The sequence below is a fragment of the Lentilactobacillus sunkii DSM 19904 genome, assembly GCF_001435575.1.
Taxonomy (GTDB): Bacteria; Bacillota; Bacilli; order Lactobacillales; family Lactobacillaceae; genus Lentilactobacillus; species Lentilactobacillus sunkii.
In genome coordinates this window covers 1-57,671 of the sequence record NZ_AZEA01000003.1, presented here as the reverse complement: position 1 = coordinate 57,671, position 57,671 = coordinate 1, and the positions used below count along the sequence as shown (strand labels likewise).

The window sequence follows — 57,671 nt, the reverse complement described above, 5'->3', positions numbered from 1 at the left end:
ATCGTAAGGGATACGTTGTTATTCTTCGTGATGGTCTTGATACTGACGAAGATACAATGTTGATGGATGCACTTGATGCAGGTGCTGATGACATGAAGACCAGTGATGAAGCATACGAAATTTTCACTGATCCTAAATCATTGGACACAGTTCGTGATGCACTTCAAAAGAAGGGCTATGATACTGATACTGCCGAAGTTCGTTTGTTCCCTGAGAACACAACTGAAGTTCCGGAAGATAAAATTTCTCAATACACCGGCTTAATTGACGAACTTGAAGAAAATGATGATGTTCAAGACGTCTATGAAGCAGCTACATTACCAGAAGAATAGAGATAGTTGTAATGGCATAAGTGAATCTGATTTTTAAGCAAAATTAGATTTGATCGGTGCTGCCTTCTATATTTTTCTACAATCAGATAATTACAGATGACTAGTCCTCGGATTAGTCATCTTTTTTTATACAAAAAAATATAATCCAGGCTCCCTTACGTATGTATTTGATGTGAGGTGAAATAAATGGAAATTAGTCAGCGCGTCAGCCAGCTTTTGGATGATGCAATTCAGGTTCAAGCAAGTGATATTTATTTTCTGCCGGATGGTGATCGGTACATGATAAAAATTCGTCACCAAAATACTGTAACTATTTGGGACCAAATGGACTATCCACCAGCCAGGCGGATGATGAACTACTGTAAATATATTGCCGATATGGCATTAAGTGAACAATGACGTCCACAAATCGGCTCGATGGATTGGAATGTAGCGGATAAGCAATATTTTTTACGGCTCTCGTCTGTCGGTGACTTTAACGGGATGGAATCACTTGTCATTCGAATTATTTATTCGTTGGGGGATGCAAAAACCGCCTTTTTTAATGAGAACCAAGTTCGTTTTGTTTCAGAGATCAGCCGAAAACGGGGACTAATTATCTTCTCTGGGCCGACCGGATCAGGTAAGACAACCACGATTTATAACCTGGTAAAACAAATGGTGCAGGATCAATTCGTGATGACAATCGAAGACCCGATTGAGATAAAAGAGCCGCGCTTTTTGCAGTTACAGGTTAATCACGACGCTGGGATGGATTATACGGATTTAATTAAGGTGGGATTGCGGCATCGGCCAGATGTGTTCATTATTGGCGAAATTCGGGATGCAATGACTGCCGAGGCAGCAATAAAAGCTGCGTTAAGTGGGCACTTGGTATATACAACGATTCATGCTCAGGATCCTGTTGGGGTGATTAGCAGATTAAAACAGCTGGGAATTACCGATACCTTTATTGCCCAGGCAGTGACAGGGATCGCCTATCAACGACTGGTGCCAACTATCGACGGCGGTCAAAGAGCAATGCTGGCAGCTCACGAGTATTTCGAACTGGCAGATTTAAAATCATATGATTGGAGTGAATGGCAGGATGGACTTTCAACGGCCGTCAAAGACAAGCTGGTTACGCCCGAAGTCGCAGAAAAGTTCAACCTCGGTTAGGAAATGGACAGTCCAAACCCAGGCAGTCTTTTTTGACTCATTGGCAAACTTGTTATCAATTGGCTTTTCATTAACTGAAGCACTGAAATTTATGTCGGAGACTGACCAGCAGGTGTCACAAGGAGTTGGGACAATTATTGCATCACTAAAATCGGGTCACGAATTTTCAGAAAGTGTTCGGCCATTGATTGAGGTTCAGGCATATCATCAGATCTTGATTGCCGAAAAACACGGGCAGTTAAGTGAAATTCTAAGTGAATTAGCCAAATTTGACAGATTAAGGCTGAAACAGTTGAAAAAAATTAAAGCAATGCTGGTTTATCCGTTTTTCCTCTGTTTGATTTTGGGGATGTTGATTTTGATGATCAGATTATATGTATTTCCACAAATTCAGGAATTGATGCCAAGTGTGGATCCACATCACCAGGTATCAGGATGGTCAAAGATGCTTAGGATGATTCCAATCCCAATACTGGCATGCTTGATTGGCAGTGTTGTGTATTGGAGCCGTCAAGATGCAATTAGGCAGGCGCAGTTAATTGTTAAGCTGCCTTTTATTGGCAAGCTGATTCGAAAATATATTGCTTATTATCTGGCCAGTAACTTGGCAACGTTATTGAGAAATGGTTTAAGCGTCAAAGAAATTCATGCAACATTGATGGAATTTAAATCCGGTTCACTCATTCATTTGCTGGGCGAAAAAATCCATACTACCTTACTTGAAGGGTGCTCGCTCAAAAGATTGGTTGACCGCCATAACTTTATTCCAACAGAAATTGTGAAATTTATGAGTTCAGGAAACACAATTCCTGAAATGGCCAATTCAATGACAGCATATTCACGTTTAATGTTTGACGAAATGATTGTCGCCACCGACAAAATGATTGGTTTTATTCAACCGGCAATGTTTATTGTTATTGGTCTCACGATCATTTCAACGTATTTTCAACTTTTGATACCGATTTATAACTCTGTGAAGGGAATGTACTGAAATGAAAAAACAAGTAAAACAAATGAGAGATGGATTTACCTTANTATTGCACATATTTAGTAATTCTCATTGAAATGACGATTGTTTTATTCATCATTTCATTATTGATTTTGATTATTATTCCGAACCTTTCCAATCAACGAAAACACGCTCAATCGGTCCATTCTTCCGCAATGAGTGAGGTTGTTCAGGCACAAATTGATGCCTATTTTAGTCAACATCCAACCTCCAAGACCGTCAACTTTCCCGAGTTGACGAAGGGTGGTTATTTGACCACGAAACAAGTGAAGCAGGCCAAAGATGAAGGCTTGAAAATATCACATAATGAAGTTCAGAAATAAGCGAGCTTTTACAGTCATTGAATTGATCGTTTATTTGGGCGTGATCATTGGAATCCTGATGATTAATTTGATGTTGATCAAGGTTGTTCAGGCAGGAAATTCCAGTGAGACCATCTTCTGGCATTCTTTTCAGAGTGCCTGGACACGGATGACACTGAATGCGAAGGCTGATGACATTTCATATCGGGTAACGATTCGAAAACAGGTCGTGATTTTCTTTCCAATGAAACTTAAGAGGGCTCATTTTGATACCGTTCATGAAGAAAGAATCCCGGTTCCGGATTCCATCCATGTCAACCAGGTTAGAATACTAATCGCTCATGATGATGGCTTTTCTGCGCCGACGACGATTGTTTGGCTGGGTAAAGACAACAATGTTAAGTATTATCAAAAAGTTCAAATGGGATGGAGTGGGTATCGTGTGGAGAAAGACTAGTCGCCCCGGGTTTACGATCATTGATTCATTAATTGGATTGACGATCATCTGTACGTTTAGTTTATTTTATATTCAGACAATCCATCAGATGAATAAAAAAATTGATTCAAGTGAGCAAGTAATGATTTCTGAGAGGGATAAATATGAAGCTGAAATCATCAACGAGTAATCGGCCAATCAAGCCGGGATATTTATTGATTGAGGGACTGGTCAGTGTACTTATCAGTGTATTTGCCATATGGGCGATTACAGTCATGATCACTTACACCCGAAATAGTCGAAATCAAAATATCATCAATTTTCATTCATACCTGAGTTTGGTTGAGTCTGATCGATTTCGGTTTGAAATCGTCAAACAAAATCCTGTTCAATGTGCGTTATACAGTCCAGTAACCAAAAAGCACTACAGAATCGAACAATATCAGGATATGATCCGGTTGACAGGCCAATACCAAGGCCATGTACCGGCGCTGACAGATATCCGTCAGGCAAGGTGGAGCCGGGATAGGGGGTGCTTGCGAACAGATGTTATATTTGAAAACGGTCAAAAGTGTTCTGCATATTCAAAAATACCCTTCAAAGATTGATTGTTCCAGGCAAGGATCTCTAACGGTGGTTGCTGTAATTTTTGTCGGTATTTTACTTTCCTGTTTAATGTTTCAACTTGCTGCATATAAGCAGGAAATGGGTTCCATTAACCGGATTACCGAACACGAAAGGTTTATGCGTCATAAGGTAGTTCAAGAAAGACACGAAAAACATCACAACCCAAAACGGGCAGAGGGTCACAAGTAGTGGCCTTTTTTGGTTGTGAAATAACAATCTAACTTGAATTATTGACAACTTATCTGGTAGTATTTAATAGTGTTCAACTATTGAATAGAGGAGTTGAGAGTTCTGGCTGAAGGAAAAATTGAACAGTTTTTTGGCATCTTGAATCGCTCATCCGAGCTGATTCAAAAAGCCAAGGATCAATCATATCTCGACTCGTTAATTGAAACACTTGGTCTTATTCAGAGTGATGATATTGAAGACGAGGAACTGACCCCAGCTGATATCAAGAAACTGACTAATATTTATGCAGACTTCCAAGCCAATCAGTATTCTGCCGAAACAATTCGCAAAGGAATTCAAATGGCGATACTAAAGGCCATTAGGATCGATAAGATTCAAGCAAATTATCAAATTACTCCGGACACAATTGCGAACGTGATTGGATATATCATCTCAGGAATTTTCCATGGCAAAAAAGAGTTAAGCATTCTTGATCCTGCTATGGGAACTGCAAATCTCTTAACGGCGATTTATCACCAACTTGAGACAAGCATTGGGGTAACCCCAACTATTTCCGGGATTGAAAATGATGATGCGATGTTTGAACTTGCTGCAGATTCTGTTGAATTACAAAAAATTCATGCAGAACTTTTCCACGAGGATGCCATTCAGAATGTGTTGGCGCCTCTGGTCGATGCTGTTGTGAGTGATTTACCGATTGGGTATTATCCGATCGACGCAAACGCCAAAGGATTTGCAACTCATTCGGAAACCGGGCATTCGTACGTGCATCATTTACTGATTGAATTCGGAATGAATCACGTCAAAAAAGGTGGTTTTGGATTCTTCCTGGTTCCAAGTCAGTTATTCCAAACAACTGAAGCCAAGCAGCTCCTCAAATGGATGCAGGGTAAGATTTATCTGCAGGGTTTACTGAATCTGCCTAAAGAGCTGTTTCAAAGCAGTGCCGCACAAAAGGCCATTCTGATTTTACAAAATTCTGGGAATGGTGCTAAGCAAGTGGATCCGGTGATGTTGGGAGAATTTCCATCATTCAAGGATCAACAGGCATTTACCAAGTTCCTAACTGAAATAGATGATTGGGAACAAAACGATTTATTATAAATTTGTTTATCTAGTATTTTAATAAATATAGAGGAGCATTACTTATTATGGGAAAATCAATTGCAATTAACGCCGGTAGTTCAACTTTGAAATATAAATTATTTCAAATGCCTGAAGAAAAACTTCTTTCAAGTGGGGCTATTGACCGAATTGGTCTGGGTTCATCAGAAATTTCAATCAAGTATGGTGACGGCAAGAAGTTTAAAGACACTCAAGACATCAGTAATCATGAACAGGCCATTCAACTGGTTCTGGACAAACTTTTGAGCCTTGATATTATCAAAGATTATAGTGAAATTACCGGTGTTGGTCATCGAATCGTTGCCGGTGGTGAACTCTTTCCTGATTCCGTCGTTATCGACGATGAAGTTATCAAGAAGATTGAGTCATTAACTGATTTTGCACCGCTTCATGAACCTGCTGCATTACTTGGAATCAAAGCTTTCAAGAAGATTCTCCCTAATATTATTAGTGTGGCTGTTTTTGATACATCATTCCACACAACGCTTCCAGAAGTTAACTACATGTACAGTCTGCCTTATGAATACTACGAAAAGTATAAGGTTCGTAAGTTCGGTGCTCACGGAACCAGTTATCGATACGTTTCTGCAAGAGCCGCAGCCCTTTTAGGCAAGCCATTGAAAGACTTGAAGCTGATCGTTCTGCATTTAGGTGCCGGCGCTTCAATCGATGCTATTAAGGATGGCAAATCATTTGATACTTCAATGGGCTTCTCACCAGTTGCCGGGATTACCATGGCAACCCGTTCAGGTGACGTCGATCCTTCCGCATTACAATATGTGATGGAAAAGGCTGGTATCAAGAACATGGATGACATGGTTGATATTCTCAACCATAAATCCGGCTTGGTTGGATTATCAGGTGTTTCCGCTGATATGCGCGAAATTGAAGGTGTTATGAAGACTAACCATCGAGCAATGTTGGCTCGTGAGATCTTTAAGAACCGGATTATCCGTTATATCGGAAGCTATATCGCCGAAATGGGTGGAGTGGACGCACTTGTCTTTACTGCCGGAATTGGTGAAAACGATATTATGATTCGCCAAGAAGTTACTGATAAGCTAGGTTACTTTGGTATCAAAGTTGACCCAGAAAAGAATAATATTCGTGGTGAGGAACGCGACTTAACAGCTGCCGGTGCAACAGTTAAGACCTTGTTGATCCCAACGGACGAGGAATTAATGATTGTTCGAGATATCGAAAGATTACGCAAAGAACAAAAGTAGTTTTACATCGATAATCTATTACACGATTAATGGCCGTGATAGCAAATCACGGCTATTGTTTTAGAATCACAACGATGAAATCATTCAGAAACGGAGGCACATTGTGGAAAAGCAAGAAGACGACAACCAACTATCCCGGGGCCTCAAGAATCGACATGTTCAGTTAATTGCCCTTGGTGGAACGATTGGAACGGGACTGTTCCTTGGTGCCGGCCAATCAATTCATCTTGCGGGGCCATCAATTATTTTGGCATATGGGATTGCCGGCTTGGCGTGTTTTCTATTGATGCGTGCGCTGGGAGAATTGTTGGTATCTGATGTAGAGAGTAATTCTTTCGTTTATTTCATTAAAAAGTATCTCGGCGAAAAGATGGGGTTTGTGATTGGCTGGACCTACTGGATGTGTTGGATTGCAATTGCCATGGCAGAAGTCACTGCTTCCGGGTTGTATGTTCAGTTCTGGTTTCCCAACATTCCGATTTGGCTGACAGGTTTGGTCCTTTTAACGATTTTGTTCATTATCAACATTGTCGCCGTTTCAGCATTTGGCGAAACTGAATTCTGGTTGGCAATTATCAAAATTGTGGCAATTGTTGCACTCATTGTCATTGGCATTGTTCTGGTTGCCATTCATTTCAAAACCCCATATGGTCATGCTTCCTTGATGAATGTGGTCGATGGCGGGTTCTTTGCTACCGGAGGAAAAGGGTTTGTTCTTTCATTTCAAATGGTTCTGTTTAGTTTTGCTGGGATTGAAATGATTGGAATGACTGCATCTGAAACCCAAGATCCCTTGGTGACTATTCCCAAGAGTATCAATGAAGTGCCGACCCGTGTTTTGCTGTTTTATATTGGATCGTTGCTCGCTTTAATGAGTATTTTTCCATGGCAACATGTTTCACCAACATCTAGTCCATTCGTCCAAGTATTTGCAGGAGTTGGGATTAGATCAGCGGCTGTGATTATTAACTTTGTGGTGTTAACCGCTGCCATCTCCGCATGTAACAGTTCTTTATTTACGACGGGGAGAATGTTGTTTTCACTAACTTATAATGGCAAATCAAAATTAAGTCAGAAAGTCGGTTCGCTATCAAGACGACAAATTCCGTTTAATGCAATTCTGTTTTCTACCGCGGTGATTGCGGTGATTGTTCTGTTGAGTATTATGATGCCAGGGGATGTCTTTTCTTTCATTTCCAGTGTTGCGACAACTTGTTTCTTGTTTGTATGGAGCATGATTGTCTTGGCACATCTTAAGTATCGAAAAATGATTCGAAAAACTGGTAAAGAAAACCAGCTGCGGTTTAAAATGCCACTATACCCGTTAGCTGATTACTTTGTTCTTACTTTTATGGCGTTCGTGGCAGTTGTTCTGACACTTAAGACTGACACTTTGATTGCATTAGTTGGGTCAATTATTTGGCTAATTGCATTATTTGTTTTCAAAAGTTTGACTGATAAAGTGAAGGAAATTGAAGAATAAACCAAAAGCTGGGGCAATCGATGTCTTGGCTTTTTGATTATATCCAGTTCATCACGGAATACTTTCTAATTACTAAATTCCCGATGGGTGGTATCATTAATTGTATAACTTATGTACGAAAGAAGACCTGTTCATGCAATTTTTTACTGCTGATACTCACTTTTTTCATGAACGATTGTTGGGGATCAGTGAATTTGCACCCCGGCCATTTTTAACAGTTGAAGATATGAATCAAACCATTATCGACAATTGGAACCGCAGGGTGGGTGAAAATGATGTGGTTTATCATCTCGGAGATATTGCTATTTTGCACACGCGCCCCGAAAAAGATGCTTTAGAGCAAATATTTAACGTCTTGAATCAGCTGAATGGTCGCTTGGTTTTAATTAAGGGCAATCATGACTCGAGAGCTTTGTTCAAGTATTTGGATAAGCACAACTATCCCGTCGGTAACCATCAGAAATTTGAATTTCACGATGTCGGCGTACTGATAAAAATGAATCACTGCCAGTATTACATGACCCACTATCCAATGATGATGGGAATTGTTAAGCAGATTATTAATTTACACGGGCATATTCATCACTATGCCGTTCCAATTAAAGAAGACATCAATGTTGGGGTTGATACTCCTGAGACTGATTATTTGAAGAAAAAGCCGCCTTTTGGAACCCCGCTTTCTCAAGCTGAAATTGAAGAAATGGTAGCTGGTAAAGCAATTGATTTTGCAAAGAGACATTAATTTAAAACAGATTGGATGATTTGATGACTGAGAAATTAACAATACTACACACAAATGACCTGCATTCTCATTTTGAAAATTGGCCACGAATTAGAAAGTTCATTACGGATCGACGGAAACAATTGGAAAGCGAGCTTAATTCCTCAGTCATCACAGTTGATTTGGGGGATGCTGTCGACCGTGTTCATCCGCTGACTGAAGTTACCAATGGCAAGGCGAACGTTGAATTGCTCAACCAAATCCATTATGACGCTGCCACAATTGGCAACAATGAAGGCCTGACGAATAGTCACGAACAGTTGGATGAGTTGTATAATGATGCCAATTTTGATGTGATTTTGGGAAATATTTTGGACAGTCAAACCAAGTCACTGCCAAAGTGGGCTCATCCAAGTAAAATTATCACGACACCACAGAAGACGAGAGTCCTCCTCATTGGTCTTACAGCGCCATATCTGTTGACTTATCCAATTTTGGGTTGGGAGCCATTGAAGCCAGAAGATGTTTTGCCAAAAATATTGGCAGATAATGCAGGCAAGTACGACGTTTGCGTTTTACTTTCACATTTGGGGCTGCCGACGGATCGGCTGCTTGCCAGAAAATTCCCTGAATTAAATGTTATTATTGGCGCTCACACCCATCATTTGTTGGTTCATGGTGAAAAAGTCAATCAGTCGCTGTTAGCAGCTGCCGAAAAGTGGGGCCATTACATTGGTGAAATAACGTTGGAGCTCGACAAATCCCACCGGATTGTTTCAAGTGAAGCTAAAGTGATCAAGACTTCAACCCTGCCTGTTGAGCAGGGTGATGAAGCTGAAATTACAGAATATCAAGAACATGGTGAAAAGTTGCTGGCCAGAAACAAGCTTGCCCGCATCAAAACGCCGATGACCACCAATTTAATCGGCCATTCACGGTTGGTAAACGAGGGCTTGCATGCGATAATGGAAAAGGCTGGAACACAAGCTGGCATCCTCAGTTCAGGGTTGTTTTTAACCGATTTACCAGCAGGTATCGTTGACCGAAATCAGTTGCACCAAATGCTGCCGCATGCCATGCACGTCATGCGTGTGACATTGGACGGTTATAACCTTTGGCGGTTGGTTAAAGAGATGGAAAAAAACAAAAACTTTTTGACCAAGTTTCCTCAAAAAGGGATGGGCTTTCGCGGCAAATATTTTGGCCAGTTGCATTTTGAAGGGTTGAGATTTGATGAAGATGCCGGTCAGCTGTTTTTCCATGAAGAATTGGTGTCACCGGCTAAAACTTACCAAATCGCAATGCCCGACCACTACCTGTTTATTCCGTTCTTCCCAACTTTAAGTATTATTGGCCATAATGAAATTCTGTATGATGAAAATTTACGTGATGTGTTTGGTGATTATTTAGCCAAGCATTACCCACTTACCCAGTGAAAGGAGGGCTATTGTGGATAGAAAAACATTAGATGATTTAGTGGCCGAACAGGATTCCAAGCGACGGCCACTGGCAAGAATCACAAAAAATTCCGAAACGGAATTTTTGATTAATGATCATAAATATGAATTGGATACTGATCACACAGATGGATTTGACTTTGATGAATTCGTTCGTCGATACAATCCTGCTCTCAGCCAATATGATTATATTGTTGGTGATTGGGGCTATGGGAAACTTCGGTTACGGGGATTCTTTAATGATGACCGAACCGAAACATCAGGGCCATTCATTTCTTCACTTAACGATTACATCTTGGAAGACGTCAATTTTGGGGCGGCTTACTTCGTCATTCACAACCTTGAAGCCCGACCTGTTATTAGAAAATCACGAAATAACAGAAGCAATCATCGCTCGAATCGTGGGCGAAACTCACATAACCGTTCAAATCATCGCAATCGACGGAGTCATGCATTCGAAGAGAAAAAGGTCACGGCCCATAAGCCTTCAATTGAAAAGCGAAAGCATATGGTCGTCAAAACTGAAGGAAAATCTGAAAAGCACCACTTCATTATTCGTGAGAGTAAAAATTAATTTAGAAGGATTGACTTGATGACAAAGTATAAAGGATATTTTATCGATCTTGATGGAACGGTTTATGCCGGCAAAAAACGAATTCCAGCAGCCAAACGATTTATTGAACGTCTGCAGCAAGCCGAAATTCCGTTCTTATTTGTGACTAACAATTCCACTCAATTACCTCGAGATGTGGTGAAAAATCTCGCCGACAACCATGATATTCATGTGAAGCCTGAAAATGTTTATACTTCTGGGATGGCAACGGTGGATTTCATGAATGCACATAAACAAACCAATTCACCTACAGTCTACATTGTTGGTGAGATAGGCCTTAAGCAGGTCATCTTGGCAAACGGTTATCGGTTGGACGCTGATCATCCTGATTACGTTGTTGTGGGACTGGATTCCGACCTGACCTACGAGAAGCTCTCAGAGGCCGTATTAGCCATTCGAAGCGGCTCGACGTTCATTGGTACCAACCCTGATACAAACATTCCCAAGGAACGTGGAATGATGCCTGGAGCAGGCTCTGTTGTTAAGTTCGTTGAGTACGCAACTCAGATTGAACCAATTATGATTGGCAAACCCAAGGCGAGAATTATCGATAGTGCTATTAAAAAAATTGGTCTCGATCAATCCGACGTCGTGATGGTCGGTGATAATTACAACACTGATATCAAAGCCGGCATCAACGCTGGCGTTGATACACTGTTGGTTTATACCGGTCTTTCCACGAAAGATCAAGTTGCAAACGAAACAATCCAGCCAACTTATCAGATTGATTCTCTTGATGATTGGCGGTTGTAATTTTGAAATTATTAGGTAAGCAAACAATTTATGGAATTGTGATTGTTCTGGCATGTTTGGCTTTAGCGATTTTTCTGACAGTCAATAGTGTTTGGCTTTTTGACATCAATATTCATGCCTTAAAATTAACGAAAGCAACCGGACTGACACCCACTCAAATGCATCAAGATTATGTGCGCATCGTGGCCTATCTTCAGCTGCCCTGGATTTCTTCGTTGAAGTTGCACTTTTTCTTTAGTTCAGCAAAGGGGCTTCAGCATTTCCATGATGTTAAAGGATTGATCATGTTTAACAATATCGTTGGTCTGATTCTCGTGCCGGTTGGCGGATATCTGATCCATAAACTTAACAAAAAATCACTAACTTGGCTGCTGATCACACCAATTAAGGTGATCACAACGGTTTCGTTAGTGATAATTGCATTGATGTTTGTTAACTTCGAGCAGGTCTTTATTGCATTTCACGAAGTATTGTTTAGAAATCAAGATTGGATATTTGATCCAAACACTGATCCGGTCATTAATATGCTGCCGGATACATTCTTTATGGAGTGTTTCCTGTTGTTCTTTGTGTTTTTCTTTGGTGCTTTGGGAATCATTTATTGGAAGGGTCGCCAGTCACTTCACAAGCTATAAGCGACGAGCTACTCAGGATCTTTCATGAGTATCCAAAGGACCAGATAGGCGATAATGCCCGGGAAAAATGGGGTAAATGCCAACAGAAGGAAGATTACCCTGGCTAGCGTTGGGTTCCACTGATAGTGTTCAGACAACCCGCCGATAATCCCGGCAAACACTTTATTGGTCGCAGAACGATGAATATTGATTTTCAAAAAGATCATCTCCATGTTTTAATTTACGTTTAAGCTTACTATAACTAATTCGCATTTGCATTGCAATTATGCTATATTATTATGTTGTACAAAGGAAATAACTAGGAGAATTTTAATGCTAACTATTAATGTAAATGGAAATTTAGGCAACCAGCAAGTCGTCTTATCTGATAATTCAGTTGGAACTTTGACTGGTGCCAGAGTATTTGGTTCCGCAATGAGCGGTAATCAGGTTGTTCAATGGACATTTATCTCTACCGAACATCAGCATGAAGGCTTTGTCTATGCTGGTGAGCTCATGGAAGGGTTAGTCATTCAATCCATGAACGGTAACGACGTTTACCAAATTCACTTTACGAATAAATAATCATTAACAATCAGCTGTATACATAATGAGACTGGATATTGGACCTTGAATATTCAGTCTCATTCTTTCTTAAAGGAGATTATTATGCAAGTCGGAATTGATAAAATTGGCTTTTTCACTTCAAACTATTTTTTGGATATGGTTGATTTGGCGAACGCTCGTGGTGAGGACCCCGACAAATATTTAATTGGAATCGGTCAAAAAAAGCAGGCCGTTATTCCACCTACTCAAGATGTTGTGACCATGGCAGCAAATGCTGCAGATAAAATATTGACCGATGACGATAAAGCGTCCATTGATATGGTTATCTTTGGGACTGAGACCGGCGTTGACAATTCTAAGTCGGCTGCAATCTATGTTCAATCGTTATTAGGAATTTCCAGCAGTGCCCGTTCGTTTGAAATTAAGCAGGCATGCTACGGTGGGACTGCAGGTGTCCAGATGGCTGCAGATCATATTGCTACACACCCGGAAAGCAAGGTGTTGGTGTTGGCCGCAGATATTGCCCGTTATGGCATCGGCACTCCAGGAGAGGTTACCCAGGGCGGCGGGGCAGTTGCCATGCTGTTAAGTGCCAATCCGCAGATTTTGATTTTGGATGATCAAAGCGCTTTTCATTCTGAAAATATCATGGATTTCTGGCGTCCGTTCTATCAACGGGAAGCCATTGTTGACGGTCACTACTCGACCAATATTTATATTGATTTCTTTAACAAAACTTTCAAGGACTATTGTGAAAAATATCAGCGCCAATTATCTGACTTTTCAGCATTAATCTACCACCTGCCATTTACCAAAATGGGATTAAAGGCCCTAAGAACTGTGATTGATGACGGGCAGCATTCAGCCAAGCTGCTCAAAGAATTTGATTATTCCAAGCAATACAATGCCTTGGTTGGAAACTTGTATACAGGATCGCTTTATCTCAGCTTATTGTCATTGTTGGCAAACTCAGTCGATTTACAAGTTGGTGATCGCATTGGTTTATTCAGTTATGGTTCAGGAGCTCAAGGTGAGTTTTATAGTGGGACGGTTTCAGATGGCATGAAGTCATCGCTGCTTGCTGCCCACATGGATGACTTGCTTGATGATCGAATTCGGCTTTCTGTACCTGAATATGAAGAAATGTATGCCAATGGTTTGCCGATGATGGGTGGCGATGTTACATTTAATTTTGCTGATGACAGCAGTAGATTTGTGTTGTTTGGCCGAAAAGCAGACCAATTGGTATATAAAGATCAAAAGGGATAAAAAAAGTTTGACCAAAATATTTTTTGGTCAAACTGTAAGTAAATAACTATGAAATATCGCTTCGATACAAGCTGACAACTTTGCCTAAAATGCTGACTTTAGTCAGGATGATCGGCGCCATCGTATCATTTTCCGGCTGAAGTCGATAGTGATCGCTTTCTTTGAAGAACCGTTTACAGGTCGCTTCGTTTTCGTCCGTCATCGCAATGACGATATCACCATTATCGGCACTAGATTGCTTGCGGACAACAACGTAATCACCATCCAGGATACCGGCGTTAATCATACTTTCACCACGAATCTGGAGCATAAAGAGCGGTTGATCGCTGTGTGATAATGCTGGTGGGAGTGGGAAGTAATCAGTTGCTTCCTGGACCGCCAGAATTGGTTCTCCAGCTGTAACAGTTCCCAGTACAGGGATCTGTTTTTGCTGGGGCTGCATACCCAAGACATCCAGACCACTGTCGGTTACTTCCAAGGCCCGAGGTTTAGAGGGATCTTTTACAATGTATCCCTTGCGTTCGAGTCTGGAAATGTGGCCGTGAACGGTAGATGTCGATGATAAATGGACAGCTTCGCCAATTTCTCTGACTGTTGGTGGATAGCCCTGTTCATTGACCCGCTCCCAGATAAAATGTAATATTTGATATTGTTTACTTTGGGGATCATTCGTCGTTTTTGACATTTTAGACACCTCATAAGTCCTTTGTTAATGACTTTATCGTATCATAACCCGGTTAACTTTTCAAACACATGTTCGCATCTTTTTGACCGAATGCGTTATAATAAAAAATATTGGAGGGATTTCAATGAATGAACAAGAGAAAAAAGAATTACAATCCAAAATTGGTGACGAAGTATTTAAAGAACTGATTCCCAGAATTAACGAACTTGCCCACAAAGCCAAAGAAGAGGGCTTAACTGAGGTTGAAAAGCTGGAACAGGCAAAGCTTCGGAAAAAATACGTCTCTCATTTCCGTGAAAACTTCAAAAAGCAAATTGAACTGATGAAGGTTTACGATAAAAGCGGTCATGAAGTAACTCCCGATAAAGTTAAAGAAGTTCAACGTCACAAGGGTTTGCGGGATGATTAACTCAAGGCTTCTTTCTGCTTATTAATGGGATTTGTTGATTAGCCCTTTAATTCTAATCAATAATTGTGTAGAATTACTTAGTGATATTATAAAGGAGGCCTTGTCTTGGCAACTTGGATTTGGATTTTAATCGTTGTTTTGGCCTTGATCTTAGGCTTGGTTGGTGGTTTTTACGGTGCTCGTAAGTATATGGAAAAGTACCTTAAGGAAAATCCACCATTCAGCGAAGATCAATTACGCCAACTCATGATACAAATGGGTCAAAAACCTTCACAAAAGAAATTGAATCAAATGATGCATTCTATGCAAAACCAAACTGGTAAAAACTAGAGTGATTTCATCATAAAAAGCCTTAACATAGCTGTTAGGGCTTTTTATTTTGGAATTATTTTTCTTTTTTTGAAACATCAATATATTTAAAATTGGGATCAACCGCATAATCCAAAGCATCGAACGCACTTTGCATTTCTGTTTCGATTTTTTTTTGGACATCATCGGTTAGTCTTTGCTTTCGATCAATCGTGATAGGTTCACCAAAGGCAATGGTGACGCGTTTTCTGGTAAAAAGCTGTTTGAACGTTAATGGTCCCTGGTACACTGCCGGTACCAATGGGACACCAGAGAGTTGGGCAATTAAAGCAGCACCACTTTTAAGCTGGCTGGAATGCCGGGTTCCAGATGGGAAAAGAATTAACGATAAATCCTGCTTTCTCAAGATTCTTACAGGTTGCTTGATCGCCGATGGGCCTGGATTGTCCCGATCCACCGAAAACGCATTGGCATGCACCAGGATCCAACGCAAAACGGGGTTTTTAAATAATTCTTTTTTGGCCATGAAACTGAACTTTTTCGGGCTCGCTGCCAAGGCAAAATAAATCGGGTCAAACCATGTTCGATGGGGACCAACTAAGATATAATTACCTTTTGGTAGTCTTTCTTTGTGCTCATAATGGGCATTTCCGTTAATAACGAAAACGATGATTCGAACAAGGACTCTCATGAATGAATAAAACAATTCATTTCCTTCTTTCATATCTGATAGAATTATATTAACTTAAAATAGAAGGATTTGGCAAACTTAATTGTAAAGGAACAGAGTAATATGCAAGTGAAGTTACATGGTGATGAAAGAATCGATCAATTATACAGCAAAGGGATTCAAATCATTCAAAGTAAAGAAGTATTTTCATTTTCTTTAGATGCAGTTTTGTTGGCGGATTTTGTTCATCCTGCCGGTCGTAAAACTAAACAGATCGTGGATATGTGTGCAGGAAATGGGGCGGTTGGCCTTTTCCTGAGTGAAAAGACTGCTGCCCATATCACGATGATTGAAATCCAATCAAGACTCGCAGATATGGCACGGCGAAGCATTGAATTAAACGATTTAAGTTCACAAATTAAAGTTATTAACGACGATTTGAAGAATACAGATCAATATGTTAAAAAAGACTCTGTTGATATTGTCGCCTGTAATCCGCCCTATTTTGTGAATTATCAGACCAGTGAGAAGAATCCCAATAAATATTTAGCAATCGCCAGGCATGAAATTACCACCAATTTGAATGAAATTGTTGATTCTGCCGCCGGACTGCTGAAAATGAATGCCAAACTTTACATGGTTTACAGACCGGACCGACTGACGGACTTGTTTGTGGCTCTGAGAAGCCATCGTCTGGAGCCAAAACGAATCAAGTTTGTCAGACCGAGGTTGGGTGAAAACGCCAATATGGTGTTGGTGGAAGCAATCAAAGACGGTAAGCCCAATGGATTGAAAGCTGAACGTGACATCATTACTTATGATGGTGACGATTATACAGATGAAGTAAAGAAGATGCTTTATGGAACAGACAGATAAATATTATATGTACGTATTGTTGTGTGAAGATCAGACACTCTATACCGGTTTTTCGACTGATGTTGAAAGAAGATTTCAAGAACATGTGAAAGGTGAGGGGGCAAAATACACCCGTTCTCATATTCCTGAAAAAATTTTATTTAAAAAGCAATTTGATACAAAACACGATGCACTTAGCGCGGAGTATGCATTTAAGCAGCTCACAAGGGCTCAAAAAATTGCACATCTTGCCAGAGAGGGAATTAATTTGGAGTGAATTGCTGAACAAACTACGAAAAGTAGTGAAAATTATTATCAAAGAGTGTTATAATTTAGGTATTCTGTAAGGAGGTAATATTCGTGAAAATTATTGCATATGGCATTCGTGACGATGAGAAACCTTATTTAGACAAGTGGAGTGAAGAAAACCCCGATGTTGAAGTTGCTTCAACTGGTGAATTACTTGATGATTCAACCGTTGAACAGGCTAAGGGCGCTGATGGTGTTGTTACTTATCAACAAAAGCCTTACACTGCATCTGTTTTAGACAAGTTGGGAAGCTTTGGTATTAAGTTCCTTTCACTTCGTAATGTTGGTGTTGATAACATTGACGCCGCAGCTGCAAAGCGTAATGGAATTCAAGTTACCAACGTTCCTGCATATTCTCCAGAAGCAATTGCCGAATTTACTGTAACTCAGTTAATGAGATTACTTCGTCGGACCAACACATTCGACCGTAAACAAGCAAATGGTGACCTTCGTTGGGCTCCAGATATCGCTGACGAACTGAACCAAATGACTGTTGGAGTCTTTGCAACTGGCCGTATTGGCCGTGCTGCAATGCGCATTTACAAAGGATTTGGTGCTAAAGTTATCGCTTATGATATTTATCATAATCCAGAACTTGAAAAAGAGGGCGTCTATGTTGATACACCTGAAGAACTCTATGCTCAATCAGATGTTATTTCATTGCATGCACCTGCAACCAAAGAAAACGAACATATGATTAATGACAAGACAATCGCCCAAATGAAAGACGGTGTCTTCATCCTTAACCCAGCTCGTGGTGCTCTTATTGACACTGATGCTTTGATTCGTGGCCTCGATTCCGGAAAAGTTGGCGGAGCTGCTCTTGATACTTATGAAAATGAAGTTGGTATTTTCAACACTGACTTTGGCAGTTTTGACAAGATCCCTGACGAAAGACTTAAGAACTTGATGAAACGTGAAAACGTTTTGGTAAGTCCACATATTGCCTTCTACACTAAACGTGCCGCACGTAACATGGTTTACTTTGCAATGGACGCAAACAAATCATTAATTAAAACTGGTAAATCAGACAAATTAGTTGAACTTTAAAGCTAACAAATCTGGATACTAAAAAAGACTTCAATCAGATTTTTCTGGTTGAAGTCTTTTTTGAATGAATATAAAACTAATTGATTTGGGCTGCCAAGTCCATCAGCAGGTCTTTTAATTCTTCTGGTGTGGTAACTGTTTGATCTGGAATGATTTGTGGATTGGCGATAGGGCTTTGGTGGCTGTTGTACCAGACGGTTTCCCAACCGGCCTTTTTTGCCGGAACGATGTCTTCGTAATAAGAGCTGCCCACATACATCATTTCGTTTCCACGCAGATTGAATTTTCGATTCATTAGTGTAAAAATTAACGGATCAGGCTTTTTTGCCTGCGCGTCTTCAGATGTAATGATTTGTTCACGACCAAACCAGTGGTGGAGCTTGAGCTTCATTATTTTTGCCAGTTGGACATCGTTACTGCCGTTTGTGATGATACCTAATTTAAATTTGGTGGTCAATGTGTTGAAAACGGTAGTGAGTCCATCAAAGAGGTGGATTGAGTTGCTGGCAGCTTGAAATGCATCTGTAAAAGCTCCGGCAGATTCCTGGGTCAGTCCCGGAAGCTCGAATTTTTTGAAGGTGTGGTGCAGGGAATGAAAATCAATTTCGGCTTTTGATAATTCCAGGTCGGAGTCGGAATTGGATTCTACAATCGCTAATTGTGCCTGCTGGGTGAAGTTTGAGTAGATTTGGTTCATCAGTTTATCGTCAATATTTAAGTTGAATATTTCGTCGAAAGCTTGAGTGAATGACGGCTGTGTATCGTACAGGGTGTCGTCAACGTCAAAGACAATGGCTTTAATCATGTATATATTCCTCCTCGCCACGAAATATCATTCTAACATGGTTCATCCAAATTTAACAATTTTGATAAAAATTTAATGTGAAAAAAGTATTTGTGCTTGCGCTTCCGGTGCTTTTCTTATATACTTTTAAAGGTGTTTTAAATACACACCTAACGTGATGCGATGAGAGTTGCCAGGGATGGTTCTCAAAGCAGATGATCGTTGGGGAGGACAAAAAACAATATGGAGGCTCTATCATGGCTGTTATTTCTATGAAACAATTACTGGAAGCCGGAGTACATTTCGGTCACCAAACTCGTCGCTGGAATCCAAAGATGAAGCAATATATCTTTACTGAACGTAATGGTATTTACATCATTGACTTACAAAAGACTGTTAAGTTGATCGATGTTGCTTACAACTTCATGAAGGATGAAGCTGCTAAAGGCGCTGTTGTCTTATTCGTTGGTACTAAGAAGCAGGCTCAGGATTCAATCGCTGAAGAAGCAACCCGTGCCGGTCAATACTACGTCAACAACCGTTGGCTTGGTGGTACATTGACTAACTGGGAAACAATTCAATCACGTGTTAAGCGTCTTAAGGATCTTAAGAAGATGGCAACTGATGGTACGTATGACATTCTTCCTAAGAAGGAAGTTTCACTTTTAATTAAGCAGGAACAAAAGCTCGAACGATTCTTGGGTGGTATCGAAGACATGCCTAAGATCCCTGATGTTATGTTTATCGTTGACCCTCGTAAAGAGCAAATTGCTGTTCACGAAGCTATGAAGTTAAACATTCCAATCGTTGCCATGGTTGATACCAACACTGACCCAGATCAAATTGATGTTGTTATTCCATCAAACGATGATGCTATTCGTGCCGTTCGTTTAATTACTTCAAAGATGGCTGACGCAATCATTGAAGGCCGTCAAGGTGAAGATGACGTTAACGAAAAGACTTTTGAAGGCAAAGATGGCGACAAGAAGGACAAAAAAGAAGATTCAATTGAAGACATTGCAGACGCCGTTGAAGGCAGCAACGATTCTAAAAAATAAATATTAGCACTTAGGCTGACTCTATCGCTTTGGACCAATTTGGCCTTGGTGTGGAGTCAGTTTTTATTCACAATTAAAGGGAGGCCACTAAGATGGCAAAAATTTCAGCATCTCAAGTTATGGATTTACGTAAGAAGACTGGCGTTGGTATGATGGACGCTAAGAAAGCATTGGTTGCTACTGAAGGCGACTTTGACAAGGCTATCGAAGTATTACGCGAAAAAGGTGTTGCCAAAGCAGAAAAGAAGAGCGGCCGAGTTGCTGCTAACGGTTTAACAACCATTGCCACTAATGGCAACGCTGCAGCAATCGTTGAAATCAACTCAGAAACCGACTTCGTTGCTTCAAGCGATCCATTCAAGGAACTTGTTAAGCGGGTTAGCGACGCCATTGTTGCTAACAAACCGGCTGATGTCGATGCTGCCATGGCATTGAAAACGGACAAGGGAACTGTTAAAGATGATTTGATTGAAACAACACAGGTTACCGGTGAAAAAGTTACTTTACGTCGTTTTGAAATTCTTGAAAAAAATGATGATGAATCATTTGGTTCATACCTGCATAATGGTGGACTGATTGGTGCCTTGGTTCAATTGAAGGGTGCTGACGAAGAAACCGCCAAGGATGTTGCAATGCACGTTGCCGCAACTAATCCTGAATTTCTTAATAAGGCAGAAGTACCTGCCGATCGTTTAGCCCATGAAAAAGAAGTTTTGACCCAAGAAGCATTGAATGAAGGTAAACCAGAAAAGATCGTTGAAAAAATGGTTGAAGGTCGTTTACACAAATTCCTTGCAGAAATTTGCCTTGAAGATCAAGACTTTGTTAAAGACCCAGATGTCACAGTTTCCAAGTATGTTGCTTCTAAGGGTGGTTCAATCGTCAAGTTCGTTCGCTACGAAGTTGGAGAAGGAATTGAAAAGAAACAACAAAGCTTCGAAGATGAAGTTCGTGATCAATTAAAGTAGTCTGATGAAGGGCCAGAGCAAGACAAAACGTTTTGTTCTGGTCTTTTTTTGCGGAGAACTCAGGGCTGTCGAGACTTTGATTGAATCACGGTGATCGAAAAAACATTTGATAAGAATTCTTGAATATACTTGTTTTCTTGTTGATTGCAACGTTAATATGCTAAAATTGGTAGTAATGATTAACTATGGGAGGCACTTGGATGTCTGAAGTGAAATACAATCGAATTATTTTAAAATTGAGTGGAGAAGCATTAGCCGGAGATCGAGGCTTTGGCATTAATCCACCAGTAATTAAGAACGTCGCCCAAGAAATCAAAGATATTTTTAATCTGGGCGTCCAGATCGGGATCGTTGTCGGCGGCGGCAACATGTGGCGTGGTGAAGCTGGTGCCGAAATGGGCATGGAACGGGCTCAAGCCGACTACATCGGTATGTTGGGAACAACCATGAATGGGCTTGCACTCCAAGATAACCTTGAACATTTGCAGGTTCCAACAAGAGTCCAAACATCAATCGAAATGCGTCAAATTGCAGAACCATATATTCGCCGAAAGGCCGTTCGTCATCTTGAGAAGGGCAGAGTTGTTATATTTGCTGCCGGGACTGGTAATCCTTACTTCTCAACGGATACAACTGCTGCCTTAAGAGCCGCAGAAATCGGTGCGGACGCGATCTTGATGGCTAAGAACGGTGTCGATGGCATTTATTCATCAGATCCACGGACACACAAAGATGCAGTCAAATTTGATACACTTTCATATATGGATATTTTAGAAAAAGGACTCAAAGTCATGGATTCAACAGCCAGTTCATTATCCATGGATAACCACATTCCACTGGTTGTCTTTAACTTGAACAAGCCCGGAAATATTCGCAAGGTCGTTACTGGTGAAAATATCGGAACAACTGTGAAGGAGAAATAATTTATGGCAGACGCACAATCAGTATTAAGTGAAGCAAAAGAAAAGATGAAAAATACGCGTGAGGTGCTTGAGCATGACATGGGAAGCATTCGTGCCGGTCATGCCAACGCCAGCTTGCTCAGTGGTGTAATGGTGGATTATTATGGCGCTCCAACACCTTTGAATCAGATTGCTTCAATTACAATTCCAGAAGCACGAGTAATTTTGATCACACCCTATGACAAGAGTGCTCTTGAAGATATTGAAAAGGGCATCTACGAAGCTGATCTTGGCATTAGTCCAGCTAACGATGGAACTGCAATTCGTTTGGCGGTCCCAGCATTAACTGAAGATCGACGTAAGGAAATTGCCAAACAGGTTAAAGCTACTGGCGAAAAGAGTAAAGTTGCAATTCGAAATGTCCGTCGTGAAGCAATGGACACACTTAAGCGCAGCAATAAGAGCGAAGATATCACAGACGATGAACTTCATCGATATGAAGATCAAGTTCAGAAATTGACTGACGATTCTATTAAGGGTGTCGATGGAATTGTATCCGACAAAGAACAAGAAGTAATGAATGGTTAGGAAGAAGGACAATATCATGGCAGACAATAATAACAATAATGCAGATAATGATGAAGTTGCAGTTGTACCGGGAACCGATGAATTTGGCAAGATGCTTTTCAAGCTGAATACGCCAGTGACTGAAGATAATTTAGGCGTACTGGATTATAATGGCGGCCATTTACAAACGGTCCAAGACGGTTTGTATGCAATGCCCGCTTATGTTACCGACGATTTCAATTTGTTCTTCATCGTTTCCCAATTAGTGGAAAATGATTGGGTGATTGCATTCTCAACTGCAACCATTGAAAATGACAATGAAATTACTGATTTATCAGAACCTTATACCACCGGGAAAGGACTCAACTTATTAGGACAAAAGAGTCCTGAAGATGCAAATAAACTATTAAAATATTTCAACACCTTGGCAGAAGCTAAACGTGGGGAATGGCGAATGGTTGAGCGTCCCGATGGCGAGTCCGACTAACAATTAATCGTATTTTATGGCTGGGAAAAAACTTCTGTTTTGTTCCAGCCATTTGGTGTTTAACGATATCTTGGTAATGAAATGAGTCCCAACAACTTTCAGGAAAGAACCGGCTTGTTAAAGACCATTTATTAAGGAGTATGCAATGTTTAAGAACACAGAAGACAATCACCAACTGACCAACAAGTTGGATCCGAACAACATCCCCGCACACGTTGCAATTATTATGGATGGAAATGGTCGTTGGGCACAAAAACGACATTTGCCCAGGATAGCTGGTCATAAACGGGGAATGGAAACAGTTAAGACTATCACCAAAGTTGCCAGTGACATGGGTGTTAAAGTTTTGACACTTTATGCGTTCTCAACTGAGAACTGGAAACGGCCGCATGACGAGGTCAGTTACTTGATGGGCCTACCGGTTAAGTTTTTTAACGATTTCATACCAGACCTGATCAAAAACAACGTGCAGGTCCGAGTGATGGGATTGATTGATCAATTACCAGCTCAGACTCAAAAAGCTGTTAATGACGCCATCAAAGATACTGAAGATTGTACTGGAATGGTCTTAAACTTTGCCTTGAATTATGGAAGCCGATTGGACATTACAATGGCGGTGCAAAGCATTGGCCGCCAAGTTGCTTCTGGAACGCTTGATCCCGAAAAGATTGATGATCAAACGATTTCAGATCATTTAATGACCGGATTTCTTGGTCAATTGGCTGATCCGGATCTTTTAATTCGGACCAGTGGTGAAGAACGAATTTCTAATTTTTTATTATGGCAGATTGCGTACAGCGAATTAGTGTTCACGGACGTTTTGTGGCCCGATTTCGACCGAGTCGTTTTTGAAGAAATGATGTTGGAATATCAGCGTCGCGACCGTCGCTTTGGCGGTATTAAAACTAGTAAATAGGGGAGAAACAAATTGAAACAACGTGTAATAACAGCCGTCGTAGCATTATTAATATTCATTCCAATCATTGTGATGGGCGGAATATGGGTTGATATTGCCGCATTGGCGCTTGGAATTGTGGCAATTTCAGAAATTCTGGTTATGAAAAAGAAACTGTTAATTTCACCAGAATCAATTATTGCTTATCTAGGAGTATGTTCATTGATTCTCCCCGATGCATGGACCAGTTTTTTGCCCGGCCATATCAGTCAAAACTTTGTATTTTTTATATTTGTTTTGATGCTTCTGTTACAGACCGTATTGAGCAGAAATCTTTTTTCATTTGATGATGTCGGGGTTATCGTCCTTGGTATGTTATATATCGGAATGGGCTTCCATTACTTTATTGCAGCCAGAGGCCTGGGCCTGACGGTGTTGCTGTATGCACTGTTCATTGTTTGGGTTACCGACAGCGGTGCATACATCTTTGGAAGAATGTTTGGTAAGCATAAGCTGGCGCCAAGAATTAGCCCCAATAAAACTTGGGAAGGCTCGATCGGTGGTTCACTTGCTGCGACAATTCTGTGTACCGTTTTTGTGGTTTTCTACCCCATTTCCGGGCATTCACTCTTGCAAATGTTTGTCTTCACGATTATTCTCTCAATAGCTGGTCAATTTGGTGATTTGATCGAATCAGCTTTGAAAAGATATTATGGTGTCAAAGATTCAGGGAAAATTTTACCCGGTCATGGTGGCATTTTAGACCGATTTGACAGCTTATTGTTTGTTCTGCCAATGCTTCATTTGGTTGGAATCATTTAGTTTTTAGGAGGAAAGAGTCACTTGATAACTACAATTATTGTCTTCATCATCGTTTTTGGGATTCTTGTGATCTTTCATGAGTTTGGTCATTACATTACTGCTAAACGCTCGGGCATTTTAGTCCGGGAGTTTTCTGTTGGGATGGGACCAAAAGTCTTTTATTACCGAAAAAATAGTACGACCTTTACATTAAGACTGTTGCCGCTTGGAGGGTATGTCCGAATGGCGGGAGAGGCAGATGACGGCGAAGATGAATTAAAGCCCGGAACTCCGGTTACTTTGCAGCTCAATGATAATGGTGTCGTTACATCAATTAACACCAGTAATAAACATTCACTTTTTCAAGGGATTCCATTGACGGTTACCGATACGAACTTGGATGACAATTTGTACATCAAAGGCTATGAAAATGGTGATGAATCCCAGGTTAAATCATTTCCCGTTGATCATGATGCAACAATTGTTGAAAAGGATGGAACGGAACTCCAGATAGCACCAAGAGATGTTCAGTTTCAGTCAGCATCATTGCCAAACAGAATGCTGACAAATGTTGCCGGCGTTTTTAATAACCTGCTGCTGGCAATCCTGGTATATACAATCTTGGGCTTTGTTCAAGGTGGGGTTGCTTCCAACACCAATAAAATCAATGTTCTGCCATCGGATTCGGTTGCTAAAACAGCTGGTGTCAAGTCTGGTGATCGCATCATCGAAGTTGATGGACATAAGATCAGCGACTGGCAAGATTTGACAGTTCAAATCCGCTCTAAAGCCGATAAAAGAATTGCGGTTAAAGTGGATCGAAATGGCAAAGACAAAGTTTTAACGATGAAGCCCAAGACTCAAACATCCGGTGGTACAACATCCGGCTTCATTGGAATCACCCAGACGATGGATAAGAGCTTCAAGGCCAAAATTCTTTCTGGATTTACGATGACCTGGTCAGTTGCCAAACAACTATTTGGTGCTTTGTGGAGCATGGTCAGTGGTCACTTCAGCTTAAATGATTTGGGTGGACCAGTGGCAATCTTTGCAACAACGTCTCAGGCTGCCAAGATGGGCTTATCGGGCGTGTTGAATTTCTTAGCGTTTCTTTCACTTAACTTGGCGATTATCAATTTAATCCCAATTCCTGGACTTGACGGTGGGAAATTGATCTTAAACCTTTTAGAAGCAATCAGAAGAAAGCCAGTCTCTCAAACGACCGAAACAGTCGTGACCCTAATTGGTTTTGCATTCCTGATGTTACTGATGATATTGGTAACCTGGAACGATATCGAGCGATACTTTTTACATTAATTAAGTAAATTTTGAAGGAGAACCTTACAAATGAAGCAATCACAGATGCTAATTCCGACACTCAAAGAAACTCCCAAGGGAGCGGAAGCTTTAAGTCACCAAATGTTGGTTCGAGGTGGTTATATTCGCCAAGTTTCAGCAGGTATGTATGCATATTTGCCATTGGCCTATCGTGTTTTACAGAAGATCGAGACAATTATCAGACAGGAAATGGAGAAAACATCAGCTCACGAAATGTTGATGCCCGACATTTTGCCTGCTGATCTTTGGAAAGAATCGGGTCGTTATGATACATATGGTCCCGAATTGTTTAAGTTTAAGAATCGGCATGATACTGATTTTATTTTGGGACCAACACATGAAGAGACGTTTACGGCTTTGATTCGTGACTCAATCAAATCATACAAACAGCTGCCGTTGGTTCTATATCAAATTCAAAATAAGTATCGGGATGAAAATCGACCTCGTTATGGTTTACTGCGAAGCCGTGAATTCATTATGAAAGATGCGTATTCATTTGCAACCAATGAGGACGACCTGGACACAACCTATAAGGCCATGGAACAAGCTTATCGCAACATTTTTGATAGAATTGGGTTAAAATACCGCGTTATCATAGGTAACGGTGGTGCCATGGGCGGTTCTGATTCTAAGGAATTCTCTGCGATGGCTGCCGTTGGTGAAGACACGATCGTTTATTCTGATGAGAGTGACTACTTTGCCAATTTGGAAATGGCAAAATCAAAGGTTACTGATCAGCCAACAGAAGCGACTGAGGAAGAACTCAAAAAAGTTGAAACCCCTAATGCCAAGACAATTGCTGAGGTCGCTGACTTTTTGAAAGTTTCAGACACTCAAACAATTAAATCAATGTTGTACATTGCCGATGAAAAGCCGGTTATGGTGCTGGTTCGGGGCGATTACGACGTTAATGATGTTAAGTTGAAGAACTATCTGGGTGCGGATTTTCTTTCTTTGGCCACTGACGATGAAGCCAAAAAATATTTAGGTGCTGATTTTGGATCACTTGGACCAGTTGGTGTGGGCGAAGACGTGAAGATTGTTGCCGATCAACGAGTTGCCAATATGAAGAATGCCGTTGTTGGCGCTGACCAAGATGGCTATCATTATGTCAATGCCAATTCAGGCCGCGACTTCAGAATTGATGAAGTGGATGATTTTGTGGTTGTTAAAGAAGGCGAATTATCCCCAGACGGAAAAGGAACCTTGAAGTTCACTCGTGGTATTGAAATTGGTCATATCTTTAAACTGGGAACCCGATATTCCAAGAGTTTAAAGGCTAACGTTCTGGATGAAAATGGTCGCGCCGTTCCTGTCATTATGGGTTCATATGGAATCGGTGTAAGCCGATTGTTGTCTGCCATTTCAGAACAAAATGCTGATGAAAATGGATTGGTTTGGCCAAAATCAGTGGCACCGTTTGATGTTCACATTATCCCAATCAATGCCAAGAAAGCCGTTCAAATGGATCTGGCAGCTCAAATTGAAACTGAATTGACCAATAGTGGTTTACAAGTTTTGGTCGATGATCGTAAAGAGCGAGCCGGTGTGAAGTTTGCCGACTCTGACTTGATGGGTATTCCGTTAAGAATTACCATCGGTAAAAAAGCTGAAGATGGGATTGTAGAAGTTAAGGTTCGAAAAACCGGTGAAACAGACGAAAGCTCAGTTGCCGATTTAAGTGAAACAATAAATAAATTGTTGAAGAATCTTGACTAATTATGTCGTAACTAATTAATATAGACGTATGTTTTCGTCGCTTCTAAACTGGTTGGACCAAAACTTGGGTTTTGCGTCCAGCCAGTTGTTGTAAAACCGTTAATTTTAAAAGAGGTACTGTGATGAGTTTGGATCGAAGTCAATTATTTGAAAAGCTGCTCGAACAGCTTCAATGGACAAAGGCAACCGAATTGCCTTATTTTCAAGACGCCAAGATTGACCGTCTGGAAGTTCATAAACAAAGTCAGCGTTGGCAGTTTGATATTTCGATTCCTCGAATTCTGCCATTTGAGGTTTTTAATGATTTCAATGCGCGGCTTCAATCTGCTTTCAAGGAGATTGCTGACGTTTCTTTGAATATTTCTGCTGATAACGATACATTCACTGAGCAATTGTTACGACAGTATTGGCAGTGGGTGGTACCCCACAGTGGTGTCACCTCTCCCTTGATGAAAGAATTATGTGCGGACAAATTTCCATCAATTGTTGATTCTCGGGTAGAGTTTATTGCTGAAAACGACATTGTTAAAGATTTTATGACTAACACCGCGTTAGGCCCGATCGAAGATGCGTTTCAACGCGCCGGGTTTCCTGATTTTACGATTCATACGATTGTAGACGAAAGTTCGTCCCAGCAGAATATTCAGGCACTTAAAAAGAAAAATGACGCTGCAAATGCCCAATTGGTCAAAAAAGCCAATGAAGCGATCCAGGAAAATGCCAAAGCACATCCTAAGAAAGGCAACGGTGGTGGTAAATCGACTATTGGCCGTCGTATTAAAGATGATTTGCCTGTCATGAAAATGGAAGAAATTGTTGAAGAAGAGCGCTCGGTTGTCGTTTCCGGCTACGTGTTCGATAAGGAAATCCGTTCGCTGCGCTCAGGCCGGCAGTTGTTGATGCTGAAGATTACTGATTACACATCATCAATTCAAGTTAAGAAGTTTTCCAATAAAGGCGAAGAAGCTCTATTTGAAGGCATCAATGAAGGCGATTGGGTTAAAGTTCGAGGAAGTGTTCAAGAAGATAACTACTCTCATGAACTGACTTTGAATGCTTATGATATCAATCCAATTAAAAAAGTCAGTCGAAAAGATACTGCTCCGGATGACAAAAAGCGGGTTGAGCTTCATTTGCATACAACCATGAGCCAAATGGATGCGACCAACAATATTGCTGACTTTGCTAAACAAGCTAAAAGTTTTGGCCAAAAAGCATTGGCAATTACCGATCACGCTGGTGTTCAAGGATTTCCTGATGCGTTTCATGCTGGCCAAAAGAATGATCTCAAAATGCTGTATGGTGTCGAAATCAACCTTGTAGATGATGGGGTACCGATTACTTATAATGACAAGCACGTTCCACTGAAGGATGCCACCTATGTCGTCTTTGATACTGAAACAACTGGTTTATCGGCAATCTATGATCGGGTTATTGAGCTTTCTGCTGTCAAAATGCAAAATAGCAATGTGATCGATCAGTTTGAAGAGTTTATTGATCCCGGCTTTCATTTGTCGGAGAGAACCACAAATTTAACATCAATCACGGATGAAATGGTCCACGGATCAAAGTCAGAGGAAGAGGTCTTTAAACTTTTCCGCGAATTCTGTGGCGACGCGATTGTTGTTGGGCATAATGTCACATTTGATATGGGCTTTATGAACACCGGGTATGTTCGACACGGCATGCACGAGATGGAAAATCCAATTATTGATACTTTGACTTTAGCCAGATTTTTATATCCTAATTTACGTGGTTATCGTCTGAATACACTTGCCAAGAAATTCGATGTCAGCTTGGAACATCACCATAGAGCGATTTATGATGCTGAAACCACCGGCCACTTAAACTATCTGTTCCTAAAGGATGCCGAGGACCGTTATGGGATTGTTTATCATGACGAACTCAACGATCATATGACAGATAACGATGCTTATCGGCATGCGCGGCCTTCTCATGCTATCTTATTGGCAAAGACTCAGGCTGGACTGAAAAACATGTTCAAGATTGTCTCGTTATCAAATGTTGAATATTTCTACCGGGTTCCAAGAGTACCTCGAACCCAATTGGAAAAGTATCGGGACGGAATTATCGTTGGTTCCGCTTGTTCATCAGGCGAAGTGTTTACAGCGATGATGCAAAAAGGACTGGATGAAGCTCGGCAAAAAGCCGGTTTCTATGACTATTTGGAAGTTCAGCCAAAACGCGCCTATGCACCCTTGATTGAATCCGGTTTGATTGCGGATAATGACAATCTTGAGAAGATTTTGACAAATATGGTTAAGCTCGGAGACGAGTTGAACAAGCCAGTAGTGGCTACCGGCGATGTTCATTATCTTAACCCGCAGGATTATATTTACCGGAAGATTTTGATCAATTCACAAGGTGGTGCCAATCCATTAAATCGTCAGGAATTGCCTGATTTACATTTCCTCACGACTGATGAAATGCTTGGTGACTTTGAATTTCTTGGTAAAGATAAAGCCGAAGAGATTGTTGTTACCAACACCAACAAGATTGCTGATGAAATTGACGATGTTCATCCATTGAAAGATAAGCTTTACACACCTCGCATGGAAGGTGCCGAAGATGAGATTAAGACTCGGACAATGAACACTGCGCACGCCTGGTATGGCGATCCGCTTCCAAAAATTGTTTCCGATCGATTGGACAAAGAATTAAAGAGTATCATCGGAAACGGATTCTCAGTTATTTATTTAATTGCGCAAAGGCTGGTTGCCAAGAGTAACAAAGATGGGTACTTGGTAGGTTCACGTGGATCTGTTGGTTCGAGCCTGGTTGCTACACTGACTGGAATTACCGAAGTGAATCCATTGCCACCGCATTACCGTTGCCCCAACTGTCAGCACACTGAGTTTTTCACGAAGGGTGAATATAGTTCTGGATATGATTTACCTCATAAGAAGTGCCCTAAGTGTGGCACAATGATGATTGGCGATGGGCACAACATCCCGTTTGAAACTTTCTTAGGTTTTACCGGGAATAAGGTCCCTGATATTGATTTGAACTTCTCTGGTGATTATCAGCCAATCGCTCACAATTATACGAAGGTACTGTTCGGTGAAAAGAATGTGTTCCGTGCCGGGACAATTGGTACGGTTGCTGATAAGACAGCATATGGGTATGTTAAGGCCTACGAGCGCGATAAAGGCGAAGTGTATCGTCAAGCTGAAGAGGACCGGTTAGCCAAGGGTGCTACCGGTGTTAAAAGAACTACCGGCCAACATCCTGCCGGAATCATTGTTGTTCCCGACTACATGGATATTTATGATTTTACGCCGATTCAATATCCTGCCGATGACCAGGATGCTGCTTGGCAGACAACCCACTTTGATTTCCATTCGATCCATGACAATATTTTAAAAATTGATATTTTGGGTCATGATGATCCAACTATGATCCGGATGCTCCAAGATTTATCAGGAATTAATCCAAAGACAATTCCAATGGATGATCCCGGTGTGATGTCAATCTTCTCAAGCCCGAAAATTTTGGGTGTGACTGAAGATCAGATCCAGTCAAAAACCGGAACCCTTGGTGTCCCAGAATTTGGTACCAGGTTTGTCCGTGGCATGCTGGAGCAGACTCATCCAAGTAATTATTCTGAATTGCTCCAGATCTCTGGATTGTCACATGGAACCGATGTCTGGATGGGTAATGCCGATGAATTGATTAAAAACGGTACTGCAACAATTGCCAATGTGATTGGGTGTCGTGACAACATCATGACCGACTTGATTAATTGGGGCCTTGACTCTGAATTGTCCTTCCAGATCATGGAAAGTGTTCGTCACGGACGAGGTATTCCTGACGACTGGCAGGCTGAGATGAAAAAGGCCAAGATTCCAGACTGGTACATTCAATCCTGTCTGAAGATCAAGTACATGTTCCCACGGGCGCATGCCGCTGCTTACATCTTAATGGCGTTGCGAATTGCCTACTTCAAGGTTTATTTCCCAATGGTATACTATGCTTCTTATTTCTCAGTTCGTGCGGATGACTTTGATATCGTTTCAATGTGTCGTGGTAAAGAAGCTGTTAAGAATGCCATGCGGACAATTAACGATAAGGGTATGGAAGCATCAACCAAAGAGAAAAACTTATTAACCGTTTTGGAGTTGGCCAACGAAATGCTTGAACGCGGTTTTAACTTCCACATGGTTGATTTGGATAAATCCGATGCCAGCGAATGGTTAATTGATGGCAAGACATTGATTGCACCATTTAATTCTGTCCCAGGTTTGGGATTGAACGTTGCCAAACAAATTGTGGCTGCCCGTGAAGACAAACCCTTTATTTCAAAAGAAGATTTGGCTAAGCGTGGAAAGGTATCCAAGACATTGATTGACTTTATGACTGAAAACAACGTTTTGAAAGGGTTACCCGATGAAAACCAATTAAGTTTGTTCGATATGATGTAAGCTTGATCAAAATTCTACGATCAATGCTGCAACGCGTGTTCGAGTTGTAATATATTAAGTAATATGGTATAGTTAATTTACTAAATAACTTGTAAGGGAGTGAGCAGAGATGCTCGCTCTTTTTAATGGAAAATTTAAGGAGGCCTATCTTTGAGCAATGTAGTTGAAACGGTCAAGCAAGTTGTTGAACCAATTTTAGAAAACCATGAATTTTACTTATTCGATGTCGAATTTGTAAAAGAAAATAAAAGTTGGTATTTACGAGTTTATATTGATAAAAAAGGTGGGATCACCATTGATGACTGTGTCATGGTCAGCGATGAGTTGAGTGAAAAGCTTGACGCTATGGATCCCGATCCAATTCCACAAGCTTATTTTCTGGAGGTTTCATCTCCAGGTGCCGAACGGCCGCTTCGAAACGATGAAGAGCTTAATCAAGCAATTGGTGAATACATCCATGTTTCACTTTATAAGAATTTAAATGGCAGTAAGACTTTTGAAGGAACACTCAAATCATTGAATGACGATGTTTTAACCCTTCAAAATGATAAGTGGGGCAAACAGGATACGCTTGAAATACCGCGGAATTTGATTGCAAAATCACGGCTCGCAATTCAATTTTAATCAAAGGAGACACAATAATGAGTAAAGAACTTTTAGGAGCGCTATCTGCCCTTGAAGAAGAAAAAGGCATCAAAAAAGAAGTTGTGATTGAAGCCTTGGAAGCTGCTTTGGTTTCAGCTTATAAACGGAATTATGGTCAGGCCCAAAACGTTGAAGTTTCATTTGACGAAAAAAAGGGTGAGATGCACGTTTATTCCGTTAAAACGGTTGTTGACGATGTGACAGATGATCAGCTCCAGGTATCACTTGACCAGGCACTTGAAATTAACAAAGGTTATGAATTAGGCGATGAAATTAAATATGAAGTAACCCCCAAGAACTTTGGCCGGATCGCTGCTCAAACTGCTAAGCAGGTTATCATGCAGCGGGTTCGAGAAGCTGAACGGGAAAATGTTTTCGATGAATATTCAAAATATGAAGATGAGTTGGTAACTGGGACTGTTGAGCGTCAGGATACCCGATTCGTTTATGTAAATTTAGGTAAGGTGGAAGCCGTTATGGGTTCCAAAGATATGATGCCTAATGAAGTTTATCGGCCACAAGACAGAATCAAGGTTTATGTCACCAAGGTTGAAAATGCTACCAAGGGGCCACAGGTTTTTGTCAGCCGCACTGCGCCAGGGATGCTCAAACGGTTATTTGAACAAGAAGTTCCAGAGATTTATGATGGTACTGTAGAAATTGTTTCAATTGCCAGAGAAGCCGGCGATCGTGCGAAGGTTGCCGTTCGCTCCAACAATTCAGACATTGATCCGGTTGGAACTGCAGTCGGGCCAAGAGGTCAACGAGTCCAAACGATTGTTAACGAGCTTCATGGTGAAAACATGGATATCGTTGAATGGGACGAGGATGATGCATCATATATTGCAAACTCGCTAAATCCCGCAGAAGTCATCGATGTTATATTTGATGATGATAACGAACGGGCATGTACTGTAATTGTTCCTGACTATCAATTGTCTTTGGCAATCGGTAAAAAAGGTCAAAACGCGCGTTTGGCAGCCAAACTGACTGGATTTAAGATTGATATCAAATCTGAAACTGAAGCAAAAGAGTTTTTGGCCAACAAAGCTGCTGCTTCGAATGCAGATGATCCGAGTGCTGATGGTTCTGATAATCAAGCTTCAGAGTCGACAACGGATGATCCAAATAGCAACCCTGATTCCGACGATACGGAAGACAGCACGAACGACTAATTTTTAGGAGGCGATTTTTTTGAAAAAAAGAAAAATTCCAATGCGTAAAGATATCGTTACTGGTGACATGGCGCCAAAAAAAGAATTAGTCAGAATCGTTCGTGACTCAGATGGCCACGTATCAATCGACGAAACGGGCAAAAAATCCGGTCGAGGGGCTTATATTTCAATTAATGTTGAGATTGCCAAAAAGGCAAAGGCCGAACATACTTTTGAAAAAGTGTTTTCAACAACTTTGGATGACAATTTTTACGATGAGTTGATTGCCTATGTAGATCATAAGCAAGCTCGAAAAGAGTTGTTTGAAGATGGACAATAACCAGGCGATCCTGAATTTTTTGGGGTTGGCCAGAAGAGCAAGCAAAATTGTTTCCGGCCAAGATATGCTATTATCCCAGATTCGCAGCGGCAAGATCTTTTTCTTGTTTATTGCGACAGATACTGGCAAAGCTACCCAGAAAAAATTTAATGATAAGTCGAATTACTATCATATCCCCGTAAATACCAGTTACACTAAAGCAGTGTTAAGTGATGCAATTGGAATGAAACGAACCATTATCGGGATTTCCGATCGGGGTATGGCAAAGAAATTGGTTGAATTAACCGATAATAATAAAGGAGAGTGATTATATGGGGAAAAAGCGAATTTACGAATTAGCTAAAGAACTGAATGTCTCCAGTAAGCAAATCGTTGACCGTGGTAACAAACAAGGCTTCGATATTAAAAATCACATGTCAACAGTTGACGCAAATCAAGAACGTCAAATTAGAGCGATGTTTAGCAAGGGTGGAAAGACCAGTAATCAGACCAGCGCACATTCCGGCAGCAGTCAACATGCTGCAGCCAAGCCAACTCATACCACTGGTTCAAACAAAACCCATTCGACTAGTTCAAATCATGCAGAACATTCAAGTGCCCATACACAGAATCGCCCAGCTGCGCGTACGAACAACAGCAACAATCATACTCACAATGTAGGCAGTCATAACCAAAATTCTAATTCTGCCAACCATAACAATAATAATCATAGCAGTTCAAATCATTCGAATAGCACGCAGAGCGGTCGTTCAACTGATCAGCGGAATCATTCCAATACTAATCGGTCGAACAATTTTAACCGTTCAGGAAATTCGAACCAGTCAAACAATGGCAACAATTCCAATAACGATCGTCGTAATAATCACTCCTCGAATACTTCGTCAGCCCGTCCGGCAGCAAGTCATTCGACCGGCAGCAATACGTCATCAAGTAATCATTCCAATTCGAATAACAGTTCCAATCATTCTTCAAATAACTTTTCAAATCACAATACAGGTAGCGGCCGTTTTGGCGGCAGTTTAAATCGAAATACCAATCGTGGTGGTTCAAGAAAAGCGAATAAGAAGCGGAACAAAAAGCAGCGTAAGCAAAAGAATCAACGGTTACGTGAAGTAGAACATCATGGTGCTCCAGAACGTAAGAGCCGTCCATTACCAAAGGTTCTTGAATACCAAGATGGCATGAACGCACAGGAGCTGGGGAAATTACTTCATAGAGAACCGGCTGAAATTGTCAAGAAATTGTTTATGTTGGGTGTGATGGTTAACCAAAACCAATCCCTTGATAAAGATACGATTGAAATTTTAGCTGCTGATTATGGTATCGAGGCACAGGAAAAGGTTCATGAAGACCTTTCCGATCTTGATAAGATTTTTGAAAAAGAAATGGAAAACACCGATAATTTGGTATCTCGGCCGGCTGTCGTAACCATCATGGGTCACGTTGATCATGGTAAGACGACCTTGCTTGACCACTTGAGACATTCTCACATTACTGCTGGTGAAGCAGGTGGAATTACTCAGGCCATTGGTGCTTACCAAGTGCGTCATGGTGACAATGTCATTACATTCTTGGATACCCCTGGACATGCTGCCTTTACTGAAATGCGTGCCCGTGGTGCCAATATTACCGATATCACCATTTTGGTGGTGGCTGCCGATGATGGGGTTATGCCTCAGACAATTGAAGCCATCAACCATGCCAAGGCTGCCAAGACTCCGATCATTGTTGCGATCAATAAGATTGATAAGCCGGATGCAAATCCACAACATGTTACCGATCAATTGATGCAATACGGTCTGGTTCCTGAAAAACTTGGTGGGGACACGATCTTTGTTGATATTTCTGCCAAATTTGGTAAGAATATTGATGAGTTGCTTGACATGATTGCTTTGGAAGCCGAAGTGATGGAATTGAAGGCTGATCCAGATCAACCAGCTGCCGGTTCGGTTATTGAAGCTCGTTTGGATCAAGGTAAGGGACCTGTTGCCACATTGCTGGTTCAACAAGGTACATTACATGTTGGAGATCCAATCGTTGCCGGCCATACATTTGGTCGAGTGCGGACAATGACCAACGAACGTGGCCGTGAGTTGAAGAAGGCAACCCCATCTATGCCAGTTTCAATTACAGGTTTAAATGAGGTTCCTGAAGCCGGAGATCGTTACGTTGTCTTTAACGATGAGAAGACTGCCCGTTCAGTTGGTGAAGAACGTGCCAAAGAAGCTCAAGTTGAAGAACGTCGTAAGACAACCCGGGTAACGTTGGACAGCTTGTTTGATTCGCTTAAAGAAGGCGAAATGAAAGAAGTTGACATCGTCATCAAGGCAGATGTCCAAGGATCAGTAGAGGCACTGGCCAACAGTCTGCAAAAGATTGAGGTGAAAGGTGTTAAAGTCAACATCATCCATTCTGGCGTAGGGGCAATTAATGAAAGTGATGTCGCATTGGCGGAAGCAAGTAATGCGATTATTATCGGATTTAACGTTCGACCAACACCACAGGCCAAGTCTCAAGCTGATAGCGACCATGTTGATATTCGTCTCCATCAAGTTATTTACAATGCCATTGATGAAGTTGAATCAGCTATGAAGGGGATGCTTGCTCCTACTTATAAAGAAGAAGTCACCGGCCAAGTTGAGGTCCGTGATATCTTTAAAGCTTCCAAGGTAGGAACAATCGCCGGTGGAATGGTTGTTGACGGCGTTGTTGAGAAGAACAGCAAAGTTCGCTTGATTCGTGATGGTGTCGTTGTTTACACGGGTGAATTGAACAGCTTGAAGCGATTCAAAGACGACGTTAATGAAGTTAAGCAAGGATTTGAATTAGGCTTGACCATCAAAGACTATAATGACATTAAAGTCGGCGATGTGATCGAGGCATATATTATGAAACAAGTGCCTGTCAAGTAATTTGGAGGTGTTTCTATGGCTCATTATCGTGTAGGCCGATTGGAACAGGAAATTCAAAAAGAAGTTAATGATATTTTATTAAAACGAGTTCGTGATCCACGCGTTCAGGGTGTGACTTTAACGGGTGTTGAAGTCACCGGAGATCTCCAGCAGGCAACCATCTACTACAGTATTTTGTCCGATAAAAAAGAGGATGAAGACACGACTGCTCAGGGACTGGAAAAAGCTGCCGGATTGATTCGTGGTGAACTTGGACATCGTCTAAGTATATATAAAACCCCAGAGATCAAGTTTGAACTGGACACATCTGTTCAGTATGGCGACAAGATCGACCGTCTAATTAATAAACTGAATCAAAATGGTCAATAACGATTTTAACTGCTCACGCCTTGATGGCTGGGCAGTTTTTTTGTGATATAATTTTATTACATGAAAAATTTAGGAGAATTCGAATGGATGGAGTTATTGCGTTATACAAGGAGCGTGGCATGACCAGCCACGACTGCATTAGCAAGTTGAGAAAAATCTTGCACACAAAAAAAGTTGGACATACCGGAACGTTGGATCCCAATGTTGATGGCGTATTGCCGATTTGTATTGGTCAGGCAACAAAAATCAGCGAGTTGCTGATGCATTCCGGCAAAATCTACCGTGGTGCGATCATGTTGGGTCAGTCCTATGACAGTGAAGACCTTGATGGCAAATTGATTGAGCAGGTGGCAATTGACAAACCACTTGCAAATGACCAAATCGATCATGCTCTTGCCAAATTGACGGGCGATATCATGCAGACACCGCCGATGTATTCCGCAGTTAAGGTAAATGGCCGTAAATTGTACGAATATGCACGAGAAGGTCTTACAATTGAACGTGCGGCTCGTCCAATTCGCATTGATTACTTCAAACAAATTAAGCCTTCTCATTATGATGAGACAAGCAAAACCCAGACTATTTATTTTGAAGTGGCCTGTTCAAAGGGGACTTATGTGAGAACACTTGCGGTTGATTTCGGCAAGTTAGTCGGTTTTCCTTCGGTTATGTCGGATCTAACACGGATTTCGAGTGGTGGTTTTGATATTTCCCAGACATCAAGCCTGTCTGACATTCAGTCAGCTGTTGATGCTGGCAGGATTGATGATGTTTTGCATCCATTATCCGAGGCTTTGGCCAGTTATCCAGTTTATCAATTGGATGATAGTCGGTGGGAAATTGTCTCCCATGGCGGATTCCTGGATAAATCAATTTGCCCGGAACATTCAGCCGTTGTCAGACTGGATTATCAGCAAACCGTCAAGGCGTTATATAAATTCGATGAAAAAGTCGGTCAGTACCGGCCATTTAGAATGTTTTTAGCTTAAAAAGGTAGGTTGCAGATTATGAAAATATCAAAATTACATTATCCTTTATCAGATGATTTTAAGGTTGATGGACCGACAGTTGTTGCGATGGGATTTTTCGATGGGTTCCATAAGGGCCATCAGACAGTTTTACAGCGTGCAAAGGACGAAGCAGAAAAGCGCGGTGCTAAACTTGCCGTTTTGACTTACGATCATCACCCGGCAATTGTTTATCGAAAAATGTCGCCTCATGAACAGCGTTACTTGACATTGAATGCATACAAAATGAAGCTGCTTGAAGATTTTGGGGTTGATCAGGTGTTCTTGGTGAACTACTCATACGATTTCCAAAGCCAGACACCAGAAGAATTCATTAACAACTTTTTGAAACGATTTAATGCAGTTGCTGTGGTTGCCGGCTTTGATCATACCTATGGCGATAAAAAAGTTGCGACAATGGCCAATTTCCCGAAGTATGTTAAAGGGGCATTTGATGTTATCACCGTGCCATCCGTCAATATCAATGAAAAAAAAGTCAGCTCGACACGCATCCGGATTGAATTGGATTCAGGTGATGTCGACAGCGTGACTGATCTGTTGGGCAGACCTTTTAAAACTCGTGGCGTCATCGTTCATGGCGAAGAACGCGGCCGATTGCTTGGTTATCCAACTGCTAATGTTGAACATTCAGAATATCAATGGCTGCCAGCTGTTGGTATCTACGTAGTGACAGTTGAAATTGCCGGTAAGCGTTATTTGGGCATGGCTTCAATTGGCAGAAATGTCACTTTTTCAGATGTTCATCCAATGACAGTTGAAATCAATCTGATGGATTTCAACCGAAACATCTATGGCGAAGTCGTGAATGTGAACTGGCTTTCATATTTAAGAGGAGAAATTAAATTTCAAACTCCGGAAGACTTAATTGATCAACTGGATAAGGATAAACAGGCCACAAGAGAATATTTGGAACAGCATCCAGATGTCATCAATTAGCACTATTAGCACTCAACACAAAATAATGCTAAAATAACACTATATTCCCTTGACTTATAACATGTGGTTTGTTAAATTATAAATGTGCCTTAGCACTCGGGTATATTGAGTGCTAAAAAGAGGTGATTTAGGTGCTAACGGATAGGCAAAAGAATATTCTTCAAATAATCATTCGTGATTACACAAGAACAGGGATGCCAGTTGGTTCCAAGGCTTTGGCTGAGGAGTTTCCGACCCACGTTAGTTCCGCGACGGTCAGAAATGATATGGCTGCACTTGAATCAAAGGGCTTAATCACTAAAACGCATTTTTCATCAGGAAGGGTTCCGTCTATTGAAGGTTATCGTTACTACGTTGATAACCTTGTTCAACCGGATCCACTTGATGAGGGTGCGGAAGATTTAATCAAAACTTCTTTTAACAATGAGTTCAACCGGATTGATGAAATCGTTCAGGAATCAGCCAAAGTTTTGTCGGATTTAACCAACTATATGGCGCTGACCTTCAACCCCGAATCTGGAGACAACTTGAAGCTTGGTGGTTTTCGTCTTGTTAAATTAGATGACCGACAGGTGATGGCGATTATTGTGACCAACACCGGCCACGTGATCGATAAGATATTTAGGTTGGCCAATGTTTCATCCGAACAGTTGGAAACCATTGTGAATATTATCAACACCGAGCTGGTCGGCAAGCCTTTGAAGGATGTCATGGACAAGTTGAAATTTGACATTCCAATGCTCATGACTAAATATATTCAGACTCCTGAAGGGTTTTTGAAGATATTCGGTGACATGCTCAACGAAGCTGGTCGTGACAAGGTTCATGTTGATGGCGAGCTGAATTTATTGAAGTTTGCTGAACGTCAGAACATCGATCGACTGAAGCCGTTATACAACTTGCTTGGAACTGAGGATTCGGTATCAAAAATCATTGATCCGAACTCCAAGGATGTCCAAGTTAGAATTGGCGGCGAGCTCAGGAATGACTTGTTAAAAGATTATAGTATTATTACAGGAACTTATGATTTGAAAGAGTATGGTCATGGTGTGATAGCCGTAATTGGGCCAACCAGAATGCCTTACTCGAAAGTCATTGGAATAGTCGGTGCTTTGAGAGAAGAATTGACTAAGAAGCTGCTTGGCTATTACGATGATGACAATGATTAATTTAAGGAGGCGATTGTTTGGCAGACAGCAAGGATGATTCAGTTAAGAAGAATCAAAGCGGGCCAACACAGGACAAATCAGTTAAGGCTGGCGAGGCTGGGGAAAGCTCAGCTAAGCATGGCAAAAAAGCCGATAAGACCAAAAGCCGAGATTCAGATGATACTAAAAAATTAAAACAAACTGTTGTTGAGCTGCAAAAGAAGCTTGATGCAATGGAAGATAAGTTTCTTCGAGCTGAGGCTGATATGAGAAACATTGAGACTCACGCCAAGAAGGAACAAGCTGATTTGATCAAATATGATGGTCAGCAGTTGGCTCATGACATTTTGCCAATTGTTGACAACCTGCAGAGAGCATTAAAAGTTGATGTCACCGATGAGGGTGGCAAGCAGCTTAAGCAGGGTGTGTCGATGGTTTATAAGCATTTCAACAAGGCTTTATCTGATAATGGGGTTGAAGTGATTGATGCTTTGAATAAACCATTTGATCCAAAGTTTGATCAGGCTGTTCAGACTTCGCCAGCCGATGATGATCATCCGGCTGACACGGTTGTTCAGGTTCTTCAAGACGGATATCGCTTGAAGGATCGGGTTCTTCGACCAGCAATGGTTGTTGTAGCAAAATAAAACTTTAAAAGAAAAAGAGGATTATCTATGGCAAGTAATAAAATTATTGGTATTGATTTAGGAACTACTAACTCTGCCGTTGCGGTTCTTGAAGGCAGCGCACCTAAAATTATTCCAAATCCAGAAGGTGCCCGTACGACACCATCAGTTGTTGCATTTAAAGACGGCAAGCCACAGGTTGGTGAAGTTGCAAAACGACAAGAAATCACCAATCCAAATACTGTTCGGTCTATTAAGAGCCACATGGGTGAACAAGGTTACACCGTTGATATTGAAGGTAAGAAATATACCCCACAGCAAATTTCTGCAATGATTCTTCAATACATCAAGGAATTTGCTGAAGACTATGTTGGTGATAAGGTTGAAAATGCCGTTATTACTGTTCCTGCATACTTTAACGATGCCCAACGTCAAGCTACCAAAGATGCTGGTAAAATTGCCGGTTTAAACGTTAAGCGAATTATCAACGAACCAACTGCTGCCGCTTTGGCATATGGTATGGATAAGCAGGATAAAGACGAAAAGATCCTGGTATATGATTTAGGTGGTGGTACATTTGATGTTTCCATCCTTGAATTAGGTGATGGTGTCTTCCAAGTACTTTCTACCAATGGTGATACTCATCTTGGTGGCGACGACTTTGATCAACGAATTATTGACTGGTTGGTTGAAGGCTTCAAGAAAGACAACGGCGTTGACTTGTCCAAAGACAAGATGGCCTTACAACGTTTAAAGGATGCTGCTGAAAAAGCCAAGAAGGATCTTTCAGGTGTGACTGAATCAGAAATCAGTTTGCCATTTATCTCTGCCGGTGACAATGGTCCTTTGCATTTGCAAACCACATTGACCCGTGCGAAGTTCAACGAATTGACTTCCGACTTGGTTGCCAAGACCAAGGTTCCATTTGACAATGCTTTGAAGGATGCTAAATTAAGCACTTCAGACATTGACCAAGTTATCTTAAATGGTGGTTCAACTCGTATTCCAGCCGTCCAAGAAGCTGTTAAGTCATGGACTGGCAAGGATTCCAACCACTCAATCAACCCTGATGAAGCCGTTGCTTTGGGTGCCGCTGTTCAAGGTGGTGTTATCACCGGTGATGTTAAGGATGTTGTTTTACTTGATGTTACCCCATTGTCACTTGGTATTGAAACCATGGGTGGTGTCTTCACCAAGTTGATTGATCGTAACACGACGATTCCAACCAGCAAGTCACAGGTATTCTCGACTGCTGCTGATAACCAACCAGCCGTTGATATCCATGTTCTCCAAGGTGAACGTCCAATGGCTGCTGATGATAAAACATTAGGTCAATTCCAGTTGACTGACATTCCAGCCGCTCCTCGTGGGGTTCCTCAAATCGAAGTTAAATTTGATATTGACAAAAACGGTATCGTTAACGTTTCTGCCAAGGATAAGGGAACTGGTAAAGAGCAAAAGATCACTATCAAGGATTCATCAGGTCTTTCAGATGATGAAATTCAAAAGATGATGAAAGAAGCCAAAGAAAACGAAGAGGCTGATAAGCAACGTAAAGAGTCAGCCGATTTGAACAACGAAGTTGACCAATTGATTTTCCAGACTGACAAGACTCTTAAGGATGTTAAGGGTAAGGTATCAGACGACGAAATCAAGAAGGCTGAAGATGCTCGTGATGCACTTAAGAAAGCCAAGGAAGATAACAATGTTGATGAAATGAAGTCTAAGAAAGACGCATTGAACAAGATCGTCCAAGACTTAGCTGTTAAGTTGTATCAACAACAAGCTCCTAAAGACGGCGGTGCTGCTGGTGCCGGTCAAGCTGGCCCACAAAGCGGTACTACCGATGGCAAGAGCGACGGCAAAGGTGACGATGGTACCGTTGACGGCGACTTCCACGAAGTTCACGATGATGATAAAAAGTAATTTGTAAGCTTATATTTTTGATGAGAAGTCAAGGCCTGCTGGCTTTGGCTTTTTGTTAAAATATGGTATATTATCATGGTTAAAGTATTGAATGAGGATGGGAGTTTCTAATGGCAGAAAAAGATTATTATGATATTCTTGGAGTTTCCAAAGATGCCAGCGATGACGAAATAAAACACGCCTATCGCAAGCTTTCCAAAAAGTGGCATCCAGACATTAATAAAGCTCCTGATGCTGAAGCAAAATTTAAGGAAATTAACGAGGCTTACGAAACACTGAGTGATCCACAAAAGCGGGCCAACTATGACCAATATGGATCAGCCGATGGTGCAGGCGCCGGTTTTGGCGGCGGCCAAGGCGGGTTCAGCAATTTTGGCGGTGCTGGTGCTGGCGGTGGATTTGGATTTGATGACATATTCAGTCAATTCTTTGGCGGCGGTCAGCAAAGGTCAGATCCTTCGGCACCTCAACAAGGCCGTGATTTGCAATATCAGATGACCCTTGAATTTGAAGAAGCCATTTTCGGTAAGAAGACGGTTATCAAATACAATCGTGAAGCTCAATGTAAGACTTGTGGCGGTACCGGGGCCAAGCCTGGTACTTCACCTGTGACCTGTTCCAACTGTGGCGGTCGTGGCTATGTCACGACTGAAACCAACACGCCACTTGGCAGAATGCAGTCACGACAAGTTTGCCCTGTATGTCATGGGACTGGTAAGGAAATTAAAGAAAAGTGCCCAACTTGTGGCGGCAGTGGTAAAACTGACGAACGACACGAACTTGAAGTTAACGTTCCTGCCGGTATCGATGACGGCCAACAAATGAGACTTCAAGGGCAGGGTGAAGCCGGTGAAAACGGCGGCCCTTACGGAGATTTGTACATTGTCTTCCGTGTAAAGCCAAGTAAAGACTTTACCCGTGACGGTGCTACCATCTATGTTGACCAGCCGATTACGTTTGCCCGGGCTGCACTTGGCGGCAAGATCAAAGTCAAGACCGTTCATGGTGATGTCGAATTGAAGGTACCTGCTGGGACTCAGACCGGCACAACTTTCCGCTTAAAAGGCAAGGGTGCGCCAAGACTTCGTGGTAATGGTAATGGTGACGAGCGAGTCACTGTGACCGTTGTGACACCGAAGTCACTCAACAAGAACCAGAAGATTGCTTTGGAAGCATTTGCCAAGGCAAGTGGCGACAATATCGCCGGTAAGGGCGGCAGTAATTTTTTTGACAAGATGAAAGATGCTTTTGATAAATAAAATAGCAAATGATCATTTGAAAGGGGTCAGCTGGCGCAGTTGCGTTGCTTGCCTCTTTTTTATGTCATTGACGGGTTTGCCGGTTTAACTTTGGATAAACGTGAATGGCTGTTATAATTGTAAACAGTTAAACAAATGAAAGTGAGAATACAACATGGATTTAGAAAAAATGAAGGATCATCAAAAATATATTCGAAACTTTTCCATCGTTGCTCACATCGACCATGGGAAATCGACCTTGGCTGATCGAATTCTTGAAATGACGGATACCGTTGCCAAGCGGGATATGAAAGATCAATTACTGGATAACATGGATCTTGAACGAGAACGGGGTATCACGATCAAGTTGAACGCCGTTGAACTCACGTATCACGCCAAAGATGGTCATGATTATGAGTTTCACTTAATCGATACTCCTGGGCACGTCGACTTCTCCTATGAAGTGTCTCGAAGCCTGGCTGCCTGTGAGGGTGCCGTACTGGTCGTTGATGCAGCGCAGGGTGTGGAAGCTCAGACGTTGGCAAATGTTTATTTGGCAATTGATGACAACCTGGAAATTGTGCCGGTTATTAATAAAATTGATTTGCCTTCCGCTGAACCGGAAAAAGTTCGTACTGAAATTGAAAATGTGATTGGTTTGGATGCTTCCGATGCTGTTTTGGCCAGTGCCAAGAAAGGGATTGGGGTTCCAGAGCTCCTCGAACAAATTGTTCATAAGATTCCTGCACCGGATGGGGATGTTACAGCGCCGCTAAAAGCGTTGGTATTTGATTCCGTATATGATGATTATCGCGGGGTTGTCCTCAGTGTTCGTTTGTTTGAAGGCTCAGTTAAGCCGGGTGACAAAATTCGGATGATGAACAGCGGCAGTGAGTATGAAGTCACTGAAGTCGGTGTTAACTCACCTAAGCCGGTTAAGCGGGATTATCTGATGTCAGGAGACGTTGGTTACATTACCGCAAGCATCAAGGACATTACCCAAACCCGAGTTGGTGATACTGTCACAAACGCATTGGACCCAGCTGATGAGGCATTGCCAGGTTATCGGGAAATGAATCCAATGGTCTATGCCGGACTCTATCCGACTGATAACGCCAAGTTTGATGATTTACGTGAAGCACTGGAAAAATTAAAGCTAAATGATGCCGCATTGGAATTTGAGCCCGAAATTTCCAAAGCCTTGGGATTCGGTTTTCGCTGCGGGTTCCTTGGCTTGCTGCATATGGATGTGGTTCAGGAACGGTTGGAACGAGAATTTAATCTTGAGCTGATTACAACTGCACCATCTGTTACCTACGAGGTTAAGTTGACTGACGGTGACACTAAAACAGTTGAAAATCCTTCAGAAATGCCGGATGTTTCATCAATCAAGGAAATTTCAGAACCATACGTTAAAGCAACTATTATGGTTCCCAATGATTATGTTGGGCCGGTAATGGAGCTTTGCCAGCGTCGACGTGGTGAGTTTGATACGATGGAGTACTTGGATGAATACCGGGTCAATGTGATTTATCACATGCCATTATCGGAAATCATTTTCGACTTTTTTGATAAATTAAAATCGAGTACCAAGGGTTATGCCTCTCTCGACTATGATTTGGAAGATTACAAAGCAAGTGACTTGGTTAAAATTGATATCTTGTTGAATGGTGAAAAAGTTGATGCTTTGAGCTTCATTTCTCATAGGCAATTTGCTGCTACTCGTGCCAGAGACATTGTCGGGAAATTGAAAAATATTATTCCTCGACAGAACTTTGAGATTCCTGTTCAGGCTGCGATTGGCGCCAAAATCATTGCCAGAACCAACATCAAAGCCTATCGAAAGGATGTCACTGCCAAATTGTATGGTGGTGATCGAACTCGTCGGATGAAGCTGTTGGAGAAGCAAAAGGTTGGTAAGAAACGGATGAAGGCTGTTGGGAAGGTTGATATCCCACAAGAAGCCTTCATGGCAGTTCTTCAAACTGATGAGGAAGAAAAAGGCGACAAATAATTGCCCAATTTAAAATCCCATTACCGGATGATGTTCATCCGAGTAATGGGATTTTTGATAAATCATTATTTTTCGGCTTCCAGCTGATTAGGTTCAGGAGCTAGACGGTTATAAAGAATCTCCAAATGCTCCAGTTCCAACTTGTTGCTGATGATGTCATTGAAAAGCTGTTCAAGTGCTGCAGTCATGGCTTTTTCATCAGGCTGGGCATCCTTTGATTCAACTTTTGCCTGTTGAATCTCATATAACTCTTGAAGTAGGTTGATCAAGCGGTGGCGGAAGTGAGACAGCTGGATGGAATTTGGCATGTCATCATTCTCATGCTTAACGTGATAATCGAAATAGCGTTCTAGCTTTTCCACGGTGTTCAATGATAGATTATCAACTTTTCTTGTCTGATTTCTTAAACGAATAATAATTGAAGAATTGACCCCCGTGAGTTTCTGGATTTGATAGGCACTATCATGACTATTGATAACTGCCTGAATTTTTTCTCTTGTATTCATATTCATTTCCCCCAAATGATAAAAATCTAATGATAAAAATCCAGTAAAATTCTTATTTACCCTGTCACAGTTACCATATGACAATTGACATATATTTGTCAAACTTTTATGCTTTATATGTAGACAAATCAGCCAATTCGCAGTTCGGTTACCAATTTAGTATCAATAATTGGATGACCATCATTGCCTGCATGGGTGATGACCCGGTCGATCATGTTATTATCTTGAATGTATTGATCAAAAAATTGTTTGGACGGAACCTCCAGCAGACTTCGATCATGTGATTGTTCAAAGGAAACCTGATCAAGCAGTAAGTTTTTAGGCGTTGCCGAAAAGATATTATAAATTGCTTTGAGGGCAACTTCACCTGATTTTAAGATGGTCGGATCGAGATAACTTCTTAGGAATAGCTGATGCCCCTCAAAAATGGTGTCACTGGAATGTGACTTCAACACAGCCCGATACCGAATCTCCAACGTATCAGGACGAATTTTGTTGATGAATCGAATTCGAAATAGTTCCATTGTTCTCAGCTCCTTTACTACATCATATGCTAAACTAGTTAAGTAGCGCAACTTTAATTGAGTATGAGAAAGAATTTGCGTTTTCTTTCATATTCAATTATTATATATATTAATTCGTTTTTTATTCGATTTGAAAAGTTAAAATTTGATAAGCTGGGAGGTGTTATTATTCTAAGTCGAACGAAACAATATTTAAGAAAAAACGGTTACTTCTATAAAAAAGAATATATTCGCCCCTTACTCACACCGGACAATATTTATATCTTCAGATTTGGCCGTGACCGCTTGGATAACCGGCTTATTATTCGGTACAGTCATAAGTGGACTGGCAGACAGCGAATCAACGAAATTGATTTGCGCCTTCATAAACAAAAGCATCCCCGGATTTTTGAAAATGAATCTGAACTACTGAACTATTTGGAAGGCCATTTACTAAAGCACGAGGCCAAGGTACGGGCCAGAGAAGCGGAAAAAAAGCATGAAGTATCAGACAGTCCGTCTAAATGATACGGGTTCTAACAGAAGCTGGTTTTTGCCTAATTTGGGCTGAAACCAGCTTTCCGTTTAAAATGGATAAAAACCAATGTATTGCAACAGCAGTGGAATGCATAATCAAAGGAGAAATCAATGGATTGGACAGAGTTATCAATCATTACAACCAGTGAGGCAGTCGAAGCCGTCTCCAATATTTTGATGGAGAACGGTGCATCCGGTGTTTCAATCGAGGATGCAAAAGATTTTGAGAAATTAAAGCCCGGCCGTTACGGCGATCATGGTGAAATTGTCGATCCCAAAAATCTGGCTCATATTGCTCAAGGCGCCATTGTGTCGGCTTATTACCCGAACAAGCAGCACATTGATCAACAGGCTGATAACATTGCCCAAAAAGTTCGCAATTTGAGTAAATTTGGTTTGAACCCCGGTCCAGCCGAGGTAAATGTCACGCCAGTTGTCAATCAGGACTGGCAAACTGCATGGGAGAAGTATTATCACCCCGTTTCAATATCAAGATTCATTACAATTGTTCCGAGCTGGGAGGATTATCAGCCTAAATCTGAATTTGAACAGATTGTTCGTTTGGACCCGGGAATGGCATTTGGCACCGGGACTCATCCGACGACACGCCTATCTCTTCAAGCGCTTGAAATTGTGATGCAAGGCGGTGAATCAATTCTGGATGTCGGAACTGGATCCGGTGTCTTGAGCATCGCTGCAAAGTTGATGGGGGCTGGTGAAATTTCAGCATTCGATGTCGATGATATTGCGGTAAGATCAGCTGAAAAAAACATTCAACTTAACCCGGCAGCAAAGAATATCCATGTGTCCGCCAACGATCTGCTGAAGGGAATTCATCAACAGGTTGACATCGTGGTGGCAAATATTCTTGCTGAAATTATTATTCCGTTGGTGCCCCAAGCTTGGGACAATTTAAAGCCAGATGGTTATTTTTTGACTTCCGGAATTATCAAGGATAAATTTGATGTTGTCCGATCAGCAATGGTTGATCAGGGATTTCAAATTGTCGAGACATTGAAAATGAAAGATTGGTATGGCATTATTGCTCAAAAACCAAAGGATGAGGAATAGTCATGCAACATTATTTTATGAATCAAACATTAACAACCGGTCAAACAATTCAACTTCCAACAAACATTTCCCATCATCTGGGGAAAGTTTTGCGAGCTGAAGTTGGTGACCACATTGAATTGGTATCGTTGGAGCACCAAGTATTTGAGGCCGAAGTCAACAAGCTTGATGGTAGTGAAGTCGATGCGACAATTTTGAAGTCCACTCAGAAGAATGTCGAACTGCCACTGGCAGTTACAATCGTAAGCGGTTTGTCAAAGGGCAATAAACCTGAGTGGATTGTTCAAAAAGCAACTGAACTAGGTGTTTCGCAGGTGATTTTTCTGCCAATGAACTGGTCGGTTGTCAAATGGAACCAAAAGGCATCCAAAAAAATTGCCCGATTGAATGAAGTTGCCTTGAGTGCAGCCGAACAGTCTCATCGAAACAAAGTACCGAATGTGACGTATCTTGATGGACTAAAGTCATTGACCGAACTCAACTTTGATACCAAACTTGTCGCTTATGAAGAATCGGCCAAGGATGGTGAAGAAACCCAATTGGTCAAAGCTGTCAAGCGGACTTCAGCGGGTCAATCGATTGTCGCAGTATTTGGGCCGGAAGGCGGGATCAGTGAAGCCGAAATTGCCTTGTTAAAAGACAATGGATTCGTCCTCGCCGGCCTCGCGCCACGGATCATGCGGACAGAGACGGCACCTCTGTATTTTTTGAGTGCTGTTTCAGTATTAACCGAACTGATTTAGTTAGCTGAATTACGTTGACAACAATGATATTATTATGATAAAGATTAATTGATGAACGCCTCCGGGCAGAAGAGAAGAGTTGATAGAATGGCAACCAAAATATGGACGCCAGATGATGTCATTGATAAAGTTTCTGAATACATGAACAAGGAACATGTCGATGAGATCAAAAAAGCGTATAAATTCGCAAAAATCGCTCACCAATATCAAAAACGCCAATCCGGTGAGCCCTATATCACACATCCAACTCAAGTTGCAGGAATTCTTGCTGACCTGCATATGGATCCTGAGACCGTTTCAGCCGGTTTTCTTCATGATGTAGTAGAAGATACCGGTGCCACCTTAAGTGACATTCAGGAGCTGTTTGGCCATGATATCGCGCTGATTGTCGATGGGGTTACCAAGCTGTCCAAAATCAAATACAAATCGAGCGAAGAACGGCTGGCTGAAAACCATCGAAAGCTTCTTCTGGCAATGTGTAAAGATATCAGAGTCATGATTGTTAAGTTGGCTGATCGGCTGCATAACATGCGGACGCTTAAGTCGTTGCGCCCTGATAAGCAACGCCGAATTGCCAGTGAAACCTTGGAAATCTACGCACCGATTGCTGATCGTTTAGGTATCGGAACCATCAAGTGGGAGCTCGAAGATATTTCCCTGCGTTATCTTAACCCGCAGCAATATTATCGAATTGTTCATTTGATGAATTCACGTCGTGATCAGCGGGTGGATTATATTGACAAAGCAATTAGTGAAGTCAAACACGCAATTTCTGCATTAGGTGTCAAGGCGGAAATCTACGGCCGGCCGAAGCACATTTACTCCGTTTATCGCAAAATGGTTGAAAAACACAAGCAGTTCAGTCAAATCTATGATCTGCTTGCAATCCGGGTGATTGTTGACTCGATTAAGGACTGTTATGCAGTTTTGGGGGCAATTCACTCTGAGTGGAAACCAATGCCAGGCCGATTTAAAGACTATATCGCAATGCCAAAGGCCAACATGTATCAATCCCTGCATACCACGGTTATTGGACCCGAAGGCAAACCTTTGGAAGTTCAGATCCGGACTGAGGAAATGCACCGGGTTGCTGAGTTTGGTATTGCTGCTCACTGGGCATACAAGGAAGGTATTACCAGCGGGGTTAAAACTTCCCAAGACAACAACAAACTGAATTGGTTTAAGCAAATCATCGAACTGCAGGAAGATACCGATGACGCTGCCGATTTTATGGACAGTGTCAAAGGTGAACTGTTTGGCGATCATGTTTACGTCTTTACCCCCAAAGGCGACGTTTATGAACTTCCCAAGGGTGCTGGACCGCTTGACATGGCTTACATGATTCACACTGAGGTTGGAAACCATACAACTGGTGCCAGGGTTAACGGCAAGATTGTCCCACTGGATCATCAAGTGAAAAATGGTGATATTGTCGACATCATTACCGCAACCGGATCAGCCGGTCCAAGTCGTGATTGGCTGAAGCTGGTCCATACCCGACGTGCCAGAAATAAAATCAAGCAGTACTTCAGACAAGAAGACCGCACTAAGAATGTTGACGACGGGCGAAATTTGATTTCCAGAAGACTGCGGGAAGCCGGATTCGAACCCAATCGGATTATGGTTCCCGATAACTTGGAGAAAGCTGCCGTTAATATGCATTACCAGCATGCCGATGATTTATTGGCCGCCGTTGGTTTCGGTGATGTTCAGCCAACCGGGGTTATCAATCGACTGACCGAAGATGCCCGGGCTCAGCTTAAAAAAGAACGCCAGGATAAAGCCGAAAAGGAAGTTCTCGAAGGTCATCAGACAATTTCTGAAGATGCGGAAACGACGAAAAAACAAAAGAAACGAAAATCTTCCAACGGGATTGTCATCGAGGGTGTCGATAACTTATTAGTTCGACTGAGTCATTGCTGTACCCCAGTACCAGGTGATGAAATTGTCGGGTATATTACCAAGGGCCGTGGTGTTTCAATCCATCGTGTCGACTGCCCAAATATTAAGACTGCCGAAGAAAATGGCGAGCGCTTAATTGAAGTTGCTTGGGCCAACAACCCTGAAGAACGAACGATTTATGATGCCAGCCTGTCAGTTCAGGGATACAATCGAGCCGGCTTGTTGACTAATGTGTTAACTGCAGTCAACAGTGTTACGAAGTCTGTATCTTCAGTCAACGGCCAGGTGGATAATAATAAAATGGCTACAATTACATTGGCCGTTGGTGTCCGGAATTTGGAACAGCTGGATCGATTAATCGGTGCAATCAAGAATGTTCACGACGTTTACTTGGTTGAACGAAAATTCAGATAGGAGTTTAGCTCGATGAGAGTCGTATTGCAAAGAGTAAGAGAAGCGTCTGTTAGTATCGACGGCAAAGTACATGGTCAAATTGGCAAAGGCTTTGCACTATTGGTTGGTGTCAGCGATACTGATGGTGATGAAGAAGTTGCCTATTTAACTCATAAAATTAGCAAACTGAGAGTGTTTGAAGATGAAAACGGCAAGTTGAATCTTGACATTAATGCCGTTCATGGAGCCATTTTATCAATTTCTCAGTTTACACTGTATGCAGATACCAAGAAGGGTAACCGTCCCAGCTTCACCAATGCCGGTGAACCCGAACACGCAGATAAAGTGTATGAACAGCTCAACGACAGTCTGCGTCAAACTGGGCTGGACGTTCAAAGTGGCGTTTTCGGCGCCGATATGTTGGTTAATATTCAAAATGATGGTCCCGTGACTATTATTTTTGATACAGAACATAAGTGATATTTTGAATGACAAATAAAAGTCGAATCTTTACGATTCGGCTTTTTTAAGGAGTGGTAAGATGATTAATCAATTGTTTTGGGATTTTGACGGAACGCTTTTTGATACTTATCCAAAAATGGTTGCAGCATTTGTTCAAGCGCTTGGTGACTTGGGAATTGATGATGTCGAGATTGACCAGCATCAAATATATGTGATTATGCGCCAGCATGATGTTGGAACCGCCATCAGAAAGTTTTCGTCATTTTATGGAATTGAGGAAAAACAATTACGGAAGTTAAACAAGAAGTATCAAACTGAGTTGGTTGAGGATGCCTTGCCATTTCCTGGTGCCAAAGAAGTTCTTGAATTAGCAATCTCGATGAATGGCCGCAACTTTTTACTGACGCATCGGGATGATCAAGCTAAATCAATGTTGAAGAAATTTGACCTTCTTGAGGATTTTAGTGACTTTGTGACCTCAGACCAAAACTTTCCAAGGAAGCCAAAGCCGGATTCAATTAATTGGTTAATCAAATCCAACGAAGTCGACAGAAAAAAAGCGATCATGATTGGCGACCGCAAACTTGATGTTGCTGCGGGGCACAATGCAAATATCGCTTCATGTCTGTTTGATCCAGATGGAATTATTGTTGATTCCGGTAACCCGGAGATCCGAGTGACCGAAATTAATGAACTGGTTCCTTGGTTGACCAATAAATAATTTAATTATTATTTTTAAAATAGTTTGCAATTCCGTTAACAACATCGGTGGCAAGCTTTTTTTGATACGCTGGATCTTTTATTTGTTTGAAATCTTTTTTGGTGTTAATGTAGCCGCCTTCAATCAGGATTGCAGGGACGGAATTGTCTCGAATTACCAGGAAGTTTCCGAAATCCACACCTCGGGAAGGAAGGGGAAGGTCGCTCATGTTGTTATTCACGGCCTTTGCCAACTTTTTAGAATCACCATCATGATAAAAATAACACGTGTACCCCGAGGCAACGTTATTTTCATCGGATGAATCGAAATGAAAACTCACAAAAATATTGGCGGATGCCGAGTTGGCAACTTCAGGTCTTGCGGCTAACGGCACGGTTTTATCGCTGTCACGGGTCATGACGACGCGAGCACCACGGGCTTGAAGCTTTCGTTCCACCCGTTTGGCGACCTCCAGCGTGTAGCGCTTTTCAGGCTGTCCGTTCATCGACAGGGCGCCGGTATCCGAACCGCCATGCCCTGGATCAAGGACGATGGTTGCTTCAGATAGCCGGGTGACGTTTTGCACGTTGGTATTTTGAACCAGCCAAGCAGCAACCCAGCCGATTGTCCGATGCTTGTAAATAACTTTGATCCAGTTGCTTTTTCGGCTGATAACCTGGAGACGTTGTCCATGCTTGACTTTTGCCTTGACCGAATAAGTGACTGAAGGCCCACTTCGAATATTCAATTGATTGACTTTTACAGTGACTGAATTTGATTCCAACGATAGGATCAACACAAAAAACGTAATGATGATCGCTAAAGTTGCGATAATCCAGCTTTTATTTTCCCAGAATTTTTTCACGGTCAAATCTTTCCTCACTCAAATAATAATATTATAGTTGAAATCAGCTTGCGAGGCTAGTCTGATTAAAAATCATCTCGATGTTCTCTTGACATTTTGTGTCGGTTAATCTAATCTTAAAGGCAGTTAAATATTCAACCGATAAAAAGAACTGTCGGAATAATTGGCTTCCAGAGAGCATTCATTTGGTGAAAGAATGCGTCAATTATTCTGAAGTGACACTTTTTGCTAATGATGGTTAATAGCGAAATGCTATTCGTGCGAGCGTTATCCTTGAGAAATAATTAAGGTGGTACCGTGCGCATTGCACCCTTGTCTTCGGGCAGGGGTCTTTTTTTTCGGAAATTTAAGTGGGAGGAAACAATTATGAGATATCAACGACCAAAAGGAACGGCTGATATTTTACCAGGCGAGGCTCAAAAATGGAATTACGTTGAAGAAACGGCCCGGATGTTGTTTAACGATTATCGTTATCAGGAAATTCGGACACCAATGTTTGAAAGTTTCGATGTCTTTTCCAGAACGTCTGGCGATACTTCCGACGTTGTGACTAAAGAAATGTATGATTTTAAAGATAAAGGCGATCGCCATATGAGTTTACGCCCAGAGGGAACGGCGGGCGTTGTTCGAGCGTTTGTCGAAAACAAGCTCTATGGTCCCGAACATCCACGTCCAGTCAAAGTCTTTTACATGGGTTCGATGTTCCGTTATGAGCGGCCACAATCCGGTCGCCAACGGGAATTCCACCAGATTGGTGTTGAAGCTTTTGGCAGTGATGAACCGGAATTGGATGTTGAAGTAATTGCAATGGGGATGGATTTACTAAAGCACTTTGGTTTATCCAATCTTAGACTGGAAATTAACTCCTTGGGCGACAAAGAGTCCCGTGACGCTTATCGACAAGCGTTGATTGATTATCTGGATCCCCATTTTGATGAATTAAGCGATGACTCTAAAGTGCGTCTGCACAAAAACCCACTTCGGGTGCTGGACAGTAAAGACAAACGAGATAAAGAAATTGTGAAGGGTGCGCCTTCAATTTTAGATTATCTCAACGAAAAATCGCAAAAGCATTTTGATAAAGTCAAAAGCCTTCTGGAATCATTAAACATCCCATATGTCATTGATCCCGATATGGTTCGTGGCCTTGATTATTATAACCATACAATTTTTGAGATTATGGCAAATTCCAAGGCATTGGGGGATGGATACACCACAATCTGTGCAGGTGGTCGATATAACGGCCTGGTTGAACAGCTGGGTGGTCCGGAAATGCCTGGAATTGGCTTTGGCCTTGGAATGGAACGCTTGATGCTCTTAATGGAAGCTCAGGGGGTTAAGTTCCCGGTTCTTGATCAGCTTGATGCCTATGTGGTTGGAATTGGTGAACAGACCAGCGTTTTGACACTGCAAATTGTTCAAGCCTTGCGTGCTGATGGCTTTGCAGCGGATCGTGATTATCTCAACCGAAAGCCAAAGGCCCAGTTCAAGACAGCCAATAAGTTAAACGCCCAGTACACGATCACGATTGGTGAAAGTGAATTGGAAAATAAAACTGCCAATGTTAAGCAGATGCAGACTGGCAAGGAAGTTTCAGTACCGCTTGCTGATATTTTCAAAGATTTTGACGATATCATTACCAAATATTTTACAGATGATGAGGAGATTGATTAGACATGAAGAGAACTACCTATGCTGGCCTTGTTGATGAGCAGCTCATCGGCGAGGAAGTTGTCCTGAAAGGCTGGGTTCAAAAACGTCGTGACCTGGGTGGCCTGATTTTCATTGAACTGCGTGATCGCGAGGGAATTGTTCAACTGGTATTCAGTGAAGAATTTGGAAAAGATGCTTTAGCAGTTGCCGACAAGCTTCGAAGTGAATTTGTTGTTGAGGCCAAAGGTAAAGTTGTTGCTCGGGACCCTAAAGAAATTAATCCAAAGATGAAGACCGGTAAGATCGAAGTTGATATTACTGACGCAAAAATCTTGGCTACTGCCAAAACTCCGCCATTTTACATTCAAGATGGAATTAACGTTTCTGAAGATTTGAAGCTCAAGTACCGGTACTTGGATCTTCGTCGTCCTGAAATGCAAAAAAACATTTTATTAAGAAATCGCATTATCCAGTCAATTCACAGTTATTTTGACAAGAATGACTTCATTGATATTGAAACACCAACATTGACTAAATCAACGCCTGAAGGTGCCCGTGATTATCTGGTTCCATCACGGGTTTATCCCGGTTCATTCTACGCACTGCCACAGTCACCACAACAGTTCAAACAATTGTTGATGGGTGCCGGTTTTGATAAGTATTATCAAATTGCCCGCTGTTATCGTGATGAAGATTTGCGTGGCGACCGTCAGCCTGAATTTACCCAGATTGATATGGAAATGTCATTCGCCGATCAGGAAGAAATTGAGGACGTGACTGAAGGCTTCATCGCCAAGGTCATGAAAGATGCCATGGGAATCGATGTTAAGTTACCATTCCAGCGTATGGACTGGGATGAGTCAATGGCCCGATATGGTACTGATCAGCCTGATGTTCGTTTCGGAATGGAATTAAAGGATCTTTCAGATATTATGAAAGATGTTGATTTCAAGGTATTCTCCGGTGCTGTCAAAGATGGCGGTCAGGTTAAGGCAATTGCCGTTCCAGGTGGTGCTGAAAAGTATTCACGTAAGGATTTGGATAAGTTTGCCGACTACGTTGAACGATTTGGTGCCAAAGGCCTTGCATGGTTGAAGGTTACCGATGATGGCTTTAACGGGCCAATCGCAAAATTCTTTAAAGATGCCGATCTTCGCGAAAAGATTTTAGCAAAAGCCGAAGCAAAACCAGGCGACTTGCTATTGTTTGCTGCCGACAACAGTCGGGTTGTTGCCAACACCTTGGCTTATCTCCGTGTTGAAATCGCTAAGGAACAAGACATGATTGACGAGTCCAAGTTTGCATTCCTCTGGATTGTGAACTGGCCATTGTTTGACTGGGATGTAGATTTAAAGCGTTACGTTGCTGCTCACCATCCATTCACCATGCCTAATGAAAATGATGTTCATTACTTGATGAACGAGGGTGAAGATCCTCATAAAGCTTATGCTCAAAGTTATGACATCATCCTTAACGGTCTTGAACTGGGTGGCGGATCGATTCGTATTCACACTCGAGCCCTTCAAGAAAAGATGTTTGAAGCACTTGGCTTTACAAAAGAGAGTGCCGAAGCTCAATTTGGCTACTTCCTAAATGCTCTGGACTATGGTTTTCCACCTCATGGCGGTCTTGCTATTGGGTTGGACCGTTTCGTACGATTGCTTGCCGACCGTGATAACATTCGTGATGTTATTGCGTTCCCTAAGAACTCAAAAGCAGTTGAACCATTAACGAGTGCACCACAACCAGTTGCAACCAAACAGCTTGAAGATCTGGGCTTGTTTGTTGCCAAGCCGGATGGTGAAAAATAATTAATCGTTTTTAAATTAAACAATTATCTAAAAGGGGCCGGGACATAAGTCCCGCCGATA

61 protein-coding genes (1 of these 61 running past the window's edge) are annotated in these 57,671 nt (G+C 41.7%); 54 read left to right on the top strand and 7 right to left on the bottom strand.

Features of this window, described 5'->3' with window-relative positions; all coding sequences use genetic code 11:
• The 16 genes from FD17_RS03600 to FD17_RS03530 all read left to right on the top strand — a co-directional run.
• A protein-coding gene (locus tag FD17_RS03600) for a YebC/PmpR family DNA-binding transcriptional regulator (RefSeq protein WP_057823719.1) crosses the window boundary here: on the top strand, window positions 1-332 show its end. Its footprint begins 400 nt before the window's first position; the window shows 332 of its 732 coding nt (coding positions 401-732); its start codon lies off the left edge, out of view; the stop codon is at window positions 330-332.
• A 186-nt stretch (window positions 333-518) separates the two neighbouring features.
• Window positions 519-731 carry a hypothetical protein gene (locus tag FD17_RS13415; RefSeq protein ID WP_235803167.1) on the top strand — a complete coding sequence of 71 codons (213 nt, stop codon included), beginning with the start codon at window positions 519-521 and terminating at the stop codon, window positions 729-731.
• A 9-nt stretch (window positions 732-740) separates the two neighbouring features.
• Entirely contained in the window at window positions 741-1,490 is a 750-nt protein-coding gene (locus FD17_RS03595; protein ID WP_338092488.1) for an ATPase, T2SS/T4P/T4SS family, read from the top strand.
• A complete protein-coding gene (locus FD17_RS03590; protein ID WP_057823717.1) occupies window positions 1,420-2,481 on the top strand; it encodes a type II secretion system F family protein in 1,062 nt (353 codons plus the stop codon). Before FD17_RS03595 ends, FD17_RS03590 begins: the two co-directional genes overlap by 71 nt.
• Before the next feature lie 74 nt (window positions 2,482-2,555).
• Window positions 2,556-2,822: a competence protein ComGC gene (locus FD17_RS03585; RefSeq protein ID WP_235803170.1), complete on the top strand. Its 267-nt coding sequence runs from the start codon at window positions 2,556-2,558 to the stop codon at window positions 2,820-2,822.
• A complete protein-coding gene (locus FD17_RS03580; RefSeq protein WP_057823713.1) occupies window positions 2,806-3,258 on the top strand; it encodes a type II secretion system protein in 453 nt (150 codons plus the stop codon). The genes FD17_RS03585 and FD17_RS03580 overlap by 17 nt, the downstream gene beginning before the upstream one ends.
• Before the next feature lie 143 nt (window positions 3,259-3,401).
• Window positions 3,402-3,845, top strand: a complete 444-nt coding sequence (locus FD17_RS03570) for a ComGF family competence protein (protein WP_057823708.1) — start codon at window positions 3,402-3,404, stop codon at window positions 3,843-3,845.
• 25 nt (window positions 3,846-3,870) lie between these two features.
• Window positions 3,871-4,053, top strand: a complete 183-nt coding sequence (locus tag FD17_RS13025) for a hypothetical protein (protein WP_162256770.1) — start codon at window positions 3,871-3,873, stop codon at window positions 4,051-4,053.
• 93 nt (window positions 4,054-4,146) lie between these two features.
• Entirely contained in the window at window positions 4,147-5,157 is a 1,011-nt protein-coding gene (locus FD17_RS03565; protein WP_057823707.1) for a class I SAM-dependent methyltransferase, read from the top strand.
• 47 nt (window positions 5,158-5,204) lie between these two features.
• Window positions 5,205-6,404, top strand: coding sequence for an acetate/propionate family kinase (locus FD17_RS03560; protein WP_057823706.1), 1,200 nt, complete (start codon window positions 5,205-5,207; stop codon window positions 6,402-6,404).
• Window positions 6,405-6,507: 103 nt separating this feature from the next.
• Complete coding sequence (locus tag FD17_RS03555; RefSeq protein WP_057823704.1) at window positions 6,508-7,887, top strand: amino acid permease; 1,380 nt, start codon at window positions 6,508-6,510, stop codon at window positions 7,885-7,887.
• 133 nt (window positions 7,888-8,020) lie between these two features.
• Window positions 8,021-8,629: a metallophosphoesterase gene (locus FD17_RS03550; RefSeq protein ID WP_057823702.1), complete on the top strand. Its 609-nt coding sequence runs from the start codon at window positions 8,021-8,023 to the stop codon at window positions 8,627-8,629.
• Window positions 8,630-8,652: 23 nt separating this feature from the next.
• Complete coding sequence (locus FD17_RS03545; protein ID WP_057823700.1) at window positions 8,653-10,044, top strand: bifunctional metallophosphatase/5'-nucleotidase; 1,392 nt, start codon at window positions 8,653-8,655, stop codon at window positions 10,042-10,044.
• 13 nt (window positions 10,045-10,057) lie between these two features.
• A complete protein-coding gene (locus FD17_RS03540) occupies window positions 10,058-10,639 on the top strand; it encodes a YutD family protein (RefSeq protein WP_057823699.1) in 582 nt (193 codons plus the stop codon).
• An 18-nt stretch (window positions 10,640-10,657) separates the two neighbouring features.
• Window positions 10,658-11,431, top strand: a complete 774-nt coding sequence (locus FD17_RS03535; RefSeq protein ID WP_057823697.1) for a TIGR01457 family HAD-type hydrolase — start codon at window positions 10,658-10,660, stop codon at window positions 11,429-11,431.
• Window positions 11,432-11,433: 2 nt separating this feature from the next.
• The gene (locus FD17_RS03530; protein WP_082617119.1) at window positions 11,434-12,066 is read left to right on the top strand and encodes a TIGR01906 family membrane protein; all 633 of its coding nucleotides are present in this window, start codon (window positions 11,434-11,436) and stop codon (window positions 12,064-12,066) included.
• An 8-nt stretch (window positions 12,067-12,074) separates the two neighbouring features.
• Here the strand turns inward: FD17_RS03530 and FD17_RS03525 are convergent, their stop codons facing one another.
• Entirely contained in the window at window positions 12,075-12,263 is a 189-nt protein-coding gene (locus tag FD17_RS03525; protein ID WP_057823693.1) for a PspC domain-containing protein, read from the bottom strand.
• Window positions 12,264-12,378: 115 nt separating this feature from the next.
• Between FD17_RS03525 and FD17_RS03520 the strand changes: the two genes are divergently transcribed.
• Together FD17_RS03520 and FD17_RS03515 are read left to right on the top strand one after the other, a co-directional pair.
• Complete coding sequence (locus tag FD17_RS03520) at window positions 12,379-12,630, top strand: hypothetical protein (RefSeq protein ID WP_057823691.1); 252 nt, start codon at window positions 12,379-12,381, stop codon at window positions 12,628-12,630.
• Window positions 12,631-12,714: 84 nt separating this feature from the next.
• Window positions 12,715-13,881 carry a hydroxymethylglutaryl-CoA synthase gene (locus FD17_RS03515; protein WP_057823689.1) on the top strand — a complete coding sequence of 389 codons (1,167 nt, stop codon included), beginning with the start codon at window positions 12,715-12,717 and terminating at the stop codon, window positions 13,879-13,881.
• A gap of 46 nt (window positions 13,882-13,927) precedes the next feature.
• Here the strand turns inward: FD17_RS03515 and lexA are convergent, their stop codons facing one another.
• Entirely contained in the window at window positions 13,928-14,566 is a 639-nt protein-coding gene (gene lexA, locus FD17_RS03510; RefSeq protein ID WP_057823687.1) for a transcriptional repressor LexA, read from the bottom strand.
• A 160-nt stretch (window positions 14,567-14,726) separates the two neighbouring features.
• Between lexA and FD17_RS03505 the strand changes: the two genes are divergently transcribed.
• The gene (locus FD17_RS03505; RefSeq protein WP_176744918.1) at window positions 14,727-14,975 is read left to right on the top strand and encodes a DUF896 domain-containing protein; all 249 of its coding nucleotides are present in this window, start codon (window positions 14,727-14,729) and stop codon (window positions 14,973-14,975) included.
• Between the two features lie 105 nt (window positions 14,976-15,080).
• On the top strand, window positions 15,081-15,305 hold the full coding sequence (locus FD17_RS03500) for a YneF family protein (RefSeq protein WP_013727779.1): 225 nt from the start codon (window positions 15,081-15,083) through the stop codon (window positions 15,303-15,305).
• 55 nt (window positions 15,306-15,360) lie between these two features.
• On the opposite strand, the gene FD17_RS03495 is transcribed toward FD17_RS03500, so the two are convergent.
• Window positions 15,361-15,990: a lysophospholipid acyltransferase family protein gene (locus FD17_RS03495; RefSeq protein ID WP_057823683.1), complete on the bottom strand. Its 630-nt coding sequence runs from the start codon at window positions 15,988-15,990 to the stop codon at window positions 15,361-15,363.
• A gap of 87 nt (window positions 15,991-16,077) precedes the next feature.
• Here FD17_RS03495 and FD17_RS03490 point away from each other — a divergent pair, with 87 nt between their 5' ends.
• From FD17_RS03490 to FD17_RS03480, 3 genes are all read left to right on the top strand, one after another.
• Window positions 16,078-16,830, top strand: a complete 753-nt coding sequence (locus FD17_RS03490; protein ID WP_057823682.1) for a tRNA1(Val) (adenine(37)-N6)-methyltransferase — start codon at window positions 16,078-16,080, stop codon at window positions 16,828-16,830.
• On the top strand, window positions 16,814-17,086 hold the full coding sequence (locus FD17_RS03485) for a GIY-YIG nuclease family protein (protein WP_057823680.1): 273 nt from the start codon (window positions 16,814-16,816) through the stop codon (window positions 17,084-17,086). The genes FD17_RS03490 and FD17_RS03485 overlap by 17 nt, the downstream gene beginning before the upstream one ends.
• A gap of 83 nt (window positions 17,087-17,169) precedes the next feature.
• The gene (locus FD17_RS03480) at window positions 17,170-18,168 is read left to right on the top strand and encodes a D-2-hydroxyacid dehydrogenase (protein ID WP_057823676.1); all 999 of its coding nucleotides are present in this window, start codon (window positions 17,170-17,172) and stop codon (window positions 18,166-18,168) included.
• Between the two features lie 76 nt (window positions 18,169-18,244).
• On the opposite strand, the gene FD17_RS03475 is transcribed toward FD17_RS03480, so the two are convergent.
• The gene (locus FD17_RS03475) at window positions 18,245-18,973 is read right to left on the bottom strand and encodes an HAD family hydrolase (protein WP_057823674.1); all 729 of its coding nucleotides are present in this window, start codon (window positions 18,971-18,973) and stop codon (window positions 18,245-18,247) included.
• 236 nt (window positions 18,974-19,209) lie between these two features.
• On the opposite strand from FD17_RS03475, the gene rpsB reads away from it, so the two are divergent.
• From rpsB to lepA, 23 genes are all read left to right on the top strand, one after another.
• Window positions 19,210-20,010, top strand: coding sequence for a 30S ribosomal protein S2 (gene rpsB, locus FD17_RS03470; RefSeq protein WP_057823673.1), 801 nt, complete (start codon window positions 19,210-19,212; stop codon window positions 20,008-20,010).
• A gap of 92 nt (window positions 20,011-20,102) precedes the next feature.
• Entirely contained in the window at window positions 20,103-20,978 is an 876-nt protein-coding gene (gene tsf, locus FD17_RS03465; protein ID WP_057823671.1) for a translation elongation factor Ts, read from the top strand.
• A gap of 200 nt (window positions 20,979-21,178) precedes the next feature.
• Window positions 21,179-21,901, top strand: coding sequence for a UMP kinase (gene pyrH / locus FD17_RS03460; protein WP_057823669.1), 723 nt, complete (start codon window positions 21,179-21,181; stop codon window positions 21,899-21,901).
• Between the two features lie 3 nt (window positions 21,902-21,904).
• The gene (gene frr / locus FD17_RS03455; RefSeq protein ID WP_057823667.1) at window positions 21,905-22,468 is read left to right on the top strand and encodes a ribosome recycling factor; all 564 of its coding nucleotides are present in this window, start codon (window positions 21,905-21,907) and stop codon (window positions 22,466-22,468) included.
• A 16-nt stretch (window positions 22,469-22,484) separates the two neighbouring features.
• Window positions 22,485-22,934, top strand: coding sequence for a hypothetical protein (locus FD17_RS03450; RefSeq protein WP_057823665.1), 450 nt, complete (start codon window positions 22,485-22,487; stop codon window positions 22,932-22,934).
• Between the two features lie 145 nt (window positions 22,935-23,079).
• Window positions 23,080-23,850 (top strand): isoprenyl transferase, encoded by a 771-nt coding sequence (locus FD17_RS03445; RefSeq protein WP_057823663.1) that lies wholly within the window; start codon window positions 23,080-23,082, stop codon window positions 23,848-23,850.
• A gap of 12 nt (window positions 23,851-23,862) precedes the next feature.
• The gene (locus FD17_RS03440; protein WP_057823662.1) at window positions 23,863-24,651 is read left to right on the top strand and encodes a phosphatidate cytidylyltransferase; all 789 of its coding nucleotides are present in this window, start codon (window positions 23,863-23,865) and stop codon (window positions 24,649-24,651) included.
• A gap of 21 nt (window positions 24,652-24,672) precedes the next feature.
• Window positions 24,673-25,947 carry an RIP metalloprotease RseP gene (gene rseP / locus FD17_RS03435; protein WP_057823660.1) on the top strand — a complete coding sequence of 425 codons (1,275 nt, stop codon included), beginning with the start codon at window positions 24,673-24,675 and terminating at the stop codon, window positions 25,945-25,947.
• Between the two features lie 30 nt (window positions 25,948-25,977).
• Window positions 25,978-27,687 carry a proline--tRNA ligase gene (locus FD17_RS03430; RefSeq protein WP_057823657.1) on the top strand — a complete coding sequence of 570 codons (1,710 nt, stop codon included), beginning with the start codon at window positions 25,978-25,980 and terminating at the stop codon, window positions 27,685-27,687.
• 122 nt (window positions 27,688-27,809) lie between these two features.
• Window positions 27,810-32,129: a PolC-type DNA polymerase III gene (locus FD17_RS03425; RefSeq protein WP_057823652.1), complete on the top strand. Its 4,320-nt coding sequence runs from the start codon at window positions 27,810-27,812 to the stop codon at window positions 32,127-32,129.
• Window positions 32,130-32,279: 150 nt separating this feature from the next.
• Window positions 32,280-32,753: a ribosome maturation factor RimP gene (gene rimP / locus FD17_RS03420; RefSeq protein ID WP_057823645.1), complete on the top strand. Its 474-nt coding sequence runs from the start codon at window positions 32,280-32,282 to the stop codon at window positions 32,751-32,753.
• 17 nt (window positions 32,754-32,770) lie between these two features.
• On the top strand, window positions 32,771-33,949 hold the full coding sequence (gene nusA, locus FD17_RS03415; protein WP_057823638.1) for a transcription termination factor NusA: 1,179 nt from the start codon (window positions 32,771-32,773) through the stop codon (window positions 33,947-33,949).
• Between the two features lie 19 nt (window positions 33,950-33,968).
• A complete protein-coding gene (rnpM, locus tag FD17_RS03410) occupies window positions 33,969-34,268 on the top strand; it encodes an RNase P modulator RnpM (RefSeq protein WP_057823636.1) in 300 nt (99 codons plus the stop codon).
• Window positions 34,258-34,575 carry a L7Ae/L30e/S12e/Gadd45 family ribosomal protein gene (locus tag FD17_RS03405; RefSeq protein WP_020280360.1) on the top strand — a complete coding sequence of 106 codons (318 nt, stop codon included), beginning with the start codon at window positions 34,258-34,260 and terminating at the stop codon, window positions 34,573-34,575. Before rnpM ends, FD17_RS03405 begins: the two co-directional genes overlap by 11 nt.
• Before the next feature lie 4 nt (window positions 34,576-34,579).
• Window positions 34,580-37,180, top strand: a complete 2,601-nt coding sequence (gene infB, locus FD17_RS03400; protein WP_057823634.1) for a translation initiation factor IF-2 — start codon at window positions 34,580-34,582, stop codon at window positions 37,178-37,180.
• 15 nt (window positions 37,181-37,195) lie between these two features.
• A complete protein-coding gene (gene rbfA, locus FD17_RS03395) occupies window positions 37,196-37,549 on the top strand; it encodes a 30S ribosome-binding factor RbfA (RefSeq protein WP_057823632.1) in 354 nt (117 codons plus the stop codon).
• Between the two features lie 83 nt (window positions 37,550-37,632).
• A complete protein-coding gene (gene truB / locus FD17_RS03390) occupies window positions 37,633-38,538 on the top strand; it encodes a tRNA pseudouridine(55) synthase TruB (RefSeq protein ID WP_057823629.1) in 906 nt (301 codons plus the stop codon).
• 18 nt (window positions 38,539-38,556) lie between these two features.
• Window positions 38,557-39,513: a riboflavin biosynthesis protein RibF gene (gene ribF / locus FD17_RS03385; RefSeq protein ID WP_057823628.1), complete on the top strand. Its 957-nt coding sequence runs from the start codon at window positions 38,557-38,559 to the stop codon at window positions 39,511-39,513.
• A gap of 131 nt (window positions 39,514-39,644) precedes the next feature.
• Window positions 39,645-40,682: a heat-inducible transcriptional repressor HrcA gene (gene hrcA, locus FD17_RS03380; RefSeq protein WP_057823625.1), complete on the top strand. Its 1,038-nt coding sequence runs from the start codon at window positions 39,645-39,647 to the stop codon at window positions 40,680-40,682.
• Between the two features lie 17 nt (window positions 40,683-40,699).
• Window positions 40,700-41,308 carry a nucleotide exchange factor GrpE gene (grpE, locus tag FD17_RS03375; RefSeq protein WP_057823619.1) on the top strand — a complete coding sequence of 203 codons (609 nt, stop codon included), beginning with the start codon at window positions 40,700-40,702 and terminating at the stop codon, window positions 41,306-41,308.
• 27 nt (window positions 41,309-41,335) lie between these two features.
• The gene (dnaK, locus tag FD17_RS03370; protein WP_057823617.1) at window positions 41,336-43,213 is read left to right on the top strand and encodes a molecular chaperone DnaK; all 1,878 of its coding nucleotides are present in this window, start codon (window positions 41,336-41,338) and stop codon (window positions 43,211-43,213) included.
• A gap of 110 nt (window positions 43,214-43,323) precedes the next feature.
• Window positions 43,324-44,472: a molecular chaperone DnaJ gene (gene dnaJ / locus FD17_RS03365; protein ID WP_057823615.1), complete on the top strand. Its 1,149-nt coding sequence runs from the start codon at window positions 43,324-43,326 to the stop codon at window positions 44,470-44,472.
• A gap of 154 nt (window positions 44,473-44,626) precedes the next feature.
• Window positions 44,627-46,465: a translation elongation factor 4 gene (lepA, locus tag FD17_RS03360; RefSeq protein WP_057823613.1), complete on the top strand. Its 1,839-nt coding sequence runs from the start codon at window positions 44,627-44,629 to the stop codon at window positions 46,463-46,465.
• A gap of 65 nt (window positions 46,466-46,530) precedes the next feature.
• Here lepA and FD17_RS03355 read toward each other — a convergent pair whose 3' ends face one another.
• Together FD17_RS03355 and FD17_RS03350 are read right to left on the bottom strand one after the other, a co-directional pair.
• On the bottom strand, window positions 46,531-46,971 hold the full coding sequence (locus FD17_RS03355) for a hypothetical protein (RefSeq protein ID WP_057823611.1): 441 nt from the start codon (window positions 46,969-46,971) through the stop codon (window positions 46,531-46,533).
• 128 nt (window positions 46,972-47,099) lie between these two features.
• A complete protein-coding gene (locus tag FD17_RS03350; RefSeq protein ID WP_057823609.1) occupies window positions 47,100-47,495 on the bottom strand; it encodes a hypothetical protein in 396 nt (131 codons plus the stop codon).
• A 168-nt stretch (window positions 47,496-47,663) separates the two neighbouring features.
• Here FD17_RS03350 and FD17_RS03345 point away from each other — a divergent pair, with 168 nt between their 5' ends.
• The 6 genes from FD17_RS03345 to FD17_RS03320 all read left to right on the top strand — a co-directional run bounded on the left by FD17_RS03345 (window position 47,664) and on the right by FD17_RS03320 (window position 53,303).
• Complete coding sequence (locus tag FD17_RS03345; protein WP_176744945.1) at window positions 47,664-48,002, top strand: hypothetical protein; 339 nt, start codon at window positions 47,664-47,666, stop codon at window positions 48,000-48,002.
• A gap of 120 nt (window positions 48,003-48,122) precedes the next feature.
• A complete protein-coding gene (prmA, locus tag FD17_RS03340; protein ID WP_057823607.1) occupies window positions 48,123-49,082 on the top strand; it encodes a 50S ribosomal protein L11 methyltransferase in 960 nt (319 codons plus the stop codon).
• Window positions 49,083-49,084: 2 nt separating this feature from the next.
• Complete coding sequence (locus tag FD17_RS03335; RefSeq protein ID WP_057823605.1) at window positions 49,085-49,825, top strand: 16S rRNA (uracil(1498)-N(3))-methyltransferase; 741 nt, start codon at window positions 49,085-49,087, stop codon at window positions 49,823-49,825.
• Window positions 49,826-49,912: 87 nt separating this feature from the next.
• A complete protein-coding gene (locus tag FD17_RS03330; RefSeq protein ID WP_057823604.1) occupies window positions 49,913-52,141 on the top strand; it encodes a RelA/SpoT family protein in 2,229 nt (742 codons plus the stop codon).
• Between the two features lie 12 nt (window positions 52,142-52,153).
• Window positions 52,154-52,600 (top strand): D-aminoacyl-tRNA deacylase, encoded by a 447-nt coding sequence (dtd, locus tag FD17_RS03325; protein WP_057823602.1) that lies wholly within the window; start codon window positions 52,154-52,156, stop codon window positions 52,598-52,600.
• Between the two features lie 61 nt (window positions 52,601-52,661).
• A complete protein-coding gene (locus FD17_RS03320) occupies window positions 52,662-53,303 on the top strand; it encodes an HAD-IA family hydrolase (RefSeq protein WP_057823600.1) in 642 nt (213 codons plus the stop codon).
• A gap of 1 nt (window position 53,304) precedes the next feature.
• Here the strand turns inward: FD17_RS03320 and FD17_RS03315 are convergent, their stop codons facing one another.
• Window positions 53,305-54,147: an N-acetylmuramoyl-L-alanine amidase family protein gene (locus tag FD17_RS03315; RefSeq protein WP_057823964.1), complete on the bottom strand. Its 843-nt coding sequence runs from the start codon at window positions 54,145-54,147 to the stop codon at window positions 53,305-53,307.
• A 366-nt stretch (window positions 54,148-54,513) separates the two neighbouring features.
• On the opposite strand from FD17_RS03315, the gene hisS reads away from it, so the two are divergent.
• Both hisS and aspS read left to right on the top strand, forming a co-directional pair.
• On the top strand, window positions 54,514-55,821 hold the full coding sequence (gene hisS, locus FD17_RS03310) for a histidine--tRNA ligase (protein ID WP_057823597.1): 1,308 nt from the start codon (window positions 54,514-54,516) through the stop codon (window positions 55,819-55,821).
• A gap of 2 nt (window positions 55,822-55,823) precedes the next feature.
• Window positions 55,824-57,611, top strand: coding sequence for an aspartate--tRNA ligase (gene aspS / locus FD17_RS03305; RefSeq protein WP_057823595.1), 1,788 nt, complete (start codon window positions 55,824-55,826; stop codon window positions 57,609-57,611).
• Window positions 57,612-57,671: the final 60 nt, after the last annotated feature.

Excerpts from the sequence above, each read along its gene's own strand:
- FD17_RS13415 (WP_235803167.1), top strand. The coding sequence starts at position 519 with ATGGAAATTAGTCAGCGCGTCAGCCAGCTTTTGGATGATGCAATTCAG.
- FD17_RS03590 (WP_057823717.1), top strand. The coding sequence starts at position 1,420 with ATGGACTTTCAACGGCCGTCAAAGACAAGCTGGTTACGCCCGAAGTCG.
- FD17_RS03585 (WP_235803170.1), top strand. The coding sequence starts at position 2,556 with ATGACGATTGTTTTATTCATCATTTCATTATTGATTTTGATTATTATT.
- FD17_RS03580 (WP_057823713.1), top strand. The coding sequence starts at position 2,806 with ATGAAGTTCAGAAATAAGCGAGCTTTTACAGTCATTGAATTGATCGTT.
- FD17_RS03570 (WP_057823708.1), top strand. The coding sequence starts at position 3,402 with ATGAAGCTGAAATCATCAACGAGTAATCGGCCAATCAAGCCGGGATAT.
- FD17_RS03560 (WP_057823706.1), top strand. The coding sequence starts at position 5,205 with ATGGGAAAATCAATTGCAATTAACGCCGGTAGTTCAACTTTGAAATAT.
- FD17_RS03550 (WP_057823702.1), top strand. The coding sequence starts at position 8,021 with ATGCAATTTTTTACTGCTGATACTCACTTTTTTCATGAACGATTGTTG.
- FD17_RS03545 (WP_057823700.1), top strand. The coding sequence starts at position 8,653 with ATGACTGAGAAATTAACAATACTACACACAAATGACCTGCATTCTCAT.
- FD17_RS03535 (WP_057823697.1), top strand. The coding sequence starts at position 10,658 with ATGACAAAGTATAAAGGATATTTTATCGATCTTGATGGAACGGTTTAT.
- FD17_RS03520 (WP_057823691.1), top strand. The coding sequence starts at position 12,379 with ATGCTAACTATTAATGTAAATGGAAATTTAGGCAACCAGCAAGTCGTC.
- FD17_RS03515 (WP_057823689.1), top strand. The coding sequence starts at position 12,715 with ATGCAAGTCGGAATTGATAAAATTGGCTTTTTCACTTCAAACTATTTT.
- lexA (WP_057823687.1), bottom strand. The coding sequence starts at position 14,566 with ATGTCAAAAACGACGAATGATCCCCAAAGTAAACAATATCAAATATTA.
- FD17_RS03490 (WP_057823682.1), top strand. The coding sequence starts at position 16,078 with ATGCAAGTGAAGTTACATGGTGATGAAAGAATCGATCAATTATACAGC.
- FD17_RS03485 (WP_057823680.1), top strand. The coding sequence starts at position 16,814 with ATGGAACAGACAGATAAATATTATATGTACGTATTGTTGTGTGAAGAT.
- FD17_RS03475 (WP_057823674.1), bottom strand. The coding sequence starts at position 18,973 with ATGATTAAAGCCATTGTCTTTGACGTTGACGACACCCTGTACGATACA.
- rpsB (WP_057823673.1), top strand. The coding sequence starts at position 19,210 with ATGGCTGTTATTTCTATGAAACAATTACTGGAAGCCGGAGTACATTTC.
- tsf (WP_057823671.1), top strand. The coding sequence starts at position 20,103 with ATGGCAAAAATTTCAGCATCTCAAGTTATGGATTTACGTAAGAAGACT.
- pyrH (WP_057823669.1), top strand. The coding sequence starts at position 21,179 with ATGTCTGAAGTGAAATACAATCGAATTATTTTAAAATTGAGTGGAGAA.
- frr (WP_057823667.1), top strand. The coding sequence starts at position 21,905 with ATGGCAGACGCACAATCAGTATTAAGTGAAGCAAAAGAAAAGATGAAA.
- FD17_RS03450 (WP_057823665.1), top strand. The coding sequence starts at position 22,485 with ATGGCAGACAATAATAACAATAATGCAGATAATGATGAAGTTGCAGTT.
- FD17_RS03445 (WP_057823663.1), top strand. The coding sequence starts at position 23,080 with ATGTTTAAGAACACAGAAGACAATCACCAACTGACCAACAAGTTGGAT.
- FD17_RS03430 (WP_057823657.1), top strand. The coding sequence starts at position 25,978 with ATGAAGCAATCACAGATGCTAATTCCGACACTCAAAGAAACTCCCAAG.
- FD17_RS03425 (WP_057823652.1), top strand. The coding sequence starts at position 27,810 with ATGAGTTTGGATCGAAGTCAATTATTTGAAAAGCTGCTCGAACAGCTT.
- nusA (WP_057823638.1), top strand. The coding sequence starts at position 32,771 with ATGAGTAAAGAACTTTTAGGAGCGCTATCTGCCCTTGAAGAAGAAAAA.
- FD17_RS03405 (WP_020280360.1), top strand. The coding sequence starts at position 34,258 with ATGGACAATAACCAGGCGATCCTGAATTTTTTGGGGTTGGCCAGAAGA.
- infB (WP_057823634.1), top strand. The coding sequence starts at position 34,580 with ATGGGGAAAAAGCGAATTTACGAATTAGCTAAAGAACTGAATGTCTCC.
- rbfA (WP_057823632.1), top strand. The coding sequence starts at position 37,196 with ATGGCTCATTATCGTGTAGGCCGATTGGAACAGGAAATTCAAAAAGAA.
- truB (WP_057823629.1), top strand. The coding sequence starts at position 37,633 with ATGGATGGAGTTATTGCGTTATACAAGGAGCGTGGCATGACCAGCCAC.
- ribF (WP_057823628.1), top strand. The coding sequence starts at position 38,557 with ATGAAAATATCAAAATTACATTATCCTTTATCAGATGATTTTAAGGTT.
- dnaK (WP_057823617.1), top strand. The coding sequence starts at position 41,336 with ATGGCAAGTAATAAAATTATTGGTATTGATTTAGGAACTACTAACTCT.
- dnaJ (WP_057823615.1), top strand. The coding sequence starts at position 43,324 with ATGGCAGAAAAAGATTATTATGATATTCTTGGAGTTTCCAAAGATGCC.
- lepA (WP_057823613.1), top strand. The coding sequence starts at position 44,627 with ATGGATTTAGAAAAAATGAAGGATCATCAAAAATATATTCGAAACTTT.
- FD17_RS03355 (WP_057823611.1), bottom strand. The coding sequence starts at position 46,971 with ATGAATACAAGAGAAAAAATTCAGGCAGTTATCAATAGTCATGATAGT.
- FD17_RS03350 (WP_057823609.1), bottom strand. The coding sequence starts at position 47,495 with ATGGAACTATTTCGAATTCGATTCATCAACAAAATTCGTCCTGATACG.
- prmA (WP_057823607.1), top strand. The coding sequence starts at position 48,123 with ATGGATTGGACAGAGTTATCAATCATTACAACCAGTGAGGCAGTCGAA.
- FD17_RS03335 (WP_057823605.1), top strand. The coding sequence starts at position 49,085 with ATGCAACATTATTTTATGAATCAAACATTAACAACCGGTCAAACAATT.
- FD17_RS03330 (WP_057823604.1), top strand. The coding sequence starts at position 49,913 with ATGGCAACCAAAATATGGACGCCAGATGATGTCATTGATAAAGTTTCT.
- dtd (WP_057823602.1), top strand. The coding sequence starts at position 52,154 with ATGAGAGTCGTATTGCAAAGAGTAAGAGAAGCGTCTGTTAGTATCGAC.
- FD17_RS03320 (WP_057823600.1), top strand. The coding sequence starts at position 52,662 with ATGATTAATCAATTGTTTTGGGATTTTGACGGAACGCTTTTTGATACT.
- hisS (WP_057823597.1), top strand. The coding sequence starts at position 54,514 with ATGAGATATCAACGACCAAAAGGAACGGCTGATATTTTACCAGGCGAG.
- aspS (WP_057823595.1), top strand. The coding sequence starts at position 55,824 with ATGAAGAGAACTACCTATGCTGGCCTTGTTGATGAGCAGCTCATCGGC.